56 protein-coding genes (2 of these 56 cut by a window edge) are annotated in these 56198 nt (G+C 66.4%); 27 read left to right on the top strand and 29 right to left on the bottom strand.

Features of this window, described 5'->3' with window-relative positions; translation table 11 throughout:
• A protein-coding gene (locus tag AAF604_03785) for a PilC/PilY family type IV pilus protein (protein MEM7048750.1) crosses the window boundary here: on the top strand, positions 1-1777 show its 3' end. Its footprint begins 1955 nt before the window's first position; 1777 of the gene's 3732 nt are visible here — the last part of the coding sequence; its start codon lies off the left edge, out of view; it ends in the stop codon at positions 1775-1777.
• A gap of 4 nt (positions 1778-1781) precedes the next feature.
• Positions 1782-2531, top strand: coding sequence for an FxLYD domain-containing protein (locus AAF604_03780; GenBank protein MEM7048749.1), 750 nt, complete (start codon positions 1782-1784; stop codon positions 2529-2531).
• Positions 2532-2752: 221 nt separating this feature from the next.
• Here the strand turns inward: AAF604_03780 and AAF604_03775 are convergent, their stop codons facing one another.
• Complete coding sequence (locus tag AAF604_03775; GenBank protein ID MEM7048748.1) at positions 2753-4051, bottom strand: sigma-54 dependent transcriptional regulator; 1299 nt, start codon at positions 4049-4051, stop codon at positions 2753-2755.
• Positions 4052-4158: 107 nt separating this feature from the next.
• Here AAF604_03775 and AAF604_03770 point away from each other — a divergent pair, with 107 nt between their 5' ends.
• Positions 4159-4683 (top strand): MXAN_5187 C-terminal domain-containing protein, encoded by a 525-nt coding sequence (locus AAF604_03770; protein MEM7048747.1) that lies wholly within the window; start codon positions 4159-4161, stop codon positions 4681-4683.
• Between the two features lie 19 nt (positions 4684-4702).
• The gene (locus AAF604_03765; protein MEM7048746.1) at positions 4703-5725 is read left to right on the top strand and encodes a tetratricopeptide repeat protein; all 1023 of its coding nucleotides are present in this window, start codon (positions 4703-4705) and stop codon (positions 5723-5725) included.
• A gap of 19 nt (positions 5726-5744) precedes the next feature.
• On the opposite strand, the gene ychF is transcribed toward AAF604_03765, so the two are convergent.
• From ychF to AAF604_03750, 3 genes are all read right to left on the bottom strand, one after another.
• Positions 5745-6815: a redox-regulated ATPase YchF gene (gene ychF / locus AAF604_03760; GenBank protein MEM7048745.1), complete on the bottom strand. Its 1071-nt coding sequence runs from the start codon at positions 6813-6815 to the stop codon at positions 5745-5747.
• Between the two features lie 69 nt (positions 6816-6884).
• On the bottom strand, positions 6885-8207 hold the full coding sequence (locus AAF604_03755; protein MEM7048744.1) for a metallopeptidase TldD-related protein: 1323 nt from the start codon (positions 8205-8207) through the stop codon (positions 6885-6887).
• 13 nt (positions 8208-8220) lie between these two features.
• On the bottom strand, positions 8221-9534 hold the full coding sequence (locus AAF604_03750) for a metallopeptidase TldD-related protein (protein MEM7048743.1): 1314 nt from the start codon (positions 9532-9534) through the stop codon (positions 8221-8223).
• 51 nt (positions 9535-9585) lie between these two features.
• Between AAF604_03750 and AAF604_03745 the strand changes: the two genes are divergently transcribed.
• The 3 genes from AAF604_03745 (at position 9586) to glyA (ending at position 12665) form a co-directional block, all read left to right on the top strand.
• The gene (locus tag AAF604_03745) at positions 9586-11157 is read left to right on the top strand and encodes an acyl-CoA carboxylase subunit beta (GenBank protein MEM7048742.1); all 1572 of its coding nucleotides are present in this window, start codon (positions 9586-9588) and stop codon (positions 11155-11157) included.
• Between the two features lie 64 nt (positions 11158-11221).
• Positions 11222-11383, top strand: a complete 162-nt coding sequence (locus tag AAF604_03740) for a hypothetical protein (protein MEM7048741.1) — start codon at positions 11222-11224, stop codon at positions 11381-11383.
• Between the two features lie 37 nt (positions 11384-11420).
• Positions 11421-12665 carry a serine hydroxymethyltransferase gene (glyA, locus tag AAF604_03735; GenBank protein ID MEM7048740.1) on the top strand — a complete coding sequence of 415 codons (1245 nt, stop codon included), beginning with the start codon at positions 11421-11423 and terminating at the stop codon, positions 12663-12665.
• Here glyA and AAF604_03730 read toward each other — a convergent pair.
• The 4 genes from AAF604_03730 to AAF604_03715 are packed head-to-tail and all read right to left on the bottom strand — an operon-like array spanning position 12656 to position 18702.
• Entirely contained in the window at positions 12656-13948 is a 1293-nt protein-coding gene (locus AAF604_03730) for a Mur ligase family protein (GenBank protein ID MEM7048739.1), read from the bottom strand. The genes glyA and AAF604_03730 overlap by 10 nt on opposite strands.
• Positions 13945-14790 carry an acetyl-CoA carboxylase, carboxyltransferase subunit beta gene (gene accD, locus AAF604_03725; protein MEM7048738.1) on the bottom strand — a complete coding sequence of 282 codons (846 nt, stop codon included), beginning with the start codon at positions 14788-14790 and terminating at the stop codon, positions 13945-13947. The genes AAF604_03730 and accD overlap by 4 nt, the downstream gene beginning before the upstream one ends.
• 51 nt (positions 14791-14841) lie before the next feature.
• Positions 14842-15078 carry a hypothetical protein gene (locus tag AAF604_03720; protein MEM7048737.1) on the bottom strand — a complete coding sequence of 79 codons (237 nt, stop codon included), beginning with the start codon at positions 15076-15078 and terminating at the stop codon, positions 14842-14844.
• A 30-nt stretch (positions 15079-15108) separates the two neighbouring features.
• Entirely contained in the window at positions 15109-18702 is a 3594-nt protein-coding gene (locus AAF604_03715; GenBank protein MEM7048736.1) for a TonB family protein, read from the bottom strand.
• 235 nt (positions 18703-18937) lie between these two features.
• Here AAF604_03715 and AAF604_03710 point away from each other — a divergent pair, with 235 nt between their 5' ends.
• From AAF604_03710 to AAF604_03665, 10 genes are all read left to right on the top strand, one after another.
• Positions 18938-19690: a YebC/PmpR family DNA-binding transcriptional regulator gene (locus tag AAF604_03710; GenBank protein MEM7048735.1), complete on the top strand. Its 753-nt coding sequence runs from the start codon at positions 18938-18940 to the stop codon at positions 19688-19690.
• A gap of 229 nt (positions 19691-19919) precedes the next feature.
• The gene (gene ruvC, locus AAF604_03705) at positions 19920-20420 is read left to right on the top strand and encodes a crossover junction endodeoxyribonuclease RuvC (GenBank protein ID MEM7048734.1); all 501 of its coding nucleotides are present in this window, start codon (positions 19920-19922) and stop codon (positions 20418-20420) included.
• 304 nt (positions 20421-20724) lie between these two features.
• Positions 20725-21357: a MotA/TolQ/ExbB proton channel family protein gene (locus AAF604_03700; protein ID MEM7048733.1), complete on the top strand. Its 633-nt coding sequence runs from the start codon at positions 20725-20727 to the stop codon at positions 21355-21357.
• 18 nt (positions 21358-21375) lie between these two features.
• Positions 21376-21819 carry a biopolymer transporter ExbD gene (locus AAF604_03695; GenBank protein ID MEM7048732.1) on the top strand — a complete coding sequence of 148 codons (444 nt, stop codon included), beginning with the start codon at positions 21376-21378 and terminating at the stop codon, positions 21817-21819.
• Positions 21820-21829: 10 nt separating this feature from the next.
• Positions 21830-22267: a biopolymer transporter ExbD gene (locus tag AAF604_03690; protein MEM7048731.1), complete on the top strand. Its 438-nt coding sequence runs from the start codon at positions 21830-21832 to the stop codon at positions 22265-22267.
• Positions 22268-22290: 23 nt separating this feature from the next.
• Positions 22291-23007, top strand: a complete 717-nt coding sequence (locus tag AAF604_03685) for a TonB family protein (GenBank protein MEM7048730.1) — start codon at positions 22291-22293, stop codon at positions 23005-23007.
• Positions 23008-23022: 15 nt separating this feature from the next.
• The gene (locus AAF604_03680; GenBank protein MEM7048729.1) at positions 23023-23847 is read left to right on the top strand and encodes a DUF4388 domain-containing protein; all 825 of its coding nucleotides are present in this window, start codon (positions 23023-23025) and stop codon (positions 23845-23847) included.
• Between the two features lie 96 nt (positions 23848-23943).
• Complete coding sequence (locus AAF604_03675; protein MEM7048728.1) at positions 23944-25101, top strand: tetratricopeptide repeat protein; 1158 nt, start codon at positions 23944-23946, stop codon at positions 25099-25101.
• Positions 25102-25188: 87 nt separating this feature from the next.
• Positions 25189-26376, top strand: coding sequence for a hypothetical protein (locus tag AAF604_03670; protein ID MEM7048727.1), 1188 nt, complete (start codon positions 25189-25191; stop codon positions 26374-26376).
• A gap of 409 nt (positions 26377-26785) precedes the next feature.
• A complete protein-coding gene (locus tag AAF604_03665; protein ID MEM7048726.1) occupies positions 26786-28090 on the top strand; it encodes an OmpA family protein in 1305 nt (434 codons plus the stop codon).
• A 76-nt stretch (positions 28091-28166) separates the two neighbouring features.
• On the opposite strand, the gene AAF604_03660 is transcribed toward AAF604_03665, so the two are convergent.
• Positions 28167-29069 (bottom strand): ABC transporter permease, encoded by a 903-nt coding sequence (locus AAF604_03660; GenBank protein ID MEM7048725.1) that lies wholly within the window; start codon positions 29067-29069, stop codon positions 28167-28169.
• Positions 29066-29824: a cell division ATP-binding protein FtsE gene (ftsE, locus tag AAF604_03655; protein MEM7048724.1), complete on the bottom strand. Its 759-nt coding sequence runs from the start codon at positions 29822-29824 to the stop codon at positions 29066-29068. Before ftsE ends, AAF604_03660 begins: the two co-directional genes overlap by 4 nt.
• Before the next feature lie 186 nt (positions 29825-30010).
• Here ftsE and AAF604_03650 point away from each other — a divergent pair, with 186 nt between their 5' ends.
• The 6 genes from AAF604_03650 (at position 30011) to AAF604_03625 (ending at position 35343) form a co-directional block, all read left to right on the top strand.
• A complete protein-coding gene (locus AAF604_03650; protein MEM7048723.1) occupies positions 30011-30697 on the top strand; it encodes a polyphenol oxidase family protein in 687 nt (228 codons plus the stop codon).
• Between the two features lie 288 nt (positions 30698-30985).
• On the top strand, positions 30986-31693 hold the full coding sequence (locus AAF604_03645; GenBank protein ID MEM7048722.1) for a hypothetical protein: 708 nt from the start codon (positions 30986-30988) through the stop codon (positions 31691-31693).
• A 69-nt stretch (positions 31694-31762) separates the two neighbouring features.
• A complete protein-coding gene (locus AAF604_03640; protein MEM7048721.1) occupies positions 31763-32887 on the top strand; it encodes a histidine kinase in 1125 nt (374 codons plus the stop codon).
• The gene (locus AAF604_03635) at positions 32884-33660 is read left to right on the top strand and encodes a LytTR family DNA-binding domain-containing protein (GenBank protein MEM7048720.1); all 777 of its coding nucleotides are present in this window, start codon (positions 32884-32886) and stop codon (positions 33658-33660) included. The genes AAF604_03640 and AAF604_03635 overlap by 4 nt, the downstream gene beginning before the upstream one ends.
• 220 nt (positions 33661-33880) lie before the next feature.
• The gene (locus AAF604_03630) at positions 33881-34507 is read left to right on the top strand and encodes a hypothetical protein (GenBank protein MEM7048719.1); all 627 of its coding nucleotides are present in this window, start codon (positions 33881-33883) and stop codon (positions 34505-34507) included.
• A gap of 146 nt (positions 34508-34653) precedes the next feature.
• Positions 34654-35343: a hypothetical protein gene (locus AAF604_03625; GenBank protein MEM7048718.1), complete on the top strand. Its 690-nt coding sequence runs from the start codon at positions 34654-34656 to the stop codon at positions 35341-35343.
• Positions 35344-35353: 10 nt separating this feature from the next.
• On the opposite strand, the gene rlmN is transcribed toward AAF604_03625, so the two are convergent.
• A complete protein-coding gene (gene rlmN / locus AAF604_03620) occupies positions 35354-36490 on the bottom strand; it encodes a 23S rRNA (adenine(2503)-C(2))-methyltransferase RlmN (protein ID MEM7048717.1) in 1137 nt (378 codons plus the stop codon).
• A 65-nt stretch (positions 36491-36555) separates the two neighbouring features.
• Positions 36556-36813: a hypothetical protein gene (locus AAF604_03615; GenBank protein MEM7048716.1), complete on the bottom strand. Its 258-nt coding sequence runs from the start codon at positions 36811-36813 to the stop codon at positions 36556-36558.
• A gap of 129 nt (positions 36814-36942) precedes the next feature.
• Between AAF604_03615 and AAF604_03610 the strand changes: the two genes are divergently transcribed.
• On the top strand, positions 36943-37896 hold the full coding sequence (locus AAF604_03610) for a phosphotransferase (protein ID MEM7048715.1): 954 nt from the start codon (positions 36943-36945) through the stop codon (positions 37894-37896).
• A 97-nt stretch (positions 37897-37993) separates the two neighbouring features.
• Positions 37994-38179 carry a twin-arginine translocase TatA/TatE family subunit gene (tatA, locus tag AAF604_03605; GenBank protein MEM7048714.1) on the top strand — a complete coding sequence of 62 codons (186 nt, stop codon included), beginning with the start codon at positions 37994-37996 and terminating at the stop codon, positions 38177-38179.
• 249 nt (positions 38180-38428) lie between these two features.
• Here tatA and AAF604_03600 read toward each other — a convergent pair whose 3' ends face one another.
• From AAF604_03600 to AAF604_03545, 12 genes are all read right to left on the bottom strand, one after another.
• Positions 38429-39148 (bottom strand): lytic transglycosylase domain-containing protein, encoded by a 720-nt coding sequence (locus AAF604_03600; protein MEM7048713.1) that lies wholly within the window; start codon positions 39146-39148, stop codon positions 38429-38431.
• Positions 39149-39344: 196 nt separating this feature from the next.
• Positions 39345-39608 (bottom strand): helix-turn-helix domain-containing protein, encoded by a 264-nt coding sequence (locus AAF604_03595; GenBank protein ID MEM7048712.1) that lies wholly within the window; start codon positions 39606-39608, stop codon positions 39345-39347.
• Positions 39609-39705: 97 nt separating this feature from the next.
• Positions 39706-40905 (bottom strand): LysM peptidoglycan-binding domain-containing protein, encoded by a 1200-nt coding sequence (locus AAF604_03590; GenBank protein ID MEM7048711.1) that lies wholly within the window; start codon positions 40903-40905, stop codon positions 39706-39708.
• A gap of 179 nt (positions 40906-41084) precedes the next feature.
• Positions 41085-41945, bottom strand: a complete 861-nt coding sequence (gene ybgF / locus AAF604_03585) for a tol-pal system protein YbgF (protein ID MEM7048710.1) — start codon at positions 41943-41945, stop codon at positions 41085-41087.
• Positions 41942-42712, bottom strand: coding sequence for an outer membrane protein assembly factor BamD (gene bamD, locus AAF604_03580; protein ID MEM7048709.1), 771 nt, complete (start codon positions 42710-42712; stop codon positions 41942-41944). Before bamD ends, ybgF begins: the two co-directional genes overlap by 4 nt.
• 6 nt (positions 42713-42718) lie before the next feature.
• A complete protein-coding gene (gene rpe, locus AAF604_03575) occupies positions 42719-43384 on the bottom strand; it encodes a ribulose-phosphate 3-epimerase (protein ID MEM7048708.1) in 666 nt (221 codons plus the stop codon).
• Positions 43381-44148 carry a PASTA domain-containing protein gene (locus tag AAF604_03570; GenBank protein MEM7048707.1) on the bottom strand — a complete coding sequence of 256 codons (768 nt, stop codon included), beginning with the start codon at positions 44146-44148 and terminating at the stop codon, positions 43381-43383. Before AAF604_03570 ends, rpe begins: the two co-directional genes overlap by 4 nt.
• A gap of 87 nt (positions 44149-44235) precedes the next feature.
• A complete protein-coding gene (locus AAF604_03565) occupies positions 44236-45552 on the bottom strand; it encodes a site-2 protease family protein (GenBank protein ID MEM7048706.1) in 1317 nt (438 codons plus the stop codon).
• A 163-nt stretch (positions 45553-45715) separates the two neighbouring features.
• Positions 45716-46522, bottom strand: coding sequence for a phosphatidate cytidylyltransferase (locus tag AAF604_03560; protein MEM7048705.1), 807 nt, complete (start codon positions 46520-46522; stop codon positions 45716-45718).
• A gap of 15 nt (positions 46523-46537) precedes the next feature.
• Positions 46538-47341 carry an isoprenyl transferase gene (locus tag AAF604_03555; GenBank protein ID MEM7048704.1) on the bottom strand — a complete coding sequence of 268 codons (804 nt, stop codon included), beginning with the start codon at positions 47339-47341 and terminating at the stop codon, positions 46538-46540.
• Positions 47342-47379: 38 nt separating this feature from the next.
• Positions 47380-48156 (bottom strand): tRNA pseudouridine(38-40) synthase TruA, encoded by a 777-nt coding sequence (gene truA / locus AAF604_03550; GenBank protein MEM7048703.1) that lies wholly within the window; start codon positions 48154-48156, stop codon positions 47380-47382.
• Positions 48138-49433, bottom strand: a complete 1296-nt coding sequence (locus AAF604_03545; protein ID MEM7048702.1) for a hypothetical protein — start codon at positions 49431-49433, stop codon at positions 48138-48140. The genes truA and AAF604_03545 overlap by 19 nt, the downstream gene beginning before the upstream one ends.
• Positions 49434-49513: 80 nt before the next feature.
• On the opposite strand from AAF604_03545, the gene AAF604_03540 reads away from it, so the two are divergent.
• Positions 49514-51025, top strand: coding sequence for a cellulose synthase family protein (locus tag AAF604_03540; protein MEM7048701.1), 1512 nt, complete (start codon positions 49514-49516; stop codon positions 51023-51025).
• A 79-nt stretch (positions 51026-51104) separates the two neighbouring features.
• A complete protein-coding gene (locus AAF604_03535) occupies positions 51105-51644 on the top strand; it encodes a GNAT family protein (protein ID MEM7048700.1) in 540 nt (179 codons plus the stop codon).
• Positions 51645-51820: 176 nt separating this feature from the next.
• Here the strand turns inward: AAF604_03535 and AAF604_03530 are convergent, their stop codons facing one another.
• From AAF604_03530 to AAF604_03510, 5 genes are all read right to left on the bottom strand, one after another.
• Positions 51821-52909 (bottom strand): PLP-dependent cysteine synthase family protein, encoded by a 1089-nt coding sequence (locus AAF604_03530; protein MEM7048699.1) that lies wholly within the window; start codon positions 52907-52909, stop codon positions 51821-51823.
• Positions 52906-54120, bottom strand: coding sequence for an MFS transporter (locus AAF604_03525; protein MEM7048698.1), 1215 nt, complete (start codon positions 54118-54120; stop codon positions 52906-52908). The genes AAF604_03530 and AAF604_03525 overlap by 4 nt, the downstream gene beginning before the upstream one ends.
• Positions 54111-55409, bottom strand: a complete 1299-nt coding sequence (locus AAF604_03520; protein ID MEM7048697.1) for an FAD-dependent oxidoreductase — start codon at positions 55407-55409, stop codon at positions 54111-54113. Before AAF604_03520 ends, AAF604_03525 begins: the two co-directional genes overlap by 10 nt.
• A gap of 68 nt (positions 55410-55477) precedes the next feature.
• Entirely contained in the window at positions 55478-55687 is a 210-nt protein-coding gene (locus AAF604_03515) for a hypothetical protein (protein MEM7048696.1), read from the bottom strand.
• A 197-nt stretch (positions 55688-55884) separates the two neighbouring features.
• A protein-coding gene (locus tag AAF604_03510) for a UvrD-helicase domain-containing protein (protein MEM7048695.1) crosses the window boundary here: on the bottom strand, positions 55885-56198 show its 3' end. 1897 nt of this gene lie beyond the right edge of the window; the window shows 314 of its 2211 coding nt (coding positions 1898-2211); its start codon lies beyond the right edge, outside the window; it ends in the stop codon at positions 55885-55887.

Genomic DNA, 56198 nt, shown 5'->3' with positions numbered 1-56198 from the left:
CGAAGCCTGCGAGATCAACTCGCCCTACACCAAGGAGAATCCGGGCTACATCTGCTTCTTCGAGCGGCACAAGTTCCGCCGCAAGGTGCTCTTCGTGGGCGCCAACGATGGCCAGCTCCATGCCTTCGATGCCGGCATTTTCGACGGCAACTTCAACAACACGACGGGCGTGGTGACCGGTAACTTCGACAACGGTACCGGCCGTGAGCTGTTCTCCTTCATCCCGGAAGGGGTTCTGCCGACCTTGACGGAGATGGCCAACGGGACCCTCGAGACCTACGGTATGGATGGCTCGGTGACGGTCGCCGACGTCTTCACCGGCCCGACGGCGACGGACAAGCGTTGGCGTACGGTCGCCATCGGTGGGCTGCGCGAAGGCGGCAAGGGCTACTTCGCCCTCGACATCACGCAGCCGGACGTGCTCGGTAACGGCAACATTCCGCAGCCGCGGACGGGCTCCCTCAAGTATGTGCAGTCCTGTGTCAGCAGCTCGACCACCGGTTGTATCGACCAGTATCCGCGCATCCTGTGGGAGTTCCAGGACCAGTGCGAGAACACCATCACCAATGCTCTCGAGCCTTGCGACGAAGACGCCAACGGTCTCGACGATCTCGGCGACGGCTGGTCGAAGCCGACGGTGGGCTTGATCAGGGTTTGTGATGGCTCGAACTGCGGTCCGACCGGTACCGACATCACGGAGCGCTTCGTCGCCATCTTCGGCGGCGGCATCGACCCCGACAACCTCGGAGCGCGCGGCAACTTCATCTACATGGTCGACGTCGAAACCGGCCAGACCATCTACAAGCGTGAGGTCATCGGTGCCGTGCCCAGCGAGCCGGCGGCGGTGGATACCGATCAGGATGGCCTGATCGACACCATCTACGTCGGCACCACGTCGGGCTACATGTACAAGGTCGACATGCGCACGGTGCCGCAGTTGGTCAACGTCTCCGGCTTGGGCAAGCGCATCACCGATGTCGCCTGGAGCCCGTTCCAGATCTTCGATGCCGGGCCGCGGCCGATCTTCTTCCCGCCATCGGTGATCTTCGTCGGCAAGCTCGGACGCTATGCGGTGGCCTTCGGGACCGGTTATCGCGAGGATCTCTGGGGTCCGCGCACCGAGACGGCGCGCTTCTTCGTGGTGCTCGACGAGATTCTCGACAGCACCTCGACGCCGGCGCGCCGACGGCCCTTCGAGCGTGGTGATACGGGCCTACCGCTGACCTCGACGGATCTGCGCCAGATCAATCCCGATTCGCTGCCGGCTTCCGGCGAGCCGGACTACCTCTCGGCACCGGGGACCTTCGATCCGGGCTGGTACATGGAGCTGTTGTCGCGCGAGAAGGTGATCGCTTCACCCTTCGGCCTCTCGGGCCTGCTGGTGTTCTTGACCTTCCAGCCGGAAGAGATCATCAACGGCGGTAGCCGAACCTGCGCCCGGCGCGGTCAGGGGCGGTCCTTCACCGTCTTGACCACCAACGGCAACCCGGTGGTCGGCAACAGTCGTTATACGATCATCGACGATCTGCCGACCGGTGCCTACACGGAGCTCGGGATCACCAAAAACCCGGATCCCAATGCCTCGCCGGGATCCGTCGAGGAGGCCATTCCGCCCGATCTGGTGTCGGTCATGGATTCGCTGAAGGGGTTGTTCCCGGACGATTGTAAGTTCGCGAACTACACCATCAACGTGAAGACGCGCCGTGCCGATACCGGAGTCGAGTTCATTGCGCCGGTACCGATCTGCATCGTGGAGAAGAACTGGAAGGAGTTCTAGGGCAATGAGCCAACTCGAGAATCGGCCTGCAGCCGTGCGAGCCATCGGGCGCCGCTGGCTGGCGCTGTCGGTGACCATCTTGGCGCTGGCCGCCATCGCTTTGCCGGTGGCTGGCGACCTGCTGGTCCTGAACGATGGAACACGCATCGAGACTCGCGGTGAGTGGGAGGTCAAGGGCCGCCTGGTGGTCTTTGAGCTGCCCACCGGAGCATTGTCCTCGATGCGCTTGTCGGAGGTCGATCTCGAGGCCAGCAAGGCGGCGACGGAGGCGGCGAAGGAAGCTCGCAGCGCTCCGCCGCCGGCCCCGAAGCCGAAGCGCAAGGCGGTGCTGGTGTTGACCGACGACGACATTCCGCGCGCCCGTCCGGTGGAGTCCGACGAGACCGCCGACGGGGACGATTCGGCGAAGGCCGTCGAGGGCACCACCGACGGTGATGTCGAGGTCAGCGACTGGGATATCGAAACGCCCCAGGATCGCGATGGCACGGTGGTGCGCGGCACCGTCTCCAACAATGGCTCGGTGATCGCGACCCAGCTCTCCATCGAGGTGCTGGCTTACGACACCGAGGGCACTCTGCTCGGCCGAGTGCCGGCGACGGTGCCGTCGCGGCCCGTGGCGCCGGGCCGAGTGGCTCGCTTCGAGGCCCTCTTCCGCGGCGTCTACGGCATCGTCGGCGCCAAGTTCGTGGTCAAGAGCAAGCGCTTCTCGGAGCAGGACCTGACGCCGCCAGCCCCCACCGGCGACTCACGCTAGCAGGCTGCTGAAAAAGTTCGCTTCGCGACTTTTCCAACGCTGCTAGCTGTTTGTTTCAGGGGCGCCCGGCGAGGGGGCTGAGCGCCCCCTCGCCTGCGCGGCCCGGCCCAAAAAAAGTGCGATTTTCGGCGGCCCGCGTAGGGGCTCACCCCGTCTCACGGCTTCGCCGCCGGCCCTCTCGGGCCCGGTCGCAGGTTGCCGACGAGTTTTTCAGCAACCTGCTAGCGGCGGTACTTCGGGACTCCCTCGAGGTCGAGCTCCCGAATCCGGCGCTGCAGGGTGCGCAGGCTGATGCCGAGGTCTGCCGCGGCGCGCTGTTTGTCCCCTGCGGTGGCGATCAAGGCCTGGCGGGTGAGCTCCCGCAGGTCCCTCTCGGCGCCCGCATCGGCGAGATCGGCAGCGCTCAGATGATCCCCCTCGGCCAGAATCAGGGCGCGCTCCAAGACATTCGACAGCTCCCGCACATTGCCGGGCCAGGAGCGGCCGGAGAGCTGCTCGAGGGCATTGTCCGTCAGGTGGAGGGGTGGCCGGCCGATGCGCTCGGCAATTCCGCGGGCGAGGTGTCGGGCGAGATCGGGAATGTCCGTCGGCCGCTCGCGTAGCGGTGGCAGCTCGATCGGGAAGACGGCGAGGCGAAAGTAGAGGTCCGAACGGAAGCTGCCGTCCGCGACCATCTCTTCGAGGTTGCGGTTGGTGGCCGCCACCAGGCGCACGTCGGCCGCCAGGGTGCGCTGCCCTCCGACCCGCTCGAAGGTCTTCTCTTCGAGAACCCGCAACACCTTGCCCTGCACCGCCGGCCCGAGCTCCCCGACCTCATCGAGAAGCAGAGTACCGCCGGCGGCGGATTCGAAGCGGCCGGCCTGACGCCGGTCGGCCCCGGTGAAGGCGCCTTTCTCGTGACCGAAGAGCTCGTTTTCCATCAACGCCTCCGGGATGGCGGCACAGTTGACCGCTCCGAAGGGGCCCCGGCGGCGCGGCGAGAGGGCGTGGAGGGCGCGGGCGAAGAGCTCCTTTCCGGTGCCGCTCTCGCCGGTCAACAGGACGGTGCTGTCGGTAGTGGCGACGCGCTCGAGGAGGCGGGCGGCGCGCCGTAGGCTGGGGTGAGAGCCGATGATCGCCGGCGCTCCCGGGGGCGCCAGGCAGATCGGTCCGCCGTCCGGTTCGCCGAGGGCGCTGGCGATCAGCGCGAACAGGTCGTCGATCTCGACCGGCTTCTCGAGAAAATCGAAGGCGCCTTGCTTCATGGCGCGGACGGCGGTGCCGACGGTGCCGTAGCCGGTGAGCAGGATGACCGGTGCGCGCGGTTGCAGGCGCCGCGCCGCGGACAGAACCTCTTGCCCATCGGCTCCCGGTAGGCGGAGGTCCGAAAGCACCAGATCGAAGGTCTCTCGGCCTAGCAGGTCGAGGCCGGCGAGGCCGTCGTCCGCCTCCGTGACGCGGTATCCTTCTCGGCTCAGGGCCTGCGCCAGCATGCGACGCAGGGACGCCCGATCTTCCACCAGCAGGATGTGATGGCTCATTTGGATGGGGCGCCTTCGGGGTTCGTATAATCCGTGAATCCGCCCTCGCCAGCCGGGGGCGGCTGCGAAGCGATGATCGACACGATTTCATTCTACCGGCCGCCAACGTGAGCATCGAGGGACGTCTCGAACGCATCAATGCCGATCTGCGTGAGTTTCAGATCGAGTTCGAGCGCTTCTTTCGCGGCCAGCGAGTGACGCCGCCGGACGAGATCCGCCAGCGCATCCAAGCGGAGCTGCGGCACGTGCGACAGGCGCCCGGCAAGGGCGTTGCCGAGAACTTCATGGTCGCCCAGGCGGAGGCTCGCTTCAACAGCTACAGCGAGCTCTTCAATCGGCGGGTTCGGGATCTCGAGATGGGCGGTCGAAAGATACGCCCGAAGGGCGCGACGGTCGATGTCGATCGCGGCGTGGTCTTCGGAGAGCGGGTCGAAGGGCAGGCGGTCGAAGCCCTGTACCGCGGCTTGCACCGGCAGGGTAAGGACCCGCGCTTCGATCTCGACACCTTTCGCAGCTACCTCGAACGCCAGCGCGACGCGATTCGCAAGAAGACCGGTTGCCAGAACGTCCAGTTCCGTCTCAGCTCGGAGAACGGCCATACCAAGCTCAAGGCCAAGCCGGTGTCGGCTTGAGAGCCCGAAGGAGAAACCCTTGAACCAGATCATCATCCGGGCCTTCGCCGTCGCTCTGTGCGCGCTGGCGGCGCTGGCCTTCGCCGTTGCGCCGAATCTCGACAAGGCCATCGACGCCCAGCGCAACCTCGTCGACGAACGCCCCGGCGATCCCTCGGCCCTCAACGATCTCGCCAACCTCCTGCTGCTGGCGGATCGTACCCAGGAGGCGGAGGAGACCTACCGTCAGGCTCTCGAGGTCGCTCCGGACTCGCCGTCGGCGCGCTTCAATCTGGGGCTGTTGCTGCAGCGCCGAGGCCTCCTCAAGGAGGCCCTCGCCGAGTATCGAACCCTGGTCGAGTTGGTTCCGGACAACGCCTGGGGGGCCTACCAGATCGGCTCCATCTACGAGTCCTGGGAGCAGGACGAGAACGCCGTCGAGTGGTACGGCCGGGCCTACTCCCTCGATTCACGTCTCTTCCTGGCGGACTACAACCCGCAGGTGATCGAGAATCACCTCGTCGAGCGATCGATGATCGCCGGTCGCAAGGCCGCTGCGTCGCGACCTCTGGCGCCGCAGGTCTACGACGAGCCGCTGCGCATTCGCCGCCTGCTGGTCGACATGCCGTTGCGCTACGAGGGTGATGGCAAGGTCGACCACGAGGACGACGGCGAGGGGAGTGAGGAAGAGGCCGTCGAGGGGCGGGTTCTGGCGCCCGACGATCTCGACGACCGAGCCCTCAATCAGGCGGCCTCGGGCGCCCGCAGCAACAGCCGTTTCGGCAATCGCCGTTCGCCGTCCTCGAACCGGGTGCGAACCTGGAACTCGCGCGGTCAGGCCGATCGTCCGCAGCCCAAGAGTCGGGTCGGTGGCGGCGGCACCCGCACGCGCCCGAATCCTCTGGTTCCCGGCGGCGTGGCGCTGCAGCCAACGCAGCCCGGCGAGCGGCCTACGGTGCCGCCGCGGACGGTCCAGCCGCGCGGCAATCGGCCGACCCAGCCGGGGATCTTCAGTACCGGTCGCCTCGAAACGACGATCATCCCTGAGGATCGGCAGGGATAAGAGGCTTCGCCAGCCGCCCTCAGACGTTGAAGCGGTAGTGGACGACATCGCCGTCCTGGACGACGTACTCTTTGCCCTCGAGGCGCAGCAAGCCCTCGTCGCGACAGGCGGCGAGGGTTTTTCGGTTCAGCAGGTCTTCCCAGGGGACGACCTCGGCGCGGATGAAGCCGCGCTCGATGTCGGAGTGGATGGCGCCGGCCGCCTGGCGGGCGACGGTGCCACGACGGATGGTCCAGGCCCGCACCTCGTCTTCGCCGACGGTGAAGAAGGAGATCAGCCCGAGCAGATCGAAGCTGGCGCGGATGACGCGATCGAGGCTGGCCTCTTCGAGGCCAAGGGCTTCGAGGAACTCGCGCTGCTCCTCGGGCGCCAGGCGGGCGATCTCGTCCTCGATCGGGGCGCTGACGGTGATCGCCTTGACGCCGGCTCCGGGGTGGATCCCGAGGCCCTCCGGAGTGGCCGAGGCGACCTCGTCTTCGCCGACGTTGACCACCAGCAGGAGTGGTTTGGCGGAGAGTAGCTGGAAGCCGCGAATGCGCCGTTCGTCTTCCTCGTCGAGGACGACCTCGCGCAGCGGCGTCTCGTCTTCGAGGGCCGGCAGGAGGACGTCCCCGAGCAGCGCTTGCTCACGCTTCTCCTCCGGTGACAGACCGCGCTTCTCGCCTTTCTTGAGGCGCTCGATGCGGCGCTCCACCAGCTCGTGGTCGGCGAGGATGAGCTCGAGATCGATGGTGGCGACGTCGCGTGCCGGGTCGACATCGCCGGCCGCATGGAGGAGCTCCGGATCCTCGAAGGCGCGCACCACGTGGACCAGGGCGTCGACGGCCTTGAGCTTGGCGAGATCGAGGCTCTCGGCGCCTTCCCCCTGGCGCAGGCCGGGGATGTCGACGTACTGCACCGTCGCCGGGACATAGCGGCGCGGGTTGAACAGGTCGCGGAGCTGGGCCAGGCGAGCGTCCGGCACCTGGGTGATGCCGATGTTGGTCTTCGCCGAGGTGGCGAACTTGTCCGTCTCCTGCTCGGAGGCGGTGAGGGTATTGAACAGGGTCGTCTTGCCCGCCTTGGGCAGACCGAGAATTCCGATTTCCATTTGGTTACCTCGCGGGGGCGACAGGCCCCGGTTTCGACGCCGTTTCTTACCACGGCCGGCGCCGAGATGCTACGGCCCGCGGCCGTCGTCGGCGTGGACTTCGAGGCCGCTGAGCAGCAAGGTGGGAGATCCGATCATGCCATCGAGGGGCAGAAAGGTCAGATCACGGGCGACGGCCTGGACGCCACGCAGCAGGGCGCTGATGGTGCCGGTGATGACGGCGCCGCGCACCGGCGCCGTCGCCTTGCCACTCTGCAGAAGGAAGCCGGCGGCGGGCAGGGCGAAGCGGCTGCCGTCGGGGCTCAAGCGGGCGGGGCCGGAGGCATCGATGAAGTAGTAGCCCCGGGCGATGTCCGCCAGCAGGCTGGACACCGCCACCGCGGGATCCGGCAGGATGGCGAGGTGGGTCGGTCCGGGGATCGGAAGGTCGCGCCAACTGGCGCGTCGAGAGCAGCCGCTGGCTTGGCCCTCGCCGTCCTGCTGTTGGTGCCAGGCGAGCAGCGGTTGACCGAAATGGCCTTGCGCGATCAGCGGGATGCGACGGGTGGGAAGGCCCTCGCCATCGACCGCTGCGGCGCACAGTCCGCCGGGCCAGCGGCCGTCGTCGACCACCGTCAAGGCATCGCTGGCGATGCGGCCACGGCCATCGCGCATGCCTGCCAGACGGGCTCCGGCCCGCGGTCCGACCAACAGCGGCAGCAGGCCGTGGAGCAGGGCGGTCGCGACTTCCGGCGCCAGCAGCAGCTCGCCCCGGTCGCGCTCCACCGGTCGGCCGGTGGCCCCCACCGTCAGGCGATCGGCGAGGCGTCGTCCGAGGGCGGCGCCGTCGAGCTTGCGAGCCTCGCGCTCGGCGACGTAGAGGGTGGCCGCCGCCAATCGGCCTTCGGCTTCGAGGACTGCCTCGAGGCGGAGCGCCGCCAGCCGCCGGCGATAGGCGGTCGCGATTCCGCGCGTGCTGTTGATTCGGCTTTCACTGGAGCCGTCTTCCAGCACCGCCCTCACCAGCTTCGCCGTCGGTAGCTCCTGATGCAGGCCTTGTTCGAGTCGGCTCAGCCAGCGCAGGCCCTCGGTTTCGCCGATCAAGGGGGCGTCGAGATCCGCCGGCTCACTCCAGGCGTCGTCCGTGGAGGCGGGATCCGGCAGGCGCAGAGCCCAGCCATCGGCTTCCGGCCACGGGCCGACGGTGGGCGGAGGGCCGGTGCCGCTGGCGAAGAGGGAAGAGCGGTCGCCGCCGGCGCGCACCGCCCAGCCCTGCTCTTGGTGGAAGCTGGCGCCGCGCTGGGCGAGGCCGATCTCGAGACGGCGCGAGCGGCCGCGTCGAGCGTAGACCTCGACCTCGGCGAATCCCTCGCCGACGAGGTGGTCGAGGGTGCGGGCGAGGTCTTCCTTCACGGCCACAACCCTCTCACGGACGCACCTCGAGGCCCTCGAGGCGGACTGCCGGGCAGGTTGCCCACACCGGCAGCTTGCGGCCACCTTTGGCACACCATCCGGCGCCGGCGGCGCGGCGCTCGCGACCGATGGCGGTGAGGCCATCGAAGAGCTCGGCGACGCGACCCGAGAGGCGTCCGGCACCGACCGCCTCGCCGGCGACGCCGCCGCGAATCCGGCGCGCCGCCGGGAAGGCGAGCTCGAAGTCGCCGGTCAGCGGATCGAAGTGGCCGCGACTCGCCTCCTGAATCAGCAAGCCACCCTCGGCCTGCGACAGCAGGTCTTCAAAGCTGGCCTCTCCGGCGAGCAGCTCGAGGTGGGTGGATCGCGGGTCGGGAGGGTCGTGACGGCTACCGCGACGGGCGGCTCCCGGTAGCAACAGGTCCGAGCCGGCGGCCCAGGCGCCGTCGGCGAGCGGCTGCTGCACCACGCCGGCGCGCAGCAACCATCGCCGGCGCACCTCTTGACCTTCGTCGTCGGTTCGCCGCCGGACGCTCGTCGGTGCCGAGGTCGGATCGTCGAGGACCGAGAGGTCCGGTCCGCCGAGGCGCACTCCGATGGCCCCCTCGGGACGGCCCGTGAGGGCCAGCAGGTCGGCTTCGAGGGAGTGCGCGACGGCTTCGTGGAGCAGCACCGCGGTGGCCGCCGGGGCGAGGATGACGACTCCTCGGAAGGCCTCCGGAGGACTCGCTTGACGACTGCGGAAGCGCTCCACCAGGCGCTCTACGAGATCTTCGGCGGCGGTCCCCCCGAGGTCTGCCAGCAGAGCGCCGCAGCGACCCCAGGTGAGCTCGACGGTGCAGCTGTAGAAGCTCTCCGTTTCGCTCTCCGGCACCAGCATCCCCGACACCACCTGCAGCCAACGGCGGTGGCGGCGCAGGGTGACCTGCATCGGAAAGGCGACGTGGCGAGCCCGCACGCCGCGATGCAGGGCGCTGGCGAATCCCGCCAGCTCGGTCGCCTGGGGCGCTCCGCTCCAGGCGGCGACGTCGAGCAGCGGCTCGGGATATGCCGCCGACGGAAAAACCCGCGCCACCTGGCGCAAGGCTTCGGCGAAGGACTGCGGTTGAAAACCGTCGCGGCTGGCCACCCAGGTCTGGCGGTCACGGGTCAGGCGAAGGGCGAAACCCTCCTCGCGGCGGGTCCGAATGCCCGGACTGTCGCCCTCTGCCGGCAGCTCGATTTCTTCGCGCCGCTCGAAGTAGGCGTCGGCGAGATCGTCCGGTTGCGAGACGAGTTGCGAAACGGTGCGCGCCACGGCGGCGCGGTCGAGGCGGGCGAAGGGCATGGAGGGCGATTGTAGCTGTTAAGATGCCGCCTTCATCGAGCAGGAGAGAGCATGGCGGAAATCGAGGTCGAGACGGAAGATCGCGGAATGTCGGAGCTCGCCGAGCGCCTGCGGCAGGCGAGCCAGGGCGGCGGCGCGCAGCGCATCGAAAAACAGCATGCGGCCGGCAAGCTGACGGCGCGGGAGCGGGTCGAGCTGTTGCTCGATCCGGGGACCTTCGTCGAGGTCGACGCCCTGGTCACCCACCGCTGCCGTGACTTCCGGATGGACGAGAAGAAGATTCCCGGCGATGGCGTCGTCTGTGGTCACGGCTCCGTCGACGGGCGCCTGGTCTATGTCTTCGCCCAGGACTTCACGGTCTTCGGCGGCTCCCTGTCGGAGACTAACGCCCAGAAGATCTGCAAGGTGATGGATTTGGCGGTCGAGAACGGCGCTCCGATCATCGGCTTGAACGATTCCGGCGGCGCCCGCATCCAGGAGGGCGTGGTCTCCCTCGGTGGTTATGCCGACATCTTCCTGCGCAATACGCTGGCTTCCGGCGTGGTGCCCCAGATCAGCGCCATCATGGGGCCGTGTGCCGGTGGGGCCGTCTACTCGCCGGCAATCACCGACTTCATCTTCATGGTCGAGGGGACGAGCTACATGTTCGTCACCGGTCCCGACGTCATCAAGACGGTGACCCACGAAGAGGTCACCATGGAGGAGCTCGGCGGCGCTTCCACCCACAGCGCCAAGAGTGGCGTCAGCCATTTCACGGTGGCGAGCGATGCTGCCTGCCTGGCCTCGATCCGCCAGCTCCTGTCCTTCTTGCCGAGCAACAACCTCGACGATCCGCCGCCGGGCGCGAGCGAAGACGATCCGGATCGCGAGGAGCCGTCCCTCGACGACCTGGTGCCGGCCGATCCCAACAAGCCCTACGACATCAAGCAGCTGATCACCGCGGTGGTCGACGACGGTCGCTTTTTCGAAGTGCAGCCGGACTACGCCCGCAACATCGTGGTCGGCTTTGCCCGCATCGGCAATCACAGCGTCGGGATCCTGGCCAACCAGCCGGCCTATCTCGCCGGCGTGCTCGACATCGACGCCTCCCTGAAGGGCGCCCGCTTCGTGCGCTTCTGCGATAGCTTCAACATTCCGCTGATCACCTTCGAGGACGTCCCCGGCTTCTTGCCCGGCACCCAGCAGGAGTACGGCGGCATCATCAAGCATGGCGCGAAGCTGCTCTTCGCCTATGCCGAGGCGACGGTGCCGAAGATCACCGTCATCACCCGCAAGGCCTATGGCGGCGCCTACTGCGTGATGGCGAGCAAGCACTTGCGGACCGATGTCAACTTCGCCTATCCGACGGCGGAGATCGCCGTCATGGGGCCGGAGGGGGCCGTCAACGTGCTCTACCGGCGCGAGCTGCAGGCCGCCGGCGAGGGCGCCGATGACCTGCGTCGCGAACGCGTCTCCGAGTACCGGGCGAAGTTTTCGAATCCCTACGTCGCCGCCGAGCGCGGCTTCGTCGATGCCGTCATCCCGCCGCGCACGACGCGGCCTCAGATCATCCGTTCCCTGCGCGCCCTGGCCGGCAAGCGGGCCAGCATGCCGGCGAAGAAGCACGGCAATCTGCCCCTCTGAGGAAGCCTCTCGCCCGCCGAAGCGCTACCCCGAAGCAATCACAATCTGGACCGAGGAGAACACCATGAGAGAGAAAGACCGCGCCCTTCGCCGTCGCCGTCAGCGGCGCGCCAAGCGCCTTCGCGCCCGCCTGCAGGAAGCTCGCAAAGCGGCGACCAAGAAGACCGTCAAGAAGCCGGCCGCCAAGGCCAAGGCCAAGGCCAAGAAGGCCGCCGACGATAGCTAGCCCGACCTTCGCCTGCAAGAGCAAAGAGGAAGCCGCCATGTCCGATGTTCGTTCCCTGAGGGTCCTCGACCCCGAGATCTACCGTGTCGTCGAAGCCGAGCGCGAACGGCAGAACCAGAGCCTCGAGCTCATCGCCTCGGAGAACTTCGTCGGCCGGGCGGTGCTCGAGGCGGCCGGCAGCGTGCTCACCAACAAGTATGCCGAGGGCTACCCCGGAAGGCGCTATTACGGGGGCTGCGAGCACGTCGACGAGGCCGAGCGGCTGGCCATCGCGCGGGCGCGCGAGCTCTTCGGGGCCGAGCACGTCAACGTTCAGCCGCACAGTGGGACGACCGCCAACACGGCGGTCTACTTCGCCTTCCTGAAGCCCGGCGACAAACTGATGGGCCTCGACCTCGCCTGTGGCGGGCACCTCACCCATGGTCATCGCCTGTCCTACTCCGGGCGCGACTTCGAGGTGGCGGCCTATGGCGTCGATCGCGAGAGCGAGCTGATCGACTACGATGCCGTCGCCGAGCAGGCGCGCGCCGAACGTCCCAAGATGATCGTCTGCGGGGCCTCGGCCTACAGTCGGATCATCGACTTCGAGCGCTTCCGGGCGATTGCCGACGAGGTCGGAGCCCTGCTGCTGGCGGATATCGCTCACATCGCGGGACTGGTGGCGGCCGGTGTCCATCCCTCGCCGGTGCCCTGGTGCGACTTCGTCACCACCACCACCCACAAGACGCTGCGCGGCCCTCGCGGCGGGCTCGTCATGTGCCGCGAAGAGCACGCCAAGGCGATCGATCGGTCGGTCTTCCCGGGGCTCCAGGGAGGTCCTCTGATGCACGTCGTCGCCGCCAAGGCGGTGGCCTTCAAGGAGGCTCTCGAGCCATCCTTCGTGGACTATCAGAAGCAGATCGTGGCCAATGCCCGGGCGCTGGCGGCGAGGTTGCAGGAGCGCGGTCTGCGGATCGTCTCCGGGGGCACCGACAACCACCTCAGCCTGCTCGATGTCGCCGCCGCCGGCACCACCGGCAAGGTCGCCGAGGCGGCCCTCGAGGCGGCCGGAATCACCGCCAACAAGAACACCATTCCCTACGATCAGAATCCGCCGATGGTGGCTTCCGGCATTCGCCTCGGCACCTCGGCCTTGACCTCCCGTGCCATGGCCGAGGGCGAGATGGAGACCATCGGCGACCTCATTGCCGAGGTCCTCGCCGATCCCGAGAACGAGGCCGTACAGCAGAGCGTTCGCGTCCGCGTGCGCGAGCTCTGTGATCGCTTTCCGCTCTACGAATGAGCCTCGGCTGACGGCGGATTCGTCACCAGTCGTCGGATCGCGCCGACCAGGAAGAAGGAGCCGCAGACCACCAAGGTCTGGGGCTCCCCTTCCCTTGCCCGATCGAAGGCCGCCTGGAAGTCGTCGACGACCTGCGCTTGCGGGGCATGGGGCAGGAGCTTTGCCGGATCGAGGCCACGGCCGTGGGGCGGTCGGGTGAGCACGAGCCGGTCGGCCAAGGGGGCGAGCCGCGGCACGATCTCCGCGACCTCCTTGTCCGCCAGCAGGCCGAGGAGCAAGTGGAGCCGGCCGGTGGGGGCTTGGGTGAGGAACTCCTCGAGACGTCGGGCGCCATCAGCATTGTGGGCGGCATCGAGCAGCAGGCGTCCCTGGCCCAAGGGCAGAACCTCGAGGCGTCCGGGCCAGATCGTCTGGCGGCATCCCCGTTCGATGGCGTGACGGTCGAGGCCGGACCAGCCGAGCTCTCGGAGCTGCTCGGCGGCACGGACCGCGAGGGCGAGGTTTTCTGCCTGGTGGGCGCCGAGGAGGGGGAGCTCGCAGTCGTACTCGGCGGCCTCGCTTTGCAAGCGGACCCGCTGTCCACGCCAGAAATCTTCGGCCGCCTCGAGGGCCGTGATCTTCATTCGCTGTGGCGCGACGATCAGGTCGCTGCCACGGTGCTTCGCCGCCCGGTCGAGGGCCGCGAGCACTTCGGGGTCGTGGTTCCAGGTGATCGCCGGTCGCCCCCGCCGGAAGATCCCGGCTTTCTCGCCGGCGATGGCCGTCAAGGTCGAGCCGAGGTGCTCGCGATGGTCGAAGGCGATCGGGGTGACCAGCGAGATCAGCGGCTCGGCGGCGTTGGTGGCGTCGAGACGGCCCCCGAGGCCGACCTCGAAGACCGCCAGATCGACGTCGCGGGCGGCGACCTCGGCGAAGGCCACGGCGGTGACCGCTTCGAAGTAGGTCGGCGGCGGATCCTCATCGTCGCTCTCGAGTACGGCGAGCAGCCGGTCGCCAAAGGCCTGAGGCGAAATCGGAGCGCCGTCGATCCGAATGCGCTCGGTGACGGACTCGAGGTGGGGTGAGGTGTAGAGGCCGACGCGATAGCCGGCGGCCTGCGCCATGGCGGCGAGCAGGGCGGCCGTCGAGCCCTTGCCGTTGGTTCCGGCGACCAGAACAACAGGGTAGCGCTTCTCCGGGTGGCCGAGTCGCCGGAGGAGGCGCCGCATGCGCTCCAGACCGAGATGAATCCCGAAAAACTCGAGCCGCTCGAGGGCCGCCGCGGCGCGCGGCGGCAGCTTCACGATCGAAAGTGCCGAAGGGACTTCGCCAGCGTGCTCTTGAGCTCCGGTCGGGGAACCACCATGTCGAGGAAGCCGTGGTCGAGGAGGAATTCGCTGCGCTGGAAGCCCTCCGGCAGACTTTGGCGGATGGTCTGCTCGATGACCCGGGGACCGGCGAAGCCGATCAAGGCTCCGGGCTCGGCGACGTTGATGTCACCGAGCATGGCGAAGGAGGCGGTCACGCCGCCGGTGGTGGGATCGGTGAGAATCGAGAGATAGGGCAGGCCGGCTTCCCGCAGGCGATGCAGCGCCGCCGAGACCTTGGCCATCTGCATCAGCGACAGGACACCTTCCTGCATGCGCGCTCCGCCGGAAGCCGAGACCACCAGCAGCGGACGCCGGGCCTCGACCGCCCGCTCGGCGGCGCGGGCCAACTTTTCGCCGACCACCGAGCCCATGGAGCCGCCCATGAAGCGGTAGTTCATCACCGCCAGCACCACTGGGATGCCTTCGAGCTCGCCCTCGACGGTGATCAAGGCGTCGCGAGCGCCCGACTGCTGTTGATAGAGCTTGAGGCGGTCTTTATAGCGCTTGGTGTCGCGAAACTGCAGCGGGTCGCCCGGGGAGACGTTGGTGTCGAGCTCCTGCCCGTCGCCGTCGAGCAGCATCCGGATGCGGCTTTCGGCACCGATGCGGAAGTGGAAGCCGCATTTGTAGCAGACGCGAAGATTCTCCTCGAGGTCGCGCGAGTAGACCACCTCTTTGCAACCGTCGCACTTCAGCCAGAGCCCTTCCGGCACCTTGCTGCTGGGCCGATCGGAGCGAACCGGCTTGGGTTTCTTCGCTTTTCGGAACCAGGCCATGGCGAGCGGTCGGCGGCTCGAGCGGCGCCCTCAGGAAGGCCAGTGGCCCACCTAGACGTCCGTCGGGTCGCCGTCCTCTTCGGCCTCGAGGTCGTTGGGAACGCCCAGGCGCATGCAGGCCGCGTCGTACATCTGGCGTGCCGCCTTCTTGGCGTTCTGGAGCTCCGCCAGGCGATCCTTCACCTTGGCCAGCTCTTCTTCGATCTGGCGATCGAGCTCGGTGATCTCACCCTTGGTGACGGTCAGGGTGTTCTCGTAAAAGCTTCTCTGTTGTTCGTTCAAGCTCATGGCTGAGTTCCTCCAATCGGCCGGGTCGCCTCAAAGACGGAAAGGAAGCCGAAGCGTCGTCCACATTCTGACTTCGACCCCATTCTTCGTTGCAGGCTGATATTTCGCGGTTCCGGCAGCTTCGAGGGCCGCCTCGTTGATCCCGACTTTTCTTTCGATGCCCTGGGTCAGCCGGGTATCGATGACCTTGCCGTTCTCGTCCACCAGGACCGACAGCACGACATCGCCTTGGACCCCCATCCTTCTGGCGATGGGAGGATACTTCGGTTTCTGGATGCTGACAAGTTTCGGCGGTACGACCCCGGGGCCGGGGCGAACCAACTGTCCCCGTCGGACGGCGGGTGGCGCGGGGGTCTTCGGTGCGGGCGCTTCTTGGACGGCGTGAGGAGGGGGTTGGGGGGAGGGTCGACGATCCGCCGGCGATTGAGCCACCGGCTCGGGAGGTGGGGCGCTACGTGGTGGTGATTCGGTGGCCACCGGTTGCTCCTCTTGGGGTGGAGGCGCCGTGGCCTCCGTCGGTGGTGGCTCGCTTCGGGTGGTCGGTGGCGGCGCCGGCGCTGGCGCCGTGGTCTCCGTCGGCGGTGGCTCGGCGGCGGCCCGTTGGGCTTCTTCAAGCTGTTGCTGGAGCCGCTGCTGCTCGGCTTCGAGGCGGGCGCGCAGCTCGCGTTCGCGCTTCGCCAGCTCCTGATCCACCAGGTCCGAAATCTGCTGCGTCGGATCGGCGGCCGCTTCCTCTTCCGGTTCCGGGGCGATCTCGGCTGCATCGGCGTTGACGCTCGGCTGGGTCGTCGCAGCGGCGCCGGCCGCCCCGCCAGTACCGGTCGCGCCAATGCTGGCTGCGCCAGCGCCGGTCTCATCGCTGCCCTCGACTTCTCCTGCGGCATCTTCCGCGGCGTCGCTGTCCGCTTCGTCCACGGCCGGCGTTGGTGCCGGTTCGATCGGCCGGGTCTCCGGAGCCTGAGACTCCGGGTTGGCCGGTGGCGGCGTCGTGTCGGTCGGGCGGAAGTAGAGGAATGCGGCGATGCCGCCCGCGACCAGCAAAGCGATCAACACCACCAGCGGCCAGCGTCGTCGTCCGCCTCCCTCCTCGAGATCGAGCTCGTCGATCGGCGCCGCCGGCGCGACGACCGCCTCTCCGCCCGGGGTGGGCGCCGTCGGCGTCGGTGTCGGCGTGGGGGTCGGGGCGGTAGCTTCGGCCTTGGCTGCCGGTGGGCTCGCCTTGCCGAGATCGCCCAGGCTGGCGAGGAAGTCGTCGGCGACGGAGGCGACCTCGGAGTCGCCCGACTTTTCGCTGCCGAAAGTGGTCGGGGGCGACGGGGCGCTCGGCGGTGAAGTCGGCGGTGCTGGTCGCGGCGCCGGCTCCGGAATCGCCGCCGCCGGCTGTGGTGGCTTCGTCACGACCGGGGGAGGGGCTTGCGGGCTCGGCGCCACCGGTGCCGGCGCCGGCGGCTGTTCGAGGCCGAAGGGCGGTTCTTCCGATTCGGCGGCGACCGGCGTTTCCGGGGCGTTGCGCAGTCGCTCGACGTAGGTCGCGAGATCCGCCGGTCCAGGCGTCGGCTGGAGCGAGTAGAGAACCTGCTCGAGAGCATCGCGCAGCTGACTGGCACTCTGAAAGCGATCTTCCGGATCTTTCGCCAGGGCGGTCATCAGAACTCGATTGGCATCCGAGTTGATCGCCGGGTTGATCTCTCGGGGAGGCTGCACCTGGCACTCTCGAACGGCCTCGAGCACCGAGATCTCGCTGTCGCCGGAGAACAGCTTCTGCCCGGTGAGCATCTCGTAGACCAAGGTGCCGAGGGAGAAGATGTCGGAGCGGGGATCGACGGACCGGCCCCAGGCCTGCTCCGGCGACATGTACTGAATCTTCCCCTTGAGCGCTCCCATCTGGGTATGGCTGGCCTTGGCGACGGCCTTGGCAATGCCGAAATCGCACAGCTTGATGTCGCCGTCGTGACTGACCAGGACGTTTTGCGGCGAGACGTCGCGGTGCACCAAGCCGAGGTCGCGACCCTCGAAATCACGCTTGCGATGAGCGTAGTCGAGGGCGCTCGCCAGTCGGGCTCCGATCAGCAGGGCCAGCCCCTCGTCCATCGGCACGGCGCGGTCCCGCGAGGTGTTGAGGATCTCGCGCAGGTTGAGGCCGTCCACGTACTCCATGGCGATGTAGTAGTGGGAGTTGATCTTGCCGAGATCGTAGATGTGGATGATGTTGGGATGACTGAGCTGGGCCGCCAGCTTGGCTTCGTCGATGAACATCGTGACGAAGTCTTCGTTGTGCGTCAGGTGGGGCAGGATCTTCTTGATCGCCACCGTCTTTTGAAAGCCTTCGACGCCTTTCATGCGGGCCTTCCAGACCTCCGCCATGCCACCGACGGCGATGCGCTCGAGCAGGGAGTACTGACCGAAGGGAGGCGGCATCTCAGCGCTCCCGGCGCTGGCCGGTTCCGCTGGCTCGGGCACCTCGACCGGTTCTGGCTCGGCGGAGAGGGCGTCGAGGAGCTCCGAGTCGAGGCGCATCGTCGGCGATCCCACCAGGCCGCCGGAGTCGTCGTCAGCGGTCGGCGGGTCGCCGAAGCCGGTCGGTGCCGGCGGCGCTGCGAAATCGCTCGGCGAGTCCGCTGTCGGCATGGCGGGCCCGGAGACGGCCGCGTCGGCGGCCTGGTCCCCGAGGGGCGAAGGGATGGCCGCGGGCTCGTCGAATGCGGCGGGAGTTTCTTCGGCCGGCGCCGGATCGAGCTCGAAGGCCGGGGTCTTGAGGGTCTCGACCGGGCTGGCCGAGCTCGAGATCTCGGCCAGCGGGTCCGGGGCGGGCGCCGGCCGGCTGGGGCTCGCCAAGTTGAGGTCGTCGAGGCCGAGGTCCGCCAACAGATCCTTCTCGGGAGCGGCCTTGGCCCTGGGGGCGGTCTTTTCGAGGCCCGAGAGAGTGTTCGAAAGCAGGGAGTCGATGTCGGTGTCGGCCTTGGGCTTGGGCTTGGGCTTCTTGGGTGGGCTCGGCGCCGGCGGCTTGCGGGCGCCGAGGTCGAGCACTCCCGAGAGGGTCTGCTCGAGCTTCTTCTCGATATCGCTGCTCGCGGCTGCCGGTGGTGGCGCCGGAGCTGCTGCCGGCGGTTTCGGGCTCACCGGCGGCGGCTTCGGGCTGGCGGCCTGGGATGCCGGTGCGGGCGCCGGCTCCTGGGTGACCTCCGACTCGAGCTCCGCGACCAGGTCACCGAAGATGTCTTCGGAGGTCAGCTTCTGGCCGGCGGCGGCCGGGCTGCCCAGGCTGGGCGGCGCCGAGCCGGAGAGGCCACGGCGAACTTCCAACCTCAGATCTTGATCGGTGAAGGGCTTGACCAACATGCCGTCGACCCCGAGGCGGTCGGCGTCCATCTCTGCCGCCTTGTGCTCGGGGATCATGGCGACCACACCGGGACCGCCGTGGCGGCGCGTGAAGCTGCTGTAGATCACCTCCGCCCCCTCGAGCTCGGAGTTGATCAGGACCAGATCGGGGGTTTGAGAGGTGCCGACCTGGACCCCTTCCTCGGGGCTCGCCACCTGGCGCGTCTCCCAGCCTTCCGTGCCCAGAGTGTCGAGAATCCTCTGGATGAATCGATCTTCGTTTTCAATGACTAGAATCAAAGGCATAGGGAAGTGGCTCCGGTTGGCCCGAGGGAATAGGTTTTTCTAGCACCGGGCTCGCCGTGAGTCAATTTCGCAAAGGTCGATTTTGCGGCCTTTTGAGTTGCTCGGGGCGTCGCGGCCCCTGCCGGCTTGCGGGCGGGGTGCGACGGCGAGGTGCATCCTATACACTGCGGGGCTCGAAAAAGACCGCCAATGCAAGCGCCGAGGCAGACTGCCGACGGCGAGGAGAGACGGAGTCATGGCTGGGCATAGCAAATGGGCTGGGATCAAGCACAAAAAGGCGATCATCGACGCCAAACGCGGCAAGCTGTGGACCAAGCTGCTGCGGGAAGTCACGGTGGCCGCCCGTCTCGGTGGTGGTGATCCGACCGGGAATCCGCGCTTGCGCAGCGCCATTCAGGACGCCCGGGGCGCCAATTGTCCCAATGACAACATCGATCGCGCCATCAAGAAGGGCACCGGTGAGCTCGAAGGGGCCGAGTACGTCGAGGTGACCTATGAGGGTTACGGTCCTGGTGGGGTGGCGATTCTGGTCGAGACGATGACCGACAATCGCAACCGCACCGTGGCCGAGATTCGTCACCTGTTCTCGAAGAACGCCGGCAACCTCGGCGAGAGCGGTTGTGTCGCTTGGATGTTCGATCGTCGCGGCCTGTTCGCCATCGCCCGCGAGGGCCTCGACGAGGACGCTTTCATGGAGCTCGCCATGGAGCTCGAAGCGGACGATTTCTCTACCGACGGCGAGAGCTACGAGATGTTCAGCTCCGTCGAGGACTACATCCGGATTCGCGAGCAGCTCGAAGACCGTTCGGTTCAGCTCGAGGTCAAGCAGCTGGCGATGATTCCGCAGAGCACCGTGCGGATCGAAGACGAGAAGCAGGCATCCCAGCTGGTGCGCTTGCTCGAGGCCCTGGAAGATCACGACGACGTGCAGTCCGTCTGGGCCAACTTCGACATCGACGACTCCCTGCTCGCCCAGGCCGCCGGCTAGCGGGCCGCTGAAAAAGCCGCGTGGCGACTTTTCCAACGCTGCTAGCTGTTTGTTTCAGGGGGCAAAGCGCCCCCTCGCCCGAAAAAGTGCGATTTTTCGGGCTCACCCCGTCCAGGGCGGCCCCGTCTCACGGCTTCGCCGCCGAGCCCTTACGGGCCCGGAAGCAGGTTGCCGATGACTTTTTCAGCAACCTGCTAGCGGGCGGCGCGACCCTCGACTCCGGCGGCCCGTGCTCGTTCTAGGCCTCGATCCGGGCAGCCGGCACACCGGCTACGGCTTCGTCGAGAAGCGCGGGCCGGCCCTCACCATGATCGAGGCGGGGACCTTCTCCTGTCCGGCGAAGGAGCCAGTGCCTCAGCGGCTGTCGTACCTCTCTCGGGAGCTCACCGATTTGGTCGCTCGTCGGCCGCCCGACACGGTGGTCGTGGAAGCACCCTTTCATGGCCTCAACGCCCGCTCCTTGATCGTCCTGGCGCAGGCTCGGGGTGCCCTGCTGGCGGTGGTCGGGGAGGCCTACGAGGTGCGCGAGTACAGCCCGGCGGAGGTCAAGTCGGCGGTGACCGGGAGCGGGCATGCGGGCAAGGATCAGGTGGCCCGAATGGTGCGTTTGCTGCTCGGCGTCAAGGAGCCCCTATCGAGCGATGCGACGGATGCCTTGGCGGTTGCCATTTGTGGTGCCCAGCGGGCCCGGATGGAGCGAATTTCCGCCCCGAAGCGACGGCGTAAGTAGTTCTTTGTCAAGGGCTTGGGGTCTGTCAAGGGTTTTTTGACCTGAATTTTTGGCCTGTGCTAGTATCCGCCCCATGCCATTTCCCACGGGGGTTTGCGGCATTCGTGCTCGGGGCGCGAAATTGGCCTCGGCGTCGACTTCAGCTTGGGAAACGTCTTCTCGAGAGGGCGCCGGGAGACGAGAGCACGGGAACTTATCTCGCCATCGGCGGGTCTAACTCAAGTACGGGACGAGCTTCGCATGATCGCGAGGCTCGACTCAGCTAAGAGGAGGAGGAACAGTGGCAGACTTCGGCGGAACGTTCATGGAATTCATGAAGCAGGGTGGGCTCGTCATGTGGCTTCTCCTCGTCGCCTCGATCATCGCGCTGGCGTTCATCATCGAGCGCTTCATCGCGTTGCGACGGGCCAAGATCAACGTCAACGAGTTCCTCGCCAAGGTTCGCAAGGCGCTGATCGTCAACCACTCGGTGAGCGATGCCAAGAAGATTTGCGAGCAGTACCGTGGCCCGGTGGCCTCGATCATGAAGGCCGGCCTGCTCAAGTACGGCCAGCCGCGTGAGGATGTCGAGAAGACCATCGAGAACGCTGCGCTCTTCGAGATGAGCCGCCTCGAGCGTGGCCTCGTCGTGCTCGCCACCATCGCCAACGTGGCCCCGCTCCTCGGCTTCCTCGGCACCGTCACCGGCATGATCCGCTCCTTCGACGCGCTCGCCGAAGCCGGTCTGTCGAACCCGGGCCTGGTGGCCTCCGGTATCTCCGAGGCGCTCCTCACCACCGCCGGTGGTCTGTTCGTCGCCATCCCTGTGCAGATCGCCTACAACTTCTTCATGACCCGCATCACCCGCTTCGTGCGCGACATCGAGTCGGCCACCAACATGCTGCTCGAGACCTTCGGTGAGATGGACCGGAGTGGTGTGTCGCCTGATTCGAAGTAAGGTGGAATCGGAACCCCGATGAAGCTACACCAACGAGCGAGGCAGGACGCGGCGATTCCCACCGCCTCGATGGCGGACATCGCCTTCCTGCTCATCATCTTCTTCATGGTCACGATCACCTTCGAGGTGGACAAGACCCAGGTGACGCTACCGGCTTCGGCTCTGCGCTATGAGATTCCGAAGAAGGCGGCCTACATCTCGGTCAGCGAAGAGGGAACCATCCGAGTCAGCTCCGGTGAAGAGATCAGCACCGTGATCCCGGGGCCGGAAGACGTTCTTTCTTTCGCCGCTTCGACCGTGGCCTCGAACCCGCAGAAAGTCTTCGTCGTCAAGGCGGACAAGGACACGCGCTACCAGATCATCGATCGGGTGATCGATTCGCTCAAGCAGGCGAAGGTAGAGACGATGTATCTCTTGTCCCAGGCCGAGACCATCGACGGCGCGGCGCCAGCGGGAAACTAGGGGGCGCGAGATGATTTTCAAGCGCGAAAAGAAGGTCAGCGACGAGATTCCGACGTCTTCGATGGCGGATATCGCCTTCCTGCTGATCATCTACTTCATGGTGACCGTGACCTTCACGGCAACGCGCGGGATCGACTTCGCCCTGCCCAAGGACGACGACAATCCCCCCGAGATCGAGAAGGAGGAGTCGGTTCTGATCGAGATCATGCCGGGTGGAAACCTGATGGTGGATGGTTCGCCGAAGCAGCTCGATCAGATTCTGGACTACCTCAAGCCGAAGCTCGAGCGCAATCCTCTGAAGCCGGTCATCATTCGGCCTGACGGCAACGCTCCTTACGGGGCGATGGTGGATGTCTTCGACGAGCTCCGGCAGGGGGTCGATCAAGGCGTCGAGGTCAAGAACATCTCGGTCCCGACGCAGCGCGAGATCGACGCCTTCTGGTTCTAGGGCGACGGTAGGAGAAACAAGCAATGGCAAACCAACCGAGTCCGCCGCCCAAGGCGAAGGCCCAGCAGCAGGAGCCGCAAGACGAGTACATGGCCTTCGCCCAGGAGTACGAAGAGGACAAGAAGACCATGCGGGTGGCGCTGCTGATCGCGGCCGTCGCCCACGCCATCCTGTTGGTGATCAATCTGCCCGAGCTGGCCAGCGGCGAGAACCAAGAGCCGGACAAACCGAAGGTCTATGTCGTCCAGCAGGTGCGCTTCAAGCCACCTCCGCCGGAGCAGAAGCGCGAGATCCCGAAGCAGAAGGCGAAGAAGGTGCCGATCCCGGATCCGACGCCGGACGAGCCGGAGCCGATCCGTCTGCAGGAGGAGATCGAGCCCGACATCGATCTCCCCGAGACCGACATCATCTTCGACATTCCGGAAGGCCCGCCACCGGTCGAACCGGAAGGGCCGATCATGGTGGGTGGTGATGTCAAGGCGCCGATCAAAGAGTACGCGCCGCCGCCGACCTATACGGAGATCGCTCGCAAGGCCCGTATCCAGGGTGTGGTCATCGTCCAGGCGACCGTCACCAAGGGTGGGGTCGTGCAGGACGTCAAAGTCCTCAAGGGGCTCCCGATGGGTCTCGACAAGGCTGCGGTCGATGCCGTGAAGAAGTGGAAGTTCAAGCCGGCTACCCTCAACGGTAAGCCGGTGGACGTCTACTACAACCTCACGGTGAATTTCACGCTGCAGTAGCAGGAGCCCGAAGGGATGGCCTTTCAAGGCTCGCTGACGGAGCTGCCGCTGCCGGACATCATTCAATTGGTGTCCGTCTCCGGCAAGACCGGTATTTTCTCCCTCACCCGCGGAGGACATCCCCCCGGGGAGATCTTCCTCCGCGGGGGACAGATCGTTCACGCAACGGTGGGCGATATTCAGGGAGAAGAAGCCATCTATGAGCTGGCGATCTGGCCGGAAGGGGACTTTCTGTTCACTCCCGGCAAGGAAAGCGCCTTCACCTCCGTCCGAAAATCCAACACCAATCTCCTCATGGAAGCCGCTCGTCGCATCGACGAGTGGCAGATACTCTCGAAGAAGATCCCATCGACGCGGATGATCCCGGTCTTCACCAACACGGCGACGACCACCTCCGTATCCCTGACCCCCCAGGAATGGGCGGTCATCTGCAAGGTTGACGAACGTCGCACCATCGACGAGGTGGCCCTCACCTTGGGACAGAGCGCCTTCGAGACCTCGAAGCTGCTCTACGGCCTGATCACGTCGGGCCTGATCTCTCTCAAGGAAGTGATCCAGACGGATCGGCTCGAGGGACTCGGTCTGCAGGGGCTGGCGGACATCGCGGGCCGAATCGGCGACGTGGCTCGCGGCCTGCTAGGTGCTTCGCCGCGCAGTGCCGACCTCGACCGACTACTGTTGGCGGCCAAGTCGGAGGTCGATTCCGGCCGTGGCCCCGATGCTGTCGTCGATCTCATCCGAGGCGCCGAAGGATTGGTCACGGGGGCCCTGGGGCCCAACCAATCCAAGGCTTTCCTCGACCGCGTAACCGGGATACTGGGAGGCACCTCTTCGGCTTGACCGAAAGTCTGCATGGAATTTGCATCGACTAAGCTTTGCGAAGCCGCTCCTGTTCTCGAAACAGTGGCTGCAGTAGCGGAAAGGAGGACGGCACCTATGCGAAATAAGACGACGATTCTGTTTTTGGTGACAGCCCTGCTCGCGGGGTCCGCCGCCATGGCGGAGTGGGAGGCCGGAGTTGCGGCCTTCAAGGCGCGGAATTATTCCGTGGCCGAGAAAGAATTCCAGGAGGTTGCCGCCAAGCAGCCCGAATGGCCGGGAGGCCACTACATGTTGGGGCAGGTGCTCTTGCAGCAAGGCAAGAGCAAGGACGCCCTGGCTTCCCTCAAGAAGGCCTACGAGCTGAAGCCCGCGGACATCAACTACCAGTACGTCCTGGCACAGGCCTATCTGAAGACCGGCGGTTATGGACAGGCCGCCCAGATGCTGCAAAAGATCAACCCGTCTTCTCTGCCGGCGCAGCAGCGCGGTAGCTATCAGAAGATGTTGGCCGTGGCTCTCGATCGCAGCGGCAACACGGGAGCAGCCTTGGCGGCTCTCAAGAAGGCTGCCGAGGCCAACCCCCGCGACGCCACCGCTTGGTTCAACTATGGCTCGACGGCCTTCAACTCGGGCCAGACGGCGGCAGGCTCCGCTGCCCTCGGCAAGGCCCTCGACCTCAAGGGCAATGACACCAAGGTCCGCAAGGCCTACGTCAACTCGCTGATTCGCCTTGGGCGTGAGAAGCGCGGCGACTCCAAGGTGGCGGCCTATCGCAAGGCAGCGACCGCGGCGGGCCCGTTGGCGGCCGGCAATGCCAGCTACGACAACCTGCTGCTGGTCTCCGAGGCGCAGCTCGGCGCCAAGGACTACAACGGCGCTGTGACCACCCTCAACAAGGCCCAAGCCAAGGCCGGCAACGATTGGTTGGTTCACTACTACCTGGCCCAGGCGAGCACCTCCCTCGGTCGCTACTCGGATGCTCGAGCGTCGGCTCAGTCGGCGATCGATCGAGCCGGTAGCTCGACCGACAAGAGGCGCGCCTGGCAGCAGATGGGATTCGTCGGTGAGAAGCTGAAGGACTACGACGCTTCCATCGAGGCCTACCGCAATGCCGGCGATTCGGCGGGTGTGGCGCGGGTCGAGGAGAACAAGCGGATCGCCCAGGAGAACGAGAACATCGAGGCCGAGAATGCCGAGATCCGGAAGCTCGAGGAAGAGCGCCGGAAGCTCGAGGAAGAGCTGCGTGGCCTTCCCGGTGGCGGTGGTCTCTAGGCAATAGAGTCACGACGTTCCCTTGAAGGGCTCCCTCGGGAGCCCTTTTTCATGCTCCCCATCGGCGTTTGTGCGTAGAATGCGGCCGTGAAGCGCCGCTCCGCTCTGCTGCTGGTTCTCGCCGTCTTGGGATGGCCGGCCACGGTCGTGCAGCCGGAGGAGGTGTCCGAAAGCTCCGAAGAGCTCGGCTCCGAATCCCCTCGAAGGCGCTCGGACACCCTGTTCCCGACCATCGATATCGATCTGCCGGAAGGCGATCTCGATTTGCGGGCCAGCCGATTGGTCGGCAACATCTTCTTCCAGGGGCAGGTTAAGTACAACTTCGTCGACGGTGACATCACCGCCTTCCTGCGCTACCGCGTCTACGGCAAGCGCCAGACCTTTCAGCTCACCGGCTTCGACTCGATCGAGTTCGAAAGCGTCGAAGACGTCTCCGGCGATTTCGATCGCGTGCGCGGACTGCTCGGCATTTTCGAGTGGCCCCACGACTATCACCGCCGCAGCTTCATGCTGCTCGAGGTCGATCGCATCAGCTCGAACCGTGAGGAGCTCAGGTTCAACGACAACCTCACCAACACCTTCGTACGCTTCGGCTATCAGATCGGAACGCCGGACGACCCACGCTCGAACGCCATCGTCGGCGAGAGTCGGGCTCGCCTCGATCGCCTGTTTACTCCGCACCGCGCCATCGGACCGCGGGGAGCCGGCCTGACGGCGGCGGCGACCTACGGCTTCGATTTCCTCCTCGGGGACTTCGATTACATACGCCTGGAGCTCGAGGGGCTGAAGCGCTTCGAGCTTCCCCGCGGGCGGTTTCTGGTCTGGCGTACTCACGGCGGCAGCTTTCCGCGCAAGAAGGTGATTCGTGAGGGCCCCGACGTTCCGCAGCCGGACCGCTTCTCGATTCCACGCAGCGAGCTCTTCCGTCTCGACGGTCGGGAAAATCTCAAGGGACTGCGCGAGCGGCTGCGGGGCACCGAGAACCTGCACACCACCGCCGAGCTGTTCTTGCCTTGGTTCGTCGACGAAGAGCGTCGTGCCCTGGGCCTGAACTGGAGCTCCTGGTACTGGGTGCTTTACGGGGGCTACGGCACCATCGGGTACGACCGCGACGTGCTCACCGACGTCTCCGAGTACTATCCCGATCTCGGCATCGGCATCGAGTCTTCTTTCGAGCTCAAGGGCTACACCATCTTCCTCTCGGCGGTGATCGCCCAGACCCTGAGGGGCGACTCGGAGCCGGAAGCCAAGCTGTCGATCAAGTCCTACCGCTAGCAGGCTGCTGAAAAGTCCGCTTCGCGACTTTTCCAGCGCTGCTAGAAGTTTGTTTCAGGGGGCTGAGCGCCCCCTCGCCCGAAAAAGTGCGATTTTTCGGGCTCACCCCATCTCACGGCTTCGCCGCCGGGCCCTCTCGGGCCCGGTCGCAGGTTGCCGATGAGTTTTTCAGCAACCTGCTAGCAGACTGCTGCCCTGGCGGCCCATGCCCGGCCCTGCCTTGGGTCTGCCGCGAGAATTTCACAGAAAGCTGGCATGATCTCCGACATCGAGCTGGGGGGAGTGGTCATATGCTAGGCTGCGGCCTCGTTCTAGCTCTCGATCTTCGCCCCTAACGTCCTTTGAAGAACTAGTCATTTCGGGCGATTTCAGGCCCTGCGGGCCGCCGAACATTTCGGCTGGAGGAACCATGAACCACTGGAAGCAGGGATGGCTGGCCCTCGGCCTGATGGCCGTCATCGCCGCCCCTTCCCTGGCAGGAGAGCAGGCCGTCGCACCGACCGCCACCGGCGAGTCGGGACTCTTTACCCTTCTTTCGGGCAACACGGTGCCCGAGGGAGAGTGGTCTTTCGGCCTCTACTACAACAACTGGGATCGCGTCCTCGAGTTCGACGATCGCGCCGATCTCGACTGGAACCGCCTCAGCGCCAGCGTCGGATACGGCGTCAGCGAGCGCTTCGAGGTCAGCCTTTCCCTTCCCTACGAGGACTTCGATGCCGACAATCCTGGTTTCCAGGACACTTCGGAATCGGGTCTCGGCAACGCTCGCCTGGGGGCCAAGTGGCGCCTCGGTGAGAGCTCCGGCGCGCGTGCCTTTTCGCTCAACGCCTTCGTCGAGCTGCCGACCGGCGATGAAGAGGTCCTGGGGGGCGAGACCGGCTTTGGTGCCGGCGCCAACTGGAGCGTCGACAAGTGGAACTTCAATCTCGGCGTGCGCGTGCCCGGGGATGTCGACGAGGTCGAGCTGTCACCGGAGGTGATCGCCGGTCTCGGCTACGTCGGCACCGTCAACGACCGCATGGACTGGATCACCGAGGTGGTGGGGACCCTGCCGACAGACAGCGACGATGCGATCTTCGAGGAGAGCATCGACGTCGCCACCGGATTCCGTTACTGGTTCGGCGAGTCCGGCAATACGGCTTTCAACTTCGCCATCCGGACCGATCTCCTCCAGCTCAGCGAAACCGATGAGCATTGTCCGATCGGTGGGCTGCTGGGGTTGACCTACCTGCCGCGGATGTTCCGCAAGGCGCCCGAGCCGGAGCCGATTCCGGCCGCCGCGCCGGCCCCGGCCCCGAAGCCCGCGCCGGCGCCGGCTCCGCCACCACCGCCGACTCCGGCCCCGGCTCCGCCGCCACCGCCGGCGCCGCCGGAGGTGATCGAGGAGACCTGTCTGTTCGCGTCCAACAGTGCGCGAGTCGACAATCGCTGCAAGGCGACCCTGGACGAGGTGGCGCTGCGCTTGAAGGACGCCACCGAGGCCGAGACCTTGGTCATCGGCTATACCGACAGCCAGGGGTCCGAGGCGTCGAATCAGCGCATGAGCGAGCGTCGCGCACAGGCGGTCAAGGACTATCTGGTGACCCGCCACGGGATCGATGGCAGCCGCATCGAGATCGAGGGCCGGGGATCGGCGGATCCGGTGGCAGACAACGCCACCGCCGCTGGCCGACGGGACAACCGCCGCGCCGTCGTCCGGATCACCCTGCGGTAAGAGAAGAGCCGGTCGGATCGCGCATCCGCCAGCTCTCGGCGGCGCCCCGCTTCGGCGGGGCGCTTTTTCGTGGTGCCTACTCCTCGCCGCCGAGCTTCTCGCGGCGCAGCGACGCGATCGCCCCCACCAGGCCGGCGATGCCGCCGAGCAGGACCAGCAGGACGAGCGAGCGCCAGCCCAGAAAGTCGGGCGTGAGGACCGCTCCGAGCAGGCTTTCGGAAGCCCTTTGGGAGGTCAGCCGAAACGCCAGATAGAGGCCGCCGACGGCGGTCAGGCCGCCGAACAGGCCTTGGAGGAAGCCCTCGGCATAGAAGGGTCCGCGAATGAAGAACTCGGTGGCGCCCACCAGTCGCATGACGGCGATCTCCTCGCGATAGAGGTAGGCGGTCAGCCGGATCACACTGCCAATGGTGAAGACGGCAGCGCCCAGCAAGACCAGCCCCAGGGTCAAACCGATGCCGCGGATCACCGCCACCACGGCGCCGAGCTGGCGCAGCCAGTCGCGGTCGTCGTCGACCATCGAGACCGCCTCGTGGGCCTCCAGCTCCGCCACCCAGCGACTGAGCTCGGCCGACGGGGCGGTGGGCGAAAAACGTGCCGAGAGCGAGCGCGGGAGGGGTTCCTCGTCCCAGTCCTCGACGATCCCGGCGAGGCTCGGGAAGGTCGTCTGGAAGCGTTCGACGGCCTCTTGTGAGGTGATTTCGTCGATTCCCGTCACCCAGGTCGGTTGGCTGAGCTGTTGCCGCAATGCCGCCACCTGTTCGTCACCGGCATCGGACCGTAGGTAAACGGTGACTCGGGTCTCGTCCTGCCAGCGCAGCACCAGATTCGAGAGATTGGTGCTGACCAACAGGAAGGTGCCGCCGATGAACAGGCTGACGGCGATGGTGAACACCGCCAACAGGCTGACCTTCCAGGAGCGCCGCAGGCTCGTGAAGGCCTCGCGCAGAAAATAGCCGAGGGCTTTCTGGATCTTCACGGAGCGCTGGACCCGAGCTCCGGAGGCTCTTCGTCGGGGTCGAACAAGGGCATGGCCTCGAGCGCTTCGATATCCGGCGGGTCGATGCCGTCGATCTTCTCGTCGGACGCCAGGCGGCCGGCCTCGAGGGTCAGGATGCGGCCGCCCATGGCGCGAATGATCTCGCGGTTGTGGGTCGCGATCAGCAGGGTCGTGCCGCGCAGGTTGATCTGGCGGAAGAGACGTAGGATCTCGCGCGCCAATTCGCCGTCGAGATTTCCGGTCGGTTCGTCGGCGATCAGGATCTCCGGTTCGTTGATCAACGCCCGGGCGATCGCGACGCGCTGCTGCTCGCCGCCGGAGAGCTCGAGGGGAAAGGCTTGCGAGCGATGGGCCAGCCCGACCCGGCGCAGGGCCTGGTAGGCGAGCCGCTTCTGCACTCGCGGCGCCAGGCCCAGGATGCGCGGCAGGTAGGTGATGTTCTCAAACACCGTCTTGCGGGCGATGAGTCGGAAGTCCTGGAAGACGACGCCCACGGAGCGGCGCAGGTAGGGCACCTTGCTGCGCGGGATCGACGCCACGTTGCGGCCGTTGACCAGGATCTGTCCGTCGCTCGGCATCTCCTCCCGGAAGATGAGCTTGAGAAGCGTCGTCTTGCCGGCGCCGCTCGGACCGGTGAGGAAGGTGAACTCGCCTTTCGGAAGCTCGAAGCTGACATCGTCGAGGGCCTTCTGACCGCCGCGATAACGCTTGCTGACGTGAAAGAACTGGATCACGAGCTTCTCCCGCGGCGAGCGGTAGCTCGCTTCCTCGACCGCTCCCCTTTGGCCCGCCGCGTCATGGGCCTAGTCTAGCCCGAACTCAGCCTTGAGTTCGCCTGGTGGCGAGCCGGGGAGGTGGACCCTCGAGACAGCCTTCCGAGGACTGCCTTCAGGCTAGAATCTCGCCGTGGAGATTGCGCCTTGATCGTCGGACCCGTGCTCGAGGAACCCGCCGGCTGGGTGTGGCGCGACTCCGTTGGGGATGTCGAAGTCCGCTTCACCGGCAAGGGTGGAAGCTCACGGGCCGACCACCTGCTGAGCGCCTGGGGTGATGGTGCAGTGCCCTCCGAGGCTTCCTGGTGTACCCAGATCCACTCTGCCGAGGTGCTCTCGGCGCGCCCCGGCAATGCCGGTCGGGGGGACGCTCTCCATAGCGATCATCGTGGTCTCGCCCTGTCCGTCGTCACCGCCGACTGCGTTCCGATTCTGCTGGCCTCGGAGTCGAGGTTGGCGGCCATCCACGCCGGTTGGCGCGGCATCGTCCAGGGGGTGGTGCCTGCCGGCGTCGAGGCCTTGGTCGGCCGAGTCGGCGGCACGGGATTGCGCGCTTGGGTCGGGCCGGCCATCGGGAGCTGCTGCTACGAGGTCGATGAGGACGTCGCCGAGCAGGTGGTGTCGGCGAGCGATTCGGGGGTGCTTGCTCAGGGGCCGCGAGGCAAGCCCCACGTCGACCTCCCATGGGCCGTGCTGTGGCAGTTGCGGGAGGCCGGCGTCGAGGAGATTCGGCCGGTACCGCTCTGTACCCGCTGTGAAGTCGACTGGCTGTGGAGCTACCGCCGCGAAGGTGCCGGCGCCGGCCGCAATCATGCCGTGATCTGGCGTCGGTGAAGGACGGTCGGCCCGATTGGCACACCGCCGTCCGCGGATGAGGGCGGCGGCGATTTCGGGCTGAGAGTTCCTGGCCCCGTTGCGTCGTCGGGTCGAGTCTTCGGCTTTCGGCGCTGAGCCCCTCCCGGGGTCCGCGCTCCTGCAGGCCCACGCCATGATCCGAGGTTGGGTGCGGTTCACGGCACCTCAGTGGCGATTCACACCAACTCGAGTCCTCCAGCGCGAGCCTTCTCGTAGAGTTCGTCCGTACCCGGTCAATGGGTGCCAGAACGTTTCGGAGGAAGAATCATGGATGAAAGATCACCTTGGATCCTGGCTGTTCTATTGGCGATCCTCCTGTCCGGGGTCGGGTCGACTCTGGGGGCTGACGAAGGTCTGCCGAAGGCTCTGGCGGCGGCGGTGGAGGAGCACGAGAGTGGGGCCCCAGACGCTGCGGCCGAGCTGGCTTTGGTCGACCGCCTGGCGAAGCTCGGCGAGGAAACGGACTCGGCCTGGCTGCCCGACTTCTGGGCCTCCTACCTCCTCAGTCAAGTGGTCATGCGCCACTCCGAGGACCGCGCAGAGCGCATCGCTCGGGCGCAGACTCATCTCGATCGGGCGCGACAGCGGGCGGCCAGCGAGTCGGCTGCGACGCGAGCCGACGTCCTGGCTCTGCAAAGTCTGATTCACAGCTTCGCGCTCGGTGGTATCGAGGATGAAGGAGAGCGCGACCGGGTGCAGAAGAAGGCCGAGTCGGCCCTCGAGGAGGCCCTGGCGCTGGCTCCGGAAAGCCCCGTCGTGATGGTGCATGCCGGGACGGACCTGATCAAGGAGGGGCAGAAGGAGGGCGACTGGGCGCAGTTGATCGGTGGTCATGCTCTACTGCGTCAGGCCCTCGAGATCTTCGAGTCGGATCCCAGGCCACGGGGCCTGACGACCCACTACAACAGCGAGTGGGTGCGACCCTGGTCCGACTGGGTGTATCGCATGTATGCCGGTGGCTTCGCCGTTGAGTAGATGACTGGAGGATCTGAGGCCGTGGGCCTCTCGCCGGGGCCGGGCCCTCTTTCGAAGAGCCGCGCTGTCATGAAGCCGAATCCGAGCTCCAGCTCAGTGCCGCGTTCTGCCGGCGTCGCCGGTCGTGGGCGGCTTCTGGTCGCTGGAGTCGTTGCTTGGTTCGGGCTCTCTGGGTTGGCGGCGGTGCACACGATGATTCGGGCTCGGGTGACCGGCCAGGAGCCCCTGGCCGGTCTCGATGCCTATGTTCGGCAGCTTTCCTTCTGGGTTCCCCTGGCTTTGGTTGCAGTTGCCGTCTGGTTCTTCGTGCGGCGCTGGCCGCTCGATCGTCGTCATCCGCTTCGCAGTGGGCTTCAGCATGGGCTCGCCGCTTGCGGCGCCCTGGTCGCTCTCATTTCGCTTGCGGCGCTCGCTTCACTCTGGCTTCGCGGCCAGGGGTTCTCCTGGCGTGGCCTGGCTCATGAGGTCGAGCTTCACCTCCTGTTGAGCTTCCACCTCTGGTTTTTCTGCGTCGTTGCGCTGATGGCGAGTGCCCAGGCACTGGAGCTCCTCTGGAGCCAGCGGCGCCGTGAGCGCCAGTCACTCCTCTTGCGGGAGAGTCTGTGGGAGGCGCGTTTGTCGAATCTCGAAGCCCAGCTTCGACCTCACTTTCTGTTCAATGCGCTGCACTCGATCTCCAGTCTGGTCGATGAGGATCCCGATCGGGCTCGAGACGTCATTGTGGCCTTGGGGGATCTCCTGCGATTCAGCCTCAGACGACCGGCCGATCACGAGGTGACCCTGGGCGACGAGCTGGCTGGTCTCGATCTCTATCTCGCGATCGAGCGGGTGCGCTTCCAAGATCGCCTCGAGTTCGAGCGCTCGGTCGAGCCAAGCGCGTTGCGAGCTCTGGTTCCGCAGCTCCTCCTCCAGCCGTTGGTCGAGAACGCCATCCGGCACGGGGTCGCCCAGCATCCCGGGGCCGGGCGAATCAGCCTTTCGGCGGCAGTTCGCGACTCGAGGGTCGAGATCAGGATCGCCAATGACGGCTCCCTACCGGTGGCCGGGCACAGCGAAGGTATCGGCCTCGGAAACACGCGCCAGCGGCTCGACTTTCTCTACGGGGCGGCGGCGACCTTGAGCCTCGCGGCACGTTCTCCGCGAGGCGCCGAAGTGTTGGTCACTTTGCCCTTTCGAGAGAAAGGCAGCCAGTGACCCGACTTCGTGTGCTGATCGTCGATGACGAACCCCTCGCCCGGCGTCGGCTGCTTCGTCTGCTCACGGAGCGCGACAATGTCGAGGTGATCGGCGAGTGTAGCGATGGCCGGGAGGCACTTCAGGCCTTCTTTCGGCAGCGGCCGGATCTGGTCTTTCTCGATGTTCAGATGCCCGGGCTCGACGGCATCGCGCTGATCGAAGAAGCTGGCCTGCATTCTTCGACCGCCATCGTGTTCGTGACCGCCTTCGATCGCTATGCCCTCGAGGCCTTTGAGCATCAGGCGGTCGACTTTCTGCTCAAGCCGTTCTCCAACGAGCGCTTCGAGCGCGCGCTGTCGCGGGCGATCGAGCGCTTGCGTCAGCGCGATGTCGAGAAGCTGAATCAGCGCCTGGTGCGCGCCCTGGAGGGCCTCGAGGAAGGCCGACCAGCCGACACCCCGCTCGCCGGACGCATTCCCGTTCGCACCCGCGGCAAGGTTCGCTTCGTCCACTATGACGAGATCGAATGGGTCGAAGCCGCCGGCTCCTACGTGCGGCTCCACGGTAGGGAGCGAAGCTGGCTAGCTCGCGGGACGATGAAAAGTCTCGAGGCTCAGTTCCCGGAGGGAAAGTTCTTGCGCGTCCATCGTTCGGCGATCGTGCGCCTCGATGACGTTGCCGAGCTCGCGCCCACGACCCATGGCGATCTAGTCCTGACGATGCGTAGCGGAGCGCGCGTGCGGCTTGGTCGAACCTACCGCGAGCGCGCGGTGGCCCGTCTGCGAGAGTGACTGCGGAGGAACCACCGATCTTCGGACGCCGAGCTGAGGACTGAGGCTAGCCGGCGGCGCCCCCTCAAGGCTGGCTTGGCCGAATCTTTGCGCTACTTGGCGTAAATACCTCTCTACCCTCCTGATTCTTCGTGCCAGGCTTTCACTGCGTCTGAAAAAGCCCTTCGCGACAGAAGGGCCCGTGGTCTGCCGACGGGGACTAGGAGGTGAGATGGGGCGAGTGATCTCGAAAGCTTGGTTGGGTCTTTTTCTTTTGCTGCCGGTGTCCTTCCTCGTTGCCGACGAGCCGGCAAGAGGCTCTTGGACGGAGCTTGCTCCCGGCGTCTGGCATCGGAACCTGGACGACGGCCAAGTGCAGGTCCAGGCGAGTGGCCGGGAGTCTCTCGCCCAGCTCGTGGCCACTCTGCGTTCGCGCTCCCTGACGGACGACTCGAACCGCGACCTGATCCTTCGGCTCGAGCGGCACTTGGCCCTGGCACCGGTGGCGCTGGAGCCCTCCATCTGCAACCCCGCCTTTCAGCTCAAGACGAGCGCGAGTCGCGAGGAAATTCTGGCCTATGCCTCCTACTACGACGAGAACGAGGCTTGTCCGCCCTGCGAGATCATTGTCTCCTGCTCGATCAATCGGCGCTGCGGAGCGGTGAACAAGAGCTCCAGTTTGTCCCGAAGTGACTTCGGGACGGATCTCGCGGACAGACTCCTGCACTACACCTCACCGGACCCGAGCCCCCATCACGATCGCGGCGCGAACGTAGCTCGGGCTTCGATCCTCTGCCCGGCCGCGAACTGGTTTGTCGGAAATTTCTCCGAGACAGAGTTTACGAACCCCGATTCCTACTGCGACTAGTCTGGATTCTCACCCACTTCGTCGCGAGAAAGCCGGGTTGGAGCGATCCACGGCTCGAAAGTGGGTGGCCGATGGTCTGGCATTCGGCGGGGTCGTGGTTCCGCGCTGCCGAATGACGGCGATCCATCTTGCCCGAGGAGGTTTTGATGAAACCAAGAGTCGAGCTGTGGTTTGTGTTTTTCCTCTTGATCTCGATCCCCGCTGCCCTGTCGAGTCAAGACTCCTTGGAGTCCCGAACCTGGTTCGAGCGCAGTCCCGGACTGTTTTCCGGGGGTTGGGATAGCGGTGCCCGCTGGACTCGCGCCGAGGGCGAGGTGGGCTTGGCCAATCTGATTGCCGAGCTGCGGTCCGAAGGGGTTTCCTCGCAGCAAGGCGAAGCTCGATTCGACGCCCGGGCGGAAGAGTATCGGCGCCTCGCCGAGGAGCTCGAGCAGGTTCTCTTTCGCTGGCGGAGGGCGAGTCAGCCGGAGGCGACGTGCGATCTCGAGTTCATGGCTCAGACTGGGATCGACCGAACCTCCTGCGGTGGTCGACTCGATGTCGATGTGTCGATCCACGGTGTCGGCTCGGACTGTAGGCCCTGCTGGGTCGCCGTCCAGACCGGCTGGTCGGCGGAGTGTGGTACCCAGACTCAGAGCTTCTCGAGGCTGTGTACGACCACCGGGAGCCTGGACTTCGAGTGCCACATCAGCGACGAAGCGCCTCGTGAGTGGGACAGCCTCTACATGTGGGTCCATACCTGGATCGTGTGCGACGGCGGCACGCCTTCCGTGCACCTCATCCAGGAAGACTACGAGCGTTCCGAAGGGCCGAGCAGCTGCGGTAGCTGTTCGTAGCGCCTGAGGACTAACCCGGCTGCTCGGAGGCGTCGTCTCGGCGCTCTCGATGGCCCAGGAAGCCCTCGCCGAGGGCGCGGCGGGCGAATCCCTTGGGCTCGCGGCTGGGGGCCCGGAGCTGGCCGCAGGCGGCGCTGACGTCGTCCCCCCGCTGTCGCCGCACGGTGGTCACCAGGCGATGACCCTTGAGCCGGCGGTGAAAGCCGTCGATGCGCTGTCGCGAGGGCGGCTGGAGATCGTCTCCGAGCACCGGATCCGGGTTCATCGGAATCAGGTTGACCTTCGCCGGCAACCCCCGCAGCAGGCGAGCCAAGCGGTCCGCATGGGCGTCCGAATCGTTGATGCCGCGCAGCAGGATGTACTCGAAGGTCAGCTTGCGGCCCTTCTCCACCGGAAAGCGCCGCAAGGCCGCCATCAGATCCGCCAGCGGGTGGGTGCGGTTGATCGGCATGATCCGGCTGCGCAGATCGTGGTCCGCGGCATGCAGCGAAATCGCCAGGTTGGGTCGATCCGGCCACTGCGCCATCGCGTCGATGGCCGGCACGATGCCGGACGTCGACACGGTGATGCGGCGCAGCGAGATGTCTTGCCGCAGGATCTCGAGGGCAGTGCGGACGTTGTCGAGGTTGAGCAGCGGCTCACCCATGCCCATGAACACCAGATTGAGGCTGTCCGGGAGCTCGCCATCGCGGCACACCCGGCGCACCTGGCCAACGATCTCGCCGCTGGTCAGGTTGCGGCCGGCGCCCCAGAAGCCGGTGACGCAGAAGCTGCAGGCCAGCGCGCAGCCGGCCTGGCTCGAGATGCACAGGGTGTGACGCTCTCCGTCGGGAATGTCGACCGCTTCGATGGTCGCGCCATCGACCAGGTCGAGCAGGTATTTGACCGTCCCGTCGCCGGCCCGGTGTTTCTCTTGGATCGCCGGCAGTCCGATGCGGTAGCGCTCCGCCAGCTCCTGGCGCAGGTTCTTCGGCAGGCTGCTCATGGCACCGAAGTCCTCGGCTCCCTGCTGGTGCAACGCCTGGTAGATCTGCCGCGCCCGAAACGGTCGATCGATCCACGGCGCCAGGGTTTCCTCCAGCCTGGAGAGGGGAAGGCCGAGGAGGTCCGGGGGCGGGGGGGCGCGATGCGCCGTGGGCTTGGTCACCAAAGGCTCCTGCAGGGACTCGGAAGGCTGCCGGCTTCGGGGCCGGGCTGCCATCGGCTCGCCGTTCAGCCGCTGCGGCGGCTACGGCGTCGGCGGGTCGGATCGATTCCGATCGAGCGCAGGAACACGAGATCCTTGCTGTTGATCCGAAACTCCGGATCATCGGAAGTGATCGGCCGGCGAGGCACCGTGTCGTCCGTCTCTTCGTTGTCGAGCAACAGGTAGAGCGAGTAGCCCCGATCGCGAATATCGCGCAGACGCTGACTGGCTTCGGAGGAGTCTGAAATGGCCTCCGAAAGGGCGCGACCGAAGTCGCGAAGCATCTTGCGCAGAGTCTGATCCAGGGTTCGTTCCTTCCTGTGGGACGCGTGACCAGTGCCTCGAGTGCCGGCATTATCGCCCCCGTCTCGATAGAGTGTCAAACCGTCGAAAGGCCATGCTAGCCTGGGGGGATGAGCCCGCAAGACGGCCTCGATCGCGCGCTTCTGGCAACCTGGCTCGGGTCCGTCGGCAAGCTCGAGGAGGTCTCGACGCTGGCCGGTGATGTCGGCCTGCGACGCTACTACCGCTTGTCCCTCGGGGGCTTCGGTAGCGCCGTTCTGGCCACCTATCCGCAGGCTTTGCAGGGCTCCTATCGGCGTTTCGAGCGCACCACCGACATCTTCGAGGGCCTCGGAATCCGAGTTCCTCGTATCCTGCTTCGAGAGCCCCGGCAACGCTGGATGCTGCTCGAAGATCTCGGACCCCGAACGGTCTACGATCTTCCCTTCCGATGGGACGTGCTCGAGCCCTACTACCGCGATGCTCTCGCCATCGTCGAACGCATCGCGACCTTGCCTCGGGAGGCGGTGGCGGGCCTCTCGGAGCCGCTCGATCGTTCGCTCCTCGAACGCGAGCTGAACCAGACCCTGGAGGTCTTCTTGCAGCCCGCAGGGCTGCTCGACGGGGGCGACCACCGGCGGTCGGTGGAGCTGGCCTTCTCGAAGCTGTGCGATGCCCTGGCTGGCGACGAGGTCGCTGCCTGTCACCGCGACTTCATGGTGCGCAACCTGGTGCCCTTGGCGGGGGGCCGGGTGGCGGTGCTGGACCATCAGGATCTGCGGCTGGGGCCGGCCGAGTACGATTCCGCTTCGCTGCTCAACGACAGCTTTTTCCCCGAGTTCGGGAGCGATCTCTACGGACCGCGGAGTCACACCGCCGCCTTTCATCGCGCCGCCGCGCAGCGAACTCTCAAGGCCGTCGGAACCTATGCCGCCTTCGCCCGCCGCGGCAACGATCGCCACTTGGGACTGATTCCTCGCACCTTGGAGCGGGCCTGCGACCACCTCGCAGCATGGCCCGAGACCGCTGGGTTCGCCGCTCGCGTGCGTGCTCCGTGGGCCGTGGCCGCGGCGGCCTTCTGCTAAACTGGAGTTCTGGGCGGGCTCGTTCGCCCTCCAGAGACTGGCCTCCAGCGGAGGTCGTGACCAACGAGTCGAGACTCGAAACCAGGAAGCCAAAGCCATGGGACCGTTAGGTTTTCAAGAGCTATTGATCGTGCTGTTCATCTTGGTGCTGCTCTTCGGGGCCACCAAGCTGCCCCAGATCGGTCGTGGGCTCGGCGAAGGGATTCGCAACTTCAAGCGGGGAGTTCGGGAGCCCGAGCCGGACAAGATCGAAGACGGCGACGAGGCTGCCAAGTCGCGCTGAAGGCGCCCCGCCGCAAGGCGCGGCGAGCGCCTTGCCAAGAACCTCAGGGCGCTCTTCCCCAGGGCGCCATTCGGCGCCCGTGAGAGGTGAGCCGCGAGCGGTCGCCTGCATTCCGGTTGTTTCAGCTGCAGATAGCGACTCGCGGGCTCTTATGCCAGCCCTCGTTTGCCGCCTCTGGATGGCAGGATCATCGAGAGGCGGGGACGCCCGCCGCAGAGCGCTGCCCCTCGCTGCCAGCTCATTCTGAAATCAGCGCAGTACCAGCAGGTCGGAGGCGCCGGTGTCGTCCCACACGCCGCGGTGGATGTCGACGTAGGTCGAGATCACCTTGGCGACATAGTTCTGGGTCTCGCGGAAGGGCGGAATGCCGCCGTATCGGCGAACGTTGCCGGGACCGGCGTTGTAGGCCGCCAGGGCGAGCTCCAGATCGCCGTCATAGGAGTTGAGCAGGCTGCGCATGTAGCGGCTACCGACGTCCAGGTTGATGCGCGGGTCTTCGAGCTCCGTCGACTGATAGAGCGTGCCCGTGGCGGGCATCACCTGCATCAGGCCGACGGCACCGACCGGCGATACGGCGCCGGGCCGGAATCCCGATTCGACCTGCACCATGGCGGCGACCAACAGGCTGTCGAGCTCGTAGCGCTCGGCCGCTTCGACGATCTCGCTGCCGAAGGGCATCTGCTCGAGGTAGCGGTGGTTGTCTTCTTTGGCGTTGTAGCTGCGGAAGACCTCGAAGGTCTGAGGCTGAGCCACCACCGCGGTGCGGACGTCGTTCGGGCTCATCGCCTGCAGGCTGCCCTGGTCCGAGTCGTCGAGCCAGAGGGACAGCTCATCGAGGATCGCCACCTCTTCCGGGTTGGGCAGCGCTTCGAGGCCGTCCTGCAGAGGGGGCTCGGAGCTGACCGAGGTCAGAAGAAAGAAGAACGTCGCCAGGGTGGCCAGCGCCGTTCTGAGTGAGAACCGGTTCATGACTTGCTTCCTTTGAAAATCCCATCGAGGCGTGCGACCTTCTCGGAGAGTAGGCGTGCAGGTGGGGTCGAATGTTTCCTCGATAGACCAATCCCGCTCCGAGCGCCTTGGCCTCGGGCGGGTGCGATTCCTTCAGGAGATTGGAATTAGCAGATTTGGTGCCAGGTCACCCCGCAGGGGACCTGGAAAGGGCCCTTCAGCTCTTGTCGGAGGCCTGCTGGGGCGCCGCCGAGCGCGCGTTGTTCACGCCGATCCCGAGATTCGAGACTTTGTTGCGCAGGGTGTTGCGATGCACCCCGAGGCTGCGCGCAGAACGGCAGATATTACCGCCGTTTGAGCGCAGCGAGGCGACGATGAACTGGCGCTCGAACTCGCGTCGAGCTTGGGCCAGGGTCATGCCCCGGTCAACCAATTCATCGACGATTTGGTTCAGGCGGCGGTTGAGGCTTGGCTGCTTCACGTTCGAATTTTTCTCGCGACGAGGGCTCGTCAGGATAGCACAACGGGAAGGGCCCAGGTGAGGGTAATCCTGACGCCCTCGGGCGTCAGGATGGCACCTATTTCAGCTCCAGCCGGTCACCCGGGTAGACGGTGTAGCGGGAGGTCAGGATCTTGCCCACGGAGGAGCGGCTGTGGACGCTCAAGATCGCCACTTCGCCGAGCACCACCGGCGGTAGGTTGTCGCGGTTGAGGCGATAGATGGTGTAGATGTCGCCGGGCACCAGGTCGGCGTTCTCGCCGCGGTCGATGAAGACCACGCTGTCTTCGCCGAGAGTGATCAGGTTGTGATCGCCAGCCAGAATCACCGGCGCGTCGGCGAGCTCCTCGGGCCGTGGAGGCAGGTTGACGGGGCGCATGCGGGTGCGCCGGCCGAGGGGAACCGGCTCGACTTCGTGCAGCTTGAGCTGGGCTCCGACCACCACCGGAGCGCAGGTGTGGGAGACCTCGGCGATGGCCGTGTCTTCCTGAACCGACAGCACTCGCACCCGCCCAAGGTAGTTGTACTGTCGGCCGAACATCTTGTTGTCGATCGGGTGGCGAATCTTGGGGCCCTCGCCGATCGCGGTGTAGACCTGTCCCGGAGACATGCCGCCGGCGCGACCGCCATCGAGATAGATGATGTCGCCGTTCATCATGCCGACCTTGACCGTGTCGGTGCCGTAGAGGCCCTTGTAGCTCGCCGCCGCAGTGCCGCCGAGGTTCTCGAGGCTGGGGGAGAGAGCCTGGAACTCGGAGCCGATGATGCGGTAGGGGAACTGCTCGTTGAGCTCGCCCACGAAGCCGGTGCAGTCGATGTCCGACTCGCCGCCCAGGGGGCCCGGCGCGGAGGCCGCCGAGTCGGCGGAAAGGAAGTCGCCGACGTCTTCGCCGAAGCTGTCATCGGCGCCACCGGCTCCCTCACCGAGGCCCTCGCTCAGGGTGTCGGCGGTGGTCACTTCGACGGTCACCACCAGGGGATCGCCGGGATAGATCCAGTGAGCATCGAGAATGTACTGATTCTGTTCCCAGATCTGTGGCCACAGGTAGGGATCGCCGTAGAAGCGAGTGGCCAGGTCCCACAGCGTGTCGCCGCGCTCGATGATGTAGACCTCGGCGCCTTCCGGCGGCACCGGAGGGTTCCAAGCGGTCCAGTGATCGCCGACCTTCTGGAGGTTGCGGGGGGGCGGCCCATCGGCCAGGCAGACACTCGCCAACGTCAGGGTACATCCCATCGCCAGGGCGAGACCCGAGAGCAACACGAACGGACGCTTGTACATGGCAAAACTCCCCCCGACACCGCAAAGCGTGTGTAAGGCTATAGCGAGATCACTATGGCACCGTACATCGCTTCGGAGTGCAGTGTCAAGAATTTAGGCCGCAAAACCTCAAGTGCTACTTTAACCTATCAGAGTCGATTTCGCGAGCTGACGGGCCGCGCTCGGGAGAGACCGCGCCCCTAAGGAAGACGCTCGATCCGTTCTTCGGCGACCACCGATGCGGCACTGGTGGGGAACTGCCGCACCACCTCTCGATAGGTGGTGCGAGCGCCGTTGACGTCGCCCAGGCGCTCGAGGCACTGTCCCGCCTTGAGCAGCGCATCCGGCACTTTGTTGCCTTCCGGAAAGCGACTGACGGTCTCGCGGAAGGCCGCCAGAGCCCCACGCAGGTCGCCGCGAGCAAAGCGCGCTTCACCGATCCAGTACTGAGCGTTGTCCGCCAAGCTCGATCCTGGGCTCGCCGCCAGGAACCGTTGGAAGCTGGCCTCGGCGTCGCGATAGCGGCTCTGGTGGTACCGGGCGTAGCCCTCGTCGTAGAGCTCCTGGGCCTCGGCCTGGACCGGCTGCTCGACCGCGGTTGCCGGCGGGGGGGCGGCGGTGCGCGGCGGCGGGCTGGCCTCGACTACCGGCCGCGCTGGCGGCGCCGGCGCCGGTCGCTCGATCTCGATCTCCGGGAGATCCTCGCCTTCGAGGGTCTCCTCTTCGATGTTTCCCGCCGCCACCGGCGGTGCCGGGGAAGCGACCGCCGGCCGCGTTGGTGGTGGCTCCGGTCGTGACCTCGGCGGCGCGACTTCCCGCGAGCTCTCGGCGGCGCGCGGGCGCTCGCCGGCGGTACTGTTGTCGAGGCGGCTCTCGAGCCGTGCGACCTGCTGGCGCAGTCGCTCCAGCTCGATTTCGCTGACCGCCGCTTTGCGCTGCAGCTCGAGCACCCGGGCCTTGAGCTCGGCAACGTCGTCGACGGGGCGAGCCGATGGCCCCTTGGCCGAGGTACAAGCCCCGGTCAGCAGCCCGACGGCGACGATCGCGGCCAGCGCTCTCATGAGTTGTCCTTCTGCTTCGGGATCTCGGCGATCCACTCGCTTTCCGGGAACTGTTGTCGCAGCAGCTCGAAGGTCTCCTCGGCTTTGCCGGCGTGCTCTTCGCGGAAGCTCAGGCCATAGGCCTTCGCAAGGTGGAACAGCACCTTGTCGCGCTGGCTGTACTCCGGGTAGCTCGCCAACAGCCCTTTGAAGCGCTCGATGGCGGCCAACGGGATGGGGCGGCGCAGATAGTAGTTGCCGACCACGAACTCGTGCTCGGCGAGGTTGTCGAGGACCCGGACGATCTGGGTGCGGGCCTCGGCCGTGTAGTCGCTCGTCGGGTAGAGGCGAATCAGCTCGCGGTAGGCCTGCAGAGCCTTCTCGGTGGCGGATTGATCGCGATCCGGCTTCTCCATCCGCTCGGCCAGGCTGTTGGCGATCTGGTACTGCGCGTAGGCCGCCAGGTTGCTGGTCGGAAAGCGATTCAGGAAGTCTCGGTACTTCGATTCGGACTGGATGTAATTGAGCACACCGCCGTCGAGATAGAAGCTGTCGGCGAGCAAGAGCAGCGCTTCGCGACCGCTCAGGGAGTTGGGCTCGACCTCGAAGGCGTGGGAGAGGTAGCGCCGGGCGCGAGAGAACTTCTCCTCGGCCATCAGGCGCTTGCCCTCGTCGAGAGATTCCTGGGCGGCGAGGCGCAGGATGGGATCTTCCTTGACGCCGCTGCGACAGGCCGTGGCCGGCAGACACAGCAGGACGACGGCGAGCATGAGGGTCAGACGGTTCATGGGGACTTACTCCGAGGGAGAATTCTGGGATCGCTCGCGCAGCTCGTGGATGGCTGCCACCGGGTCCGGGGTGCCGAAGATGGCCGAGCCGGCGACGGCGATCTCGATTCCGGCGGCCTTCGCCGGTCCGATGGTATCGCGGTCGATGCCGCCATCGATCGAGATCACCACATCGAGCTCCCGTTCCGCCAGCCGACGACGCAGTCGCCGGCTCTTGTCGAGGACACCGGGGATGAATGCTTGGCCGCCGAATCCCGGGTTGACGGACATCAGCAGGACGAAGTCGAGATCTCCGAGGATGTCATCGAGGAGCTCGATCGGCGTTGCCGGGTTGAGAGCCACCCCGGCGGCGGCGCCTTGACCCTGGATGCGATCGATCACCCGGTGGAGATGGCGGCAGGCCTCCCAGTGCACGGCGACGGCGGTCGAGCCGGCCGCCAGGTACTCGTCGAGCAGGCGGCCCGGCTGCTCCACCATCAGGTGGACGTCGAGGGGGATCTCGGTGCGGCGTCGCAGTGCTTCGATGACCGGAATGCCGAAGGTCAAGTTGGGCACGAAGTGGCCGTCCATCACGTCGACGTGAATCAGGTCGGCGGCGCCCTTTTCGCAAATGGCGAGGGCGCCGGCCAGATCCGCGAGATCGGCGGCGAGCAGGGAGGGAGCGATCTTCATAGGTCCTCTTCGGTGGCGGCTGCGGGCGGCGTCGCGACCACCAGGGAAATGGCCTCGCGCCGGGTCAAGGGGTGTCCGGCGAGGGGGAACTGACGCAGGATGGCTCCATCCCGAGCGCCTTCGTAGGTCTCGAACTTGACGCTGCCGAGACGAAACTTGCGGTTTTCGAAGAAGCGGCGCACGGTCTCGTAGTCACGGTAGACCAGATCCGGCATGATGTAGCGCTCCGCCGAGCCGCCGAGAGACAGCAGGGCGTCGACGGTCGCTCCCGGCGGCACTACCTCGCCGGTGGCCGGAGCCTGCTCGACCACCGTGCCGGGCTCGAGGGTGGGCTCGTACACCCGCAGCGTCCGACCGAGGGCGAGGCCCGAATTGGCGAGGGCGACCTGAGCCGATTGCAGGGACTGACCGCGCAGGCTGGGCACTTGCGTCTTCTGGGGGCCGAGGGAAAGGACGAGCTGCACCGTGCTGCCGCGCTTCACCAGGGTGCGGGCCCGGGGCTGCTGTTCGACGACGTGTCCAGCGGCGATGGCGCCATCGAAGCGCGCCGACTCCTCGAGCACTCGGGCGCTCAACCCGTGATCGGCGAGCAGGTCGATGGCGGTCTGGCGCGGCAGGCCCGCGAGATCTGGAGCGGCGGTGGCGCCACTGCGCACGAAGGCGTTGAAGGACAGGTAGGCGGCGAGCAGGAAAACCCCCGCCAGGGCGCCCACGTAGGCGAGCCTGCCGAGGATCCGGAGGGCCTTTGCGAGCACCGGCGACATCGCTTTCATCTTAGCAGGGTGCCGAGAAACGCCGCGCTGCCGCTCGCGGCCATCGGGTGGCGGTCTCGAGCGGCTCCGAGAGCTCCGTCAGGAGCCCCCGAAGGGCAGGTTCTTGGCCAGGTCGAAGTAGATCACCGTCACCGTCAAGAGCATGATCAGCACGAATCCGACCTGGGCGACGATTTCCTTGAAGCGCAGCGAGAGGTCACGGCGCAGCACGCTCTCGACCAACAGGATAGTGATCTGGCCGCCGTCGAGGATCGGGATCGGCAGCAGGTTGACCAGGGCGATGCTGATACTCAGCAAGCCCATCAGGTGGAGCAGGTTCTTGAAGCCGGTCTGGGCCGCTTGACCGCTCTGCACGGCGATCTCGATGGGCCCCGCCAGGGCGCCCTTGGCGGACAGCCGACGCTTGAAGATGCGGTCGAGGACGACGAAGGTCTGCTGCACGATCTGGAGGTTGTAGCGGCAGCTCTGGACCACCGCGTCGACCAGCCCGTAGCGCTGATAGAAGCCCAGGCCGACGCCGATGAGACCACGCCCTTGATCGTCCGTTTTCGGCGTGACGCGCAGCTCCACCGGGCGTTGCTTGCGCAGCACGCCCAGCACGACCTCGGTTTCGGCGTGGGCCGCGATGTGGTCGGCGAAGGATTTGCCGTCGTTGACCGGTCGGCCGTCGACGCTGGTGAGCTGATCGCCGACCTCGAGGCCGCCGCGGGCGGCGGGGCTGTCTTTTTCGACCCGGGTGATGCTCGGGCGTACCGACGGGTAGAGGCCGGCGAGGTCGCCGATCTCGTACTTGTCGAGGCGATTGGGGGTGACCGCGGCCTGCAGCGTTCGGCCTTGACGCTCGAGAGTGAGCTCGACGGCACGATCCGGCGAGGTCAGCAGGGCGAGGGAGACCTGGGCCCAGCGCTCGACCGGCTCGCCGTCGACGGCGAGCACCCGGTCGCCTCGCTGCAAGCCTGCTTCTTCGGCCGAGGAACCCTCGATCACTCCTCCGATCACGGCCTCGATGTCGGGCAGGTCGGAGGTCGTCGTACCGACCATGAAAACGCCGGCGATCAGGGCGATGGCCAGCACCACGTTCATCGCCGGACCCGCCAGGTAGACCAGAATGCGCTGCCAGCGCGGCTTGGCGAGAAACTCCCGTGGATCGCCGGTGGCTTCGTCCGGCATCTCGCCGCCGAGCTTGACGTAGCCGCCGAGGGGGATCAGGGAGACCCGGTAATCGGTCTCGCCACGACGGAACCCCCACAGACGCTTGCCGAAGCCGAGGGAGAAGGTGTGCACTCGGACGTTGAAAGCCTTGGCCACCAGCAGATGTCCCGCTTCGTGAACGAAGATGATCACGCCGAGGGCGAAGGGGAAAGCGAACAGCATGTAGAGGAAGTCGTTGAACATGGCCGAGCCTCGAGTGCGAGGGGTATTGGTCAGGGCCCGCTGGCCCTCTGATGTCTTCTTACGCTCAGCGGCGTGTCGAGATCCACCGTGCGGAGCTTTCAGTGCCGCAACAAGCCGGGAGCTGCCGACATTCCTCCCACCGCCGGGGCGATTTTAGCGTCTTCTACGGCAGCAGTGCCTCGATACCGAGCCATTGGGCGCCGAGCCATAGCACCGGCAGGCCGAAGAGCAGCCCGTCGATGCGGTCGTAGGCGCCGCCATGGCCCGGTAACAGGGTGCCGGAGTCCTTGATGCCGGAGCCGCGCTTGAACATCGACTCCACCAGGTCTCCGAGCTGGGCGGCGATGGAGGTGACGGCGGCGAGGCCGATCAGCGGCCAGCGGATCTCCTCGAAGCGACCGAGGCTCCACAGGGCGGTCACCAGGAGGGCGACGGCGAGGCCGCCGAAGGCGCCCTCCCAGCTCTTGTTCGGGCTCACCCGCGGGGCCAGCTTTCGGCGCCCGAAGGCGCGTCCGAAGTAGTAGGCCCCGGTGTCCCCGAGGAACACGATGGCGAAGCCCAGAAAGACCACCCAGGAGTCGAACTGCCGCAGGCGAAAACAGACCAGCATTGGGACAGCGAAATAGAGCGTTCCGAAGGTCAGGGCGCCGACGCCGGCGAGGGCCTTGGAGAGGTCCGAGCGCTCGAACAGCACCAAGCAGGCGGGCACCAACACCAGGCCGACGGCCAAGGAAAAAACCACCCGTGGGTGCTGTGGACCGACCGCCAGAGCGGCGGCGGCCAAGGGAATCAGAATCGGCAGCAGGGCGAGAACGCCTCGGCCGCCGGCAGGGCGAGCGATGCGGCCGAACTCCCAGGCGGCGAGGCTGATGCCGAGAACGATGATCGCCATGAAGACCTGCCAGGGCCCCCAGAACATAGAGGCCACGAATGGCGGTGCGAGCACCGCGGCGGTCAGGAGGCGCTGCATGGGTGGGGCGCGGACCTAGCGGCGACCGGAAGCCTGGCTTTCGGGGGACTCGGAATCCTTGACGGCGCCGAATCGGCGATCCCGGCTCTGAAAGTCGAGGATGGCTTCGAAGAGATGGCGGCGCCGGAAATCGGGCCATAGGGTTTCGGTGACCCAGATCTCGGAGTACGCAATCTGCCAGAGCAGGAAGTTGCTGACCCGCATCTCGCCGGAGGTGCGGATCAACAGGTCCGGGTCCGGTTGACCCGACGTGTAGAGATAGCGGCCGAGGGTTTCCTCGTCGATATCGGCCGGCTTGCCGGCGGCCCAGTCGGTGACGATGCGGCGGCAGGCATCGACGATCTCGCAGCGGCCGGAGTAGTTGAGGGCGATGTTGAGGCACATGCGATCGCCGTCCTGGGTGGCCTCGAGGGCACCTTCGAGGACGTTGATCACCGAGGGGTCGAGCTCCCGCCAGCGGCCCAGCACCTGCAGTCGAATGCGGTTCTTGACCAGCGTGTCGAGCTCCCGCCGAACGTACTCCTTCAGCAGGTTCATCAGCGTCCAGACCTCGAAGCGCGGCCGCTTCCAGTTCTCGACCGAAAAGGCGTAGAGGGTGAGGACCTCGAAGTCGAGGCGGGCGGCCGCCTCGACGGTGTCGCGGACCGACGCGATGCCGGCGCGGTGACCCTCGACCCGTGGCATATTGCGACCCCGAGCCCAGCGACCATTGCCGTCCATGATGATACCGACATGGCGCGGAAGCCGTTCGAGATCGAGCCGCCGGACGAGGAGCTCTTCCGGCGATCCGGGCTCGGCGAGTGTAGAGAGATCGATCATCGCCGTTGGGACACTAAAAAATTACCACCGTAGGGACGCTAAGTTACCATATCGTCAGGTTTCATCGGGCTCCATGGTGGTTCGTAGAAAACCCCCATCAGGCACAAGCCGTGGGCCGGGGCCGTAGGTCCTCCAGCGCTCCTCGGTCGGCCCTCGAGGAGCGCCGCAAAGGAGTCCGGAGAGCGCCGTCCGAGGCCGACGTCGAGCTGCGTACCGACGAGGCTGCGGACCATACCCCGAAGGAAGCCGTCGCCGCAAACTCGGAAAACCAGCTCCCTCCCGTTCTCCAGCCAGTCTGCCTGCCAAATGTGGCGAAACGGTTGCTGGTGGGAGCCGCCAGCAAGGGCGAAGGCGGTGAAATCGTGGCGCCCGACGAGGGCGGCGGCGGCGCGACGCAAGCGCGTGAGGTCGATTTCCGGCCGTACCGGAACCGCGAAGGGAGCATCGAGGGGCGACAAGATCCGGCCGCGGATCAGGCGATATCGGTACTCCTTGCCGGCGGCGTGGCGCTGGGCGTGGAATCCGTCCGGCATCCGGTCCGCCGCCAGGACACGTATATCTGCCGGTAGGTGGCGGTTGGTGCCGTGAATCAGGCCGCCGGTGGCGAAGGGCTCTTCGAGCTGCAGATGCGCCGCCTGGCCGCGGGCGTGCACCCCGGCGTCCGTGCGGCTGGCGCCGTGAACCGTGATCGGTCGCTCGAGGAGCTCGCCGAGGGCGGTCTCGACCATCTCCTGAACGGTGCGGCCGTTGGCCTGCCGTTGCCAGCCGTGGTAGGCGCCGCCGCGATAGGAGAGGGTCAGCCGGTAGACGACCATCGGCGATGGATCTCGAGCAGGAAGAAGGGGCCCCAGATGGCGGCGAACAGCCATGGCATCAGGGGAAGGTTCGAGAATTGGGGCAGATAGCTCAGCGGTAGCAGAGCGCTCAACAGCAGCCAGGAGTGCCGGCGGAGGAGGGCTGCCCACGGCATCATCCAGGTGATGTACCAGGGATAGAACGTGGCCGAACAGAGCAGCAGCGCTGCAAACAGCTCCGCCGTCCCGCGCACCGGGTCCGGGCGTCGCCAGGAGCGCCACACCGCGAGTCCCATCAGCAGCGCCAGCAGGGTTTTGGCGATGAGCTTGGGATAAATCCACGGGTAGAGCCGATTCCAACCTTCGTGATGACCCGTTCCTGCCTTGACCAGGTCGAGCAGGTGGTGCAACCCGGCCGCTACGCCGAGCCGGTCGACGAGGCGCCACAGAGGTTCGAAGAGGGGACCGTTGAACTCCCACGACACGCCGTAGGTGAGCCAACCCGGGGGTGGTCCGCCGGTGGCCAGGAGCACCGGTGCGAAGGCCACCAGGGACGTGCCGCCGGCGAGCAGCACGAAGCGCCACGGGCGGCCACTCTGGCGACCCCACATGGGCACCGCTGCCACCGGCGCGAGCTTGGCCAGGATGCCGGCGGCGGCCGCCAGGGGCGCCGCCCGGCCGTCGCGGCGCGGGCCGACGAGGGCGGCGACGACCGCCACCGTGGCGGCGACCCCGAGGGCGTCGATATGTCCCATGCCGGCGGATTCCAGGGCCAGCAAGGGGTTCCAGGCGAACAGCACGACGCGAGCCACCGGCCAGTGCCGTCGTCGGGCGATGGCGATCAGCCCCCAGGCGGCGAGCAGATCGGCACCGGCGAGGGCGCCTTTCAAGACTTGCTGAGAGGCCGGCAGGCGTGCAGCTATACTGAACAGGCCGACGGCGAGGGGCGGGTAGACGGTCGGAACCTGGCGATGGGGAAGGGCTTGCCAGAGGTCGTCCCGCAGGGGCGCGAGCTCGGCAGCCTCCGGTGCCAGGGCGTAAGGGTTCTGGCCGGCGGCGGCGACGCGACCGTCCCAGAGGTAGCGCAGGATGTCGTCGGAGAGCGTCGGCGGCAAGGTCAGCAGCGGCAGTCGCATCAGCAAGGCGATGCCGAGCAGGGCCACGGTCGGCGCGTGCACCGCTTCGAGGCGACGCCCGATCCACAACAGACCGCAGGTCCCTGCCGTGAGCAGGAAGACGGTCCAGGAGAGGTGTTGCTCGAGGTTCCGCAGGACCGCCAGCGTCGCGCAGAGGGCCACCAGGGGTGCGCCGGCCCACCAGACGGCAGCGGTCGCCGGGGGTTTGGCAGTCGTGGAGGCGATAGAGGATGAGCTCAGGGATGGCATCGACACTGCTTGGGATGTATTACGGGATCTTGGGGATCCTCGCCATCTTCGGCATCCACCGAATGGTGCTGGTGGTCCTCTACTGGCGCTCCCGGAAACGGGTCGCCGTCGAGCCGGCGCCGCCCGAGGAATGGCCCTTGGTGACGGTCCAGTTGCCACTCTACAACGAGATGTATGTCGCCCGTCGCCTGATCGATGCGGTCTGCGAGATCGACTATCCGCGGGAGCGGCTGGAGATTCAGGTACTCGATGACTCCACCGACGAGACGCGCCAGATCGTGGCCGATGCGGTGGCCCGGCAGGCCGACCTCGGGGTGCCGATCCGCCACCTCCACCGCGAGGATCGCACCGGCTTCAAGGCCGGCGCACTCGAGGCCGGCCTGAAGCAGACGAAGGCCTCTCTGGTCGCCGTCTTCGATGCCGACTTCCTGCCTTCCAAGGACTTTCTGCGCCGCACCGTGCCCTACTTCTCGGACCCCGGGATCGGCATGGTTCAGGCGCGCTGGGATCACCTCAATCGGGAGTTCTCTTTGCTCACCCGGATCCAGGCGATCTTTCTCGATGGCCACTTCGTGATCGAGCACACCGCGCGCAATCGCAGCGGCTGCTTCTTCAACTTCAACGGCACCGCCGGCATCTGGCGGCGCCAGGCCATCGAGCAGGCCGGAGGCTGGCAGCACGACACCCTGACCGAAGACCTCGACCTCTCCTATCGCTCGCAAATGGCCGGCTGGCGGTTCCTGTATCTGCCGGACCTGCTGGTGCCGGCGGAGCTACCGGTCGAGATCAACGGCTTCAAGAGCCAGCAGTACCGCTGGGCCAAGGGCTCGATCCAGACCGGCCGCAAGCTGCTGCGCCGCATCTTCGCTGCCGATCTGCCTTGGCGAGTCAAGGCCGAGGCCGCCGTCCACCTGACCAACAACGTCAGCTATCTGTTGATGGTGGTGCTGGCGCTGCTGGTCTTTCCCGCCATGGTCCTGCGCCGCGGCTCCTCGATCGAGCTTCTGCTGCTGATCGATCTGCCGCTGTTCCTCGCCGCCACCGTCTCGGTGCTGGTCTTTTACTCGGCCAGCCAGATCGCCGGCGGGCGAAACTGGCGCCGCTCGCTGCGCTGGCTGCCGGCCTTGATGGGTCTGGGTATCGGCCTTTCGCTGAGCAATTCGGCGGCGGTGCTGTCCGGTTTTCGCCAGCGGGGCGGCGAGTTCGTGCGCACTCCCAAATTCTCGATCGTCGAGCGTGCCGACGGCTGGAAACCGAAGCGCTACCGTGCCGGTCGCAGCATGACCCTGCTTCTCGAGGTCGTCTTCGCCCTTTATTTCATCGCCTGTTTCGCCTTTGCGGCGTGGGACGGAATGTGGGCTTCCCTGCCGTTTCTCTTCCTCTTCCTGCAGGGCTACTCCTACATCGTTCTGCTTTCGCTGCTCGAGGGTTTCTCTCGCGGAGGTGGCTCGCCCCCACCGTCGACGCAGGAGGCTCAGATGCTCGGCCTGACGGTCCGTGAGTAGCCCTCTGTAGTAACCTAAACCTCAATCCTCATCACCCCGTTCTCTGGTTCGAGGAGGTCGGGGAGAGCCCGAACTTCGAATGTCCCTGCCGGTCAGTCCCCCGAACCCTCGCGTCAGCCTGCGGCCGGCCGTTCCGCGCGATGCCGAGTTCCTGCGCCGCTGGCGGGCCGAGGACTCGGTGCGTCGCTACCAGCCCCTCAACGACCTCACCGTCGGTCAACTGCGCACCGACGTGGCGAGCCATCGCATGAGCGACCTCTACCGCTCCCGGGGTGAGAAATTTCAGTGGATCGTGCAGTCGGACGACGAGCCGGCTGGCTGGATCACCCTGGTGGTTAGCAACTGGGAGCACGGCTTGGCGGAGGTCGGCTACGCCTTGTCGACGTCGTTCCAGGGCCGCGGCGTGATGACCGTCGCGCTCCGTTTGCTGCTCGAAGATCTCTTCGCCGGCACCGTCCTCGAGCGCATCGAAGCACGCTGTGCGGTCGAGAACGAAGCCTCCCGGCGGGTCCTCGAAAAGCTCGGCTTCCGGCACGAGGGGCGGCTGCGCAGCTACTTCCGCCTGCCCGAAGGCCGGGTCGACAATCATCTCTACTCGCTGCTGCGCAGCGACCGCTAGCAGACTGCTGAAAAAGTCCGCCTTGCGGCTTTTCCAGCGCAGCTAGCGGTTTTTTCCGAGAGGGGCTGCGCGCGCCTGACTGCGGGTCCCGGGCCGAGCGCCCCTGACTGCGCGTCCCGCTCCGGCCCAAGAAGCGCGGTTCTTGGGCCTCCTCTCCCGTCGCGGCGGCTGCCCGATCAGCCGATGCAGCGGTGCTCTTCGCCCGCCAGGGTGTTCCAAACGCCGGTCTCCCAGAAAGTCTCGAGCTGCTCAGTGTAGGGGGCGAGGTCGAATCCGTGCCGCTCTAGCCAGGCATCGTCGTAGTAGGTGTCCGAGTAACGATCCCCGCCGTCACAGATCATCGACACGACGCTGGCCGGTAGCTCTCCTCCCTCGAAGCTCGCGATGAGCTGTAGGGCCGCGTAGGCGTTGGTCCCGGTCGAGCCGCCACAGCGTCGGCCGAGGATGCCTTCGAGGAACCGCAGGGTTGCGTAGGCGGCAGCATCGGGCACCTTGATCATCTTGTCGATGACAGCGCAGTTGAAGGATGGTTCGACGCGCGGCCGACCGATGCCCTCGACGTTGGAGGTCTGGTCGGACACCAGCTTCTGGTCGCCGGTCCTGAAGTAGTCGAAGAAAACGGAGTTCGAGGGGTCCGCGACGCAGAGCCTGGTCGAGAAGGACTTGTAGCGGATGTAGCGCCCAATGGTGGCGGCCGTACCGCCGGTTCCGGCGCTGACCACGATCCAGCTGGGGGTCGGGGAGGGCTCGCACTTCATCTGCTCGAAGATCGACTCGGCAATGTTGTTGTTGCCGCGCCAGTCGGTCGCCCGCTCGGCGTAGGTGAACTGGTCCAGGTAGTGGCCGTCGAGCTCGGCGGCGAGCCGCGCCGCCTCGGCATAGATCTGGTGTCCCGGCACGAAGTGGCATTTGCCGCCATAGAAGGCGATCTGGTCGATTTTCTTCTGCGAAGTGCCCTGTGGGACGACCGCGACGAACGGTAGACCGAGAAGCTGCGCGAAGTAGGCCTCGGAGACAGCGGTGTTGCCCGATGACGACTCGACGATGGTCGTACCCTCGCGGATGTGGCCGTTGCAGAGTCCATAGAGGAACAGTGACCGGGCCAGACGATGCTTGAGGCTGCCGGTGGGATGAGTCGACTCATCCTTCAGATAGAGGCTCACCTCGTTGGCTGGAGGCGGCTCGACCCGCACCAGGTGGGTATCGGAAGAGCGCTGATAATCGGCCGCGATCAGGTAGAGGGCGTTGCGGAGCCACCGGTTCATGGCGAGAGGTCTCCTGGGGCGAGGGCGCCGCGGGGTTCGAGCATGGGCTCTGGCGTTGGCCGAAGACCGTGCATGGCGGCGGCGCTGGCGACCAGCAGGAGGGCGAGCAGCGACCAGGCCCAACTCCAGCCCAGGGCGGTGAGCAGGAGGCCGAAGGCGATCGGACCGGCCGCCTTGGTGAGGGCGGTGCAGAGCTGTAGCAGGCCGCTGCTCCTGCCGAAGTCGCGGCGACCGAAGAGCTCCAGCACCACCAAAGGACGAAGAATGGTGCGGGCACCGGTCGTCGCGCCGATGCCGAGGACCATGGCGATGGCCGCGGCTGTGCCGGCTTGCAGGAGAGGGAGGAGCAGCACGGCCGCAGTCAGCAAGAGCGACAGGCGCATCACCGCCAGCGCAGAGATTCTGTGGCCCGCCGCGGTGGCCAGGCGGCCTGCGATCTTGGCTGCTCCGGCGAGACCGGCGATGCCGGCTGCGGCGGCAAGGGGCAGCCCACGCTCGACCAGGAAGAGCACCAGGTAGGCCTGGACGGCGACGCCGGCGGCGTCGGCGATCATCAGAGACGAGGCCAGCAGCCGGAAGCGGCCCGGTACCTCACCGCTGGGGCCCGGTGCCGCGGTGTTGACCGCTTTGTCGGCAGCGGGTGCGGGCAGGCCGAGGGCCAGAGGGGTGATCACCGCGACCATCACCGCGGCGAGGACGAGCAGCCCTCCCCGCCAGCCCAGGCTCTCTCCGAGGCCGCTGGCGAGGGGCATGAAGAGGGTCGAGGCCAGCGCGCCGATCAGGGTGACGACCAGGATGGCGTGGCGACTCTCTCCGGGGTGGGAGCGGACGATGGTGGCGAAGGCGGGAGTGTAGAGGGTTCCCGCCATGCCGGCGCCGATCAGAATCCAGCCCGCGAAGTACACCGGCGGTGAGTGGGCGATGCTCCAGACGGCGACGCCGACACCTCCTGCCAAGGCGCCGGCGACCATCAGGCGGCGGCCGCCGTGACGATCGATCCAGCGACCGACGATTGGCGCCGCGAGACCGGCGACCAACAGCGCCAGGGAGAAGCCGCCGGCGAAGGTGGCGGAGGACCAGCCGAGCTCGTCCTGCATCGCGGCCAGGTAGACCGCAAAGCTGTAGTAGAGAACTCCCCAGGCTACGAGCTCGATCAGGCAGAGCCTCGCCGTCAGGCGGCGAAGCTCTCGGCCCCCCGAGATCAGCAGCATTCGCCCGCCGGGATCGCCGCGCTCGAGTCGTCGAAGGCCAGGTTGGTCGAGCAGACCCCGGTCTCCGGAAGAATGAGCTCGATTTGGCGGGCCGACTCGTCGTCGCCGGCGAGGTGAGCGACGATCGAGCGAACCTGTTCGTAGCCGGTGCGCAGGAGGAACGTCGGAGCTCGTCCGTAGCTCTTCATGCCGGCGATGAAGAAGCCTTCTTCCGGATGCTGGAGCTCTTCGAAACCGTGCGGCTTGACGGTTCCACAGCTATGGTAGTTCGGGTCGATCATCGGGCCGAGCGGCTTGGCGGCTTCGGTGGCGACATCGAGCTCCAGGCGAAGCTCCCGCAGCATCTTCAGGTCCGGTCGGGAGCCGGCGGCGACGATCAGCTCGTCGACCACCACCTGACCGCTGCCCTCGACATCGACCACCTCGATGCCGTCCGGGTGCTCTCGCAGGGCTGCGATGGAGATACCGGTGAGTAAGCTCACCGCGCCGGACTGGACCGCTGCGGCGACCCGCGAGCCGAGCCGGCCGCGCTCCGCGATCTCGTCCGATTCGCCGCCACCCCAGAGCTTGCGCGGGTCCTGCTTGCGAACGGCCCAGGCGACCTGAGTCTCGCCGTCTTCTGCGGCGAGCTCGGCGAGGCCGAGGACCGAGCCGATCGCCGAGTGGCCGGAGCCCACCACGAGCGTCCGCCGGCCGGCGTAGCGCTGGCGCTCGGCGCCCAGGATGTCGGGCATGCCGTATCGGATGTGCTGCTGAAACTCGCCTTCGCCGTCGGCTTCGACACCGCCGGCGCCGAGGGGATTCGGGGTCGTCCAGGTGCCCGAGGCATCGATCACGGCCTGTGCCCAATAGCGACGCGGGCCATGCGGCGTTTGGGCGACGATCAAGAACGGCGCCGCGGCGCGTTCGCCGTTCTTCATCCGGTCGTGGCCGTCCTTCGCGATCGAGGTCACCTCGTGGTTCAGGTGGATCGCCTCGGCGATGACGGGAAGGCCGGCGAGGGGCTCGAAGAACTGCTCCACCAGCTCGTGGCCGTAGGGTAGGCGGTCATTGTCCGGAGCGATCCAGTCGCTGTGCGCTTCGAGCAGACGGCGGCTCGGCGGATCGATGAGATAGGCCCAGGGCGTGAAGAGCTGGACGTGCCCCCAGGCGCGAATACTGGCGGCGATGGAGGAGCCGGCTTCCAGAATCAGCGGCTGCAGCCCGCGTTCGACCAGATTGGCCGCCGCGGCCAGGCCGACCGGCCCGGCCCCGACGATGGCGATGGGAAGTTTCTTGACGTCGGTCATCGAAGACTCTCCTTCTTTCGGAGTCGCCAGGGCGCCGGTTCGCATTGGCGACCGGCGCCGGTTGGGGGTTAGCAACAGGTCGCTTGCGCAGCGGTGGACTGGGTATCACAACCGGTGGCTTTGGCTCCGGTCGTCGGTTCCGGCCCGGACCCACAGCAGCCGCTGGCGGGAGCCTGGGTGGCGGTCTTGGGTGCCTCGTCGGGGAGGGAGCCCGGCAGGTAGATGCGGGCGTTCTCCAGGATGAAGGTGCGGCCTTTGCTCTCGCTGTTATGTCCCATGGTCTGTCTCCTTGCGGTGAGGCATCGTTTGATGCCGTTCACCCCAGGGAGTCGGGTCTTTTCCGGAAAGGACGCAAAGTGAAGCGCCCGCACCTCGAACTGGTGGTCTGCTGCGGCCGCCGTGCGATCACGGCGTCGGCCGTCGCGACCGCCGCGAAACTCGACCGTGGGCTCGCGGGCTCGGCGAGCCCGGATCCCTACAACAGCTCGAGGTTGGCGTAGCGGGCGACCAGCTTGCGCTTGCCGGCCTTGGGAAAGTAGACGGTCAGCTTGGTGTGGTCACCCTGGCCTTCGAGGGAGAGCACGGTGCCTTCGCCGAGGGTGGGGTGGCGCACCCGGCTGCCGCGGCGGATTTGGCGGCTTTCCTGGGAGAAGGACTCGTCCAGGGAAGGCTCTTCAGTGGTGCGGGGAGCGCGACCGAAGAAGGAAGAAACGCTGTCCGCCGAGCCGCCGGGCGTGAACAGGCTGGGGCTCTGCTGGATGTCGAGCAGCTCCTCCGGGATCTCGGCGA

The sequence above is a fragment of the Acidobacteriota bacterium genome (assembly GCA_039028635.1).
GTDB lineage: Bacteria > Acidobacteriota > Thermoanaerobaculia > Multivoradales > JBCCEF01 > JBCCEF01.
The sequence above is the reverse complement of the archived record's forward strand: the minus strand, read 5'-3'. Positions and strand labels throughout refer to the sequence as shown.

Bases quoted from the DNA above. Each gene is read 5' to 3' on its own strand.
- AAF604_03715 (MEM7048736.1), bottom strand. From the start codon at position 18,702: ATGCCTTTGATTCTAGTCATTGAAAACGAAGATCGATTCATCCAGAGG.
- AAF604_03680 (MEM7048729.1), top strand. From the start codon at position 23,023: ATGGCCTTTCAAGGCTCGCTGACGGAGCTGCCGCTGCCGGACATCATT.
- AAF604_03590 (MEM7048711.1), bottom strand. From the start codon at position 40,905: ATGTACAAGCGTCCGTTCGTGTTGCTCTCGGGTCTCGCCCTGGCGATG.
- AAF604_03565 (MEM7048706.1), bottom strand. From the start codon at position 45,552: ATGTTCAACGACTTCCTCTACATGCTGTTCGCTTTCCCCTTCGCCCTC.
- AAF604_03530 (MEM7048699.1), bottom strand. From the start codon at position 52,909: ATGAACCGGTGGCTCCGCAACGCCCTCTACCTGATCGCGGCCGATTAT.
- truA (MEM7048703.1), bottom strand. From the start codon at position 48,156: ATGGTCGTCTACCGGCTGACCCTCTCCTATCGCGGCGGCGCCTACCAC.
- AAF604_03700 (MEM7048733.1), top strand. From the start codon at position 20,725: ATGGAATTCATGAAGCAGGGTGGGCTCGTCATGTGGCTTCTCCTCGTC.
- AAF604_03570 (MEM7048707.1), bottom strand. From the start codon at position 44,148: ATGTCGCCGGTGCTCGCAAAGGCCCTCCGGATCCTCGGCAGGCTCGCC.
- ychF (MEM7048745.1), bottom strand. From the start codon at position 6,815: ATGGAAATCGGAATTCTCGGTCTGCCCAAGGCGGGCAAGACGACCCTG.
- AAF604_03740 (MEM7048741.1), top strand. From the start codon at position 11,222: ATGAGAGAGAAAGACCGCGCCCTTCGCCGTCGCCGTCAGCGGCGCGCC.
- AAF604_03710 (MEM7048735.1), top strand. From the start codon at position 18,938: ATGGCTGGGCATAGCAAATGGGCTGGGATCAAGCACAAAAAGGCGATC.
- bamD (MEM7048709.1), bottom strand. From the start codon at position 42,712: ATGAACCGTCTGACCCTCATGCTCGCCGTCGTCCTGCTGTGTCTGCCG.
- accD (MEM7048738.1), bottom strand. From the start codon at position 14,790: ATGGCCTGGTTCCGAAAAGCGAAGAAACCCAAGCCGGTTCGCTCCGAT.
- AAF604_03775 (MEM7048748.1), bottom strand. From the start codon at position 4,051: ATGAGCCATCACATCCTGCTGGTGGAAGATCGGGCGTCCCTGCGTCGC.
- AAF604_03615 (MEM7048716.1), bottom strand. From the start codon at position 36,813: ATGCTTCGCGACTTCGGTCGCGCCCTTTCGGAGGCCATTTCAGACTCC.
- AAF604_03685 (MEM7048730.1), top strand. From the start codon at position 22,291: ATGGCAAACCAACCGAGTCCGCCGCCCAAGGCGAAGGCCCAGCAGCAG.
- tatA (MEM7048714.1), top strand. From the start codon at position 37,994: ATGGGACCGTTAGGTTTTCAAGAGCTATTGATCGTGCTGTTCATCTTG.
- AAF604_03665 (MEM7048726.1), top strand. From the start codon at position 26,786: ATGAACCACTGGAAGCAGGGATGGCTGGCCCTCGGCCTGATGGCCGTC.
- AAF604_03690 (MEM7048731.1), top strand. From the start codon at position 21,830: ATGATTTTCAAGCGCGAAAAGAAGGTCAGCGACGAGATTCCGACGTCT.
- AAF604_03720 (MEM7048737.1), bottom strand. From the start codon at position 15,078: ATGAGCTTGAACGAACAACAGAGAAGCTTTTACGAGAACACCCTGACC.
- AAF604_03540 (MEM7048701.1), top strand. From the start codon at position 49,514: ATGGCATCGACACTGCTTGGGATGTATTACGGGATCTTGGGGATCCTC.
- AAF604_03780 (MEM7048749.1), top strand. From the start codon at position 1,782: ATGAGCCAACTCGAGAATCGGCCTGCAGCCGTGCGAGCCATCGGGCGC.
- AAF604_03640 (MEM7048721.1), top strand. From the start codon at position 31,763: ATGAAGCCGAATCCGAGCTCCAGCTCAGTGCCGCGTTCTGCCGGCGTC.
- AAF604_03625 (MEM7048718.1), top strand. From the start codon at position 34,654: ATGAAACCAAGAGTCGAGCTGTGGTTTGTGTTTTTCCTCTTGATCTCG.
- AAF604_03675 (MEM7048728.1), top strand. From the start codon at position 23,944: ATGCGAAATAAGACGACGATTCTGTTTTTGGTGACAGCCCTGCTCGCG.
- ybgF (MEM7048710.1), bottom strand. From the start codon at position 41,945: ATGAGAGCGCTGGCCGCGATCGTCGCCGTCGGGCTGCTGACCGGGGCT.
- AAF604_03600 (MEM7048713.1), bottom strand. From the start codon at position 39,148: ATGAACCGGTTCTCACTCAGAACGGCGCTGGCCACCCTGGCGACGTTC.
- AAF604_03560 (MEM7048705.1), bottom strand. From the start codon at position 46,522: ATGCAGCGCCTCCTGACCGCCGCGGTGCTCGCACCGCCATTCGTGGCC.
- glyA (MEM7048740.1), top strand. From the start codon at position 11,421: ATGTCCGATGTTCGTTCCCTGAGGGTCCTCGACCCCGAGATCTACCGT.
- AAF604_03645 (MEM7048722.1), top strand. From the start codon at position 30,986: ATGGATGAAAGATCACCTTGGATCCTGGCTGTTCTATTGGCGATCCTC.
- AAF604_03695 (MEM7048732.1), top strand. From the start codon at position 21,376: ATGAAGCTACACCAACGAGCGAGGCAGGACGCGGCGATTCCCACCGCC.
- AAF604_03555 (MEM7048704.1), bottom strand. From the start codon at position 47,341: ATGATCGATCTCTCTACACTCGCCGAGCCCGGATCGCCGGAAGAGCTC.
- AAF604_03535 (MEM7048700.1), top strand. From the start codon at position 51,105: ATGTCCCTGCCGGTCAGTCCCCCGAACCCTCGCGTCAGCCTGCGGCCG.
- AAF604_03515 (MEM7048696.1), bottom strand. From the start codon at position 55,687: ATGGGACATAACAGCGAGAGCAAAGGCCGCACCTTCATCCTGGAGAAC.
- AAF604_03525 (MEM7048698.1), bottom strand. From the start codon at position 54,120: ATGCTGCTGATCTCGGGGGGCCGAGAGCTTCGCCGCCTGACGGCGAGG.
- AAF604_03750 (MEM7048743.1), bottom strand. From the start codon at position 9,534: ATGCCCTTCGCCCGCCTCGACCGCGCCGCCGTGGCGCGCACCGTTTCG.
- AAF604_03745 (MEM7048742.1), top strand. From the start codon at position 9,586: ATGGCGGAAATCGAGGTCGAGACGGAAGATCGCGGAATGTCGGAGCTC.
- rpe (MEM7048708.1), bottom strand. From the start codon at position 43,384: ATGAAGATCGCTCCCTCCCTGCTCGCCGCCGATCTCGCGGATCTGGCC.
- AAF604_03520 (MEM7048697.1), bottom strand. From the start codon at position 55,409: ATGACCGACGTCAAGAAACTTCCCATCGCCATCGTCGGGGCCGGGCCG.
- AAF604_03610 (MEM7048715.1), top strand. From the start codon at position 36,943: ATGAGCCCGCAAGACGGCCTCGATCGCGCGCTTCTGGCAACCTGGCTC.